The sequence below is a fragment of the Mucilaginibacter sp. CAU 1740 genome, assembly GCF_039839285.1.
Taxonomy (GTDB): Bacteria; Bacteroidota; Bacteroidia; order Sphingobacteriales; family Sphingobacteriaceae; genus Mucilaginibacter.
In genome coordinates, this window is sequence record NZ_JBDOQS010000008.1 from 173,015 (window position 1) to 230,685 (window position 57,671).

At 41.8% G+C, this 57,671-nt stretch carries 45 protein-coding genes and 1 tRNA gene (2 of these 46 running past the window's edge); 22 read left to right on the forward strand and 24 right to left on the reverse strand.

What is annotated here, in order from left to right:
• From AAFN85_RS18245 to recQ, 3 genes are all read right to left on the reverse strand, one after another.
• On the reverse strand, positions 1-254 hold the start of the coding sequence (locus tag AAFN85_RS18245; RefSeq protein ID WP_347529043.1) for a TonB family protein. It extends 421 nt beyond the left edge of the window; 254 of the gene's 675 nt are visible here — the first part of the coding sequence; it begins with the start codon at positions 252-254; its stop codon lies off the left edge, out of view.
• A gap of 221 nt (positions 255-475) precedes the next feature.
• Complete coding sequence (gene murF / locus AAFN85_RS18250) at positions 476-1,828, reverse strand: UDP-N-acetylmuramoyl-tripeptide--D-alanyl-D-alanine ligase (RefSeq protein WP_347529044.1); 1,353 nt, start codon at positions 1,826-1,828, stop codon at positions 476-478.
• Between the two features lie 321 nt (positions 1,829-2,149).
• On the reverse strand, positions 2,150-4,318 hold the full coding sequence (gene recQ, locus AAFN85_RS18255; RefSeq protein ID WP_347529045.1) for a DNA helicase RecQ: 2,169 nt from the start codon (positions 4,316-4,318) through the stop codon (positions 2,150-2,152).
• 253 nt (positions 4,319-4,571) lie between these two features.
• Between recQ and AAFN85_RS18260 the strand changes: the two genes are divergently transcribed.
• A complete protein-coding gene (locus AAFN85_RS18260; RefSeq protein ID WP_347529046.1) occupies positions 4,572-7,073 on the forward strand; it encodes a M14 metallopeptidase family protein in 2,502 nt (833 codons plus the stop codon).
• Positions 7,074-7,221: 148 nt separating this feature from the next.
• On the opposite strand, the gene AAFN85_RS18265 is transcribed toward AAFN85_RS18260, so the two are convergent.
• The 4 genes from AAFN85_RS18265 to AAFN85_RS18280 form a co-directional block, all read right to left on the reverse strand.
• Positions 7,222-9,669, reverse strand: a complete 2,448-nt coding sequence (locus AAFN85_RS18265) for an outer membrane beta-barrel family protein (protein WP_347529047.1) — start codon at positions 9,667-9,669, stop codon at positions 7,222-7,224.
• A 303-nt stretch (positions 9,670-9,972) separates the two neighbouring features.
• Positions 9,973-10,182 carry a hypothetical protein gene (locus AAFN85_RS18270; protein WP_347529048.1) on the reverse strand — a complete coding sequence of 70 codons (210 nt, stop codon included), beginning with the start codon at positions 10,180-10,182 and terminating at the stop codon, positions 9,973-9,975.
• A gap of 12 nt (positions 10,183-10,194) precedes the next feature.
• Complete coding sequence (locus tag AAFN85_RS18275) at positions 10,195-11,859, reverse strand: PspC domain-containing protein (RefSeq protein WP_347529049.1); 1,665 nt, start codon at positions 11,857-11,859, stop codon at positions 10,195-10,197.
• Between the two features lie 26 nt (positions 11,860-11,885).
• Positions 11,886-12,218, reverse strand: a complete 333-nt coding sequence (locus tag AAFN85_RS18280) for a PadR family transcriptional regulator (protein WP_119406681.1) — start codon at positions 12,216-12,218, stop codon at positions 11,886-11,888.
• A 183-nt stretch (positions 12,219-12,401) separates the two neighbouring features.
• Here AAFN85_RS18280 and AAFN85_RS18285 point away from each other — a divergent pair, with 183 nt between their 5' ends.
• The 3 genes from AAFN85_RS18285 to AAFN85_RS18295 are packed head-to-tail and all read left to right on the forward strand — an operon-like array spanning position 12,402 to position 18,172.
• Complete coding sequence (locus tag AAFN85_RS18285) at positions 12,402-15,554, forward strand: SusC/RagA family TonB-linked outer membrane protein (protein ID WP_347529050.1); 3,153 nt, start codon at positions 12,402-12,404, stop codon at positions 15,552-15,554.
• A gap of 33 nt (positions 15,555-15,587) precedes the next feature.
• Complete coding sequence (locus AAFN85_RS18290; RefSeq protein WP_347529051.1) at positions 15,588-17,189, forward strand: SusD/RagB family nutrient-binding outer membrane lipoprotein; 1,602 nt, start codon at positions 15,588-15,590, stop codon at positions 17,187-17,189.
• Between the two features lie 38 nt (positions 17,190-17,227).
• Entirely contained in the window at positions 17,228-18,172 is a 945-nt protein-coding gene (locus AAFN85_RS18295) for a DUF1735 domain-containing protein (RefSeq protein ID WP_347529052.1), read from the forward strand.
• Between the two features lie 68 nt (positions 18,173-18,240).
• Here the strand turns inward: AAFN85_RS18295 and AAFN85_RS18300 are convergent, their stop codons facing one another.
• Together AAFN85_RS18300 and AAFN85_RS18305 are read right to left on the reverse strand one after the other, a co-directional pair.
• Positions 18,241-18,648: a DoxX family protein gene (locus AAFN85_RS18300; protein ID WP_347529053.1), complete on the reverse strand. Its 408-nt coding sequence runs from the start codon at positions 18,646-18,648 to the stop codon at positions 18,241-18,243.
• Between the two features lie 73 nt (positions 18,649-18,721).
• Positions 18,722-19,624, reverse strand: a complete 903-nt coding sequence (locus AAFN85_RS18305; RefSeq protein WP_347529054.1) for an LD-carboxypeptidase — start codon at positions 19,622-19,624, stop codon at positions 18,722-18,724.
• A 126-nt stretch (positions 19,625-19,750) separates the two neighbouring features.
• On the opposite strand from AAFN85_RS18305, the gene metG reads away from it, so the two are divergent.
• Both metG and AAFN85_RS18315 read left to right on the forward strand, forming a co-directional pair.
• Positions 19,751-21,823 (forward strand): methionine--tRNA ligase, encoded by a 2,073-nt coding sequence (metG, locus tag AAFN85_RS18310; RefSeq protein WP_347529055.1) that lies wholly within the window; start codon positions 19,751-19,753, stop codon positions 21,821-21,823.
• Between the two features lie 132 nt (positions 21,824-21,955).
• Positions 21,956-22,027, forward strand: a tRNA-Arg gene (locus AAFN85_RS18315).
• Between the two features lie 431 nt (positions 22,028-22,458).
• Here AAFN85_RS18315 and AAFN85_RS18320 read toward each other — a convergent pair.
• Positions 22,459-23,010, reverse strand: a complete 552-nt coding sequence (locus AAFN85_RS18320; protein ID WP_347529056.1) for a hypothetical protein — start codon at positions 23,008-23,010, stop codon at positions 22,459-22,461.
• A 670-nt stretch (positions 23,011-23,680) separates the two neighbouring features.
• Between AAFN85_RS18320 and AAFN85_RS18325 the strand changes: the two genes are divergently transcribed.
• The 4 genes from AAFN85_RS18325 to AAFN85_RS18340 all read left to right on the forward strand — a co-directional run bounded on the left by AAFN85_RS18325 (position 23,681) and on the right by AAFN85_RS18340 (position 26,585).
• Positions 23,681-24,196, forward strand: a complete 516-nt coding sequence (locus tag AAFN85_RS18325; protein WP_347529057.1) for a helix-turn-helix domain-containing protein — start codon at positions 23,681-23,683, stop codon at positions 24,194-24,196.
• A gap of 48 nt (positions 24,197-24,244) precedes the next feature.
• A complete protein-coding gene (locus tag AAFN85_RS18330; protein WP_347529058.1) occupies positions 24,245-25,429 on the forward strand; it encodes a site-specific integrase in 1,185 nt (394 codons plus the stop codon).
• An 87-nt stretch (positions 25,430-25,516) separates the two neighbouring features.
• Positions 25,517-26,113, forward strand: coding sequence for a helix-turn-helix domain-containing protein (locus AAFN85_RS18335; protein ID WP_347529059.1), 597 nt, complete (start codon positions 25,517-25,519; stop codon positions 26,111-26,113).
• A 160-nt stretch (positions 26,114-26,273) separates the two neighbouring features.
• Positions 26,274-26,585: a hypothetical protein gene (locus AAFN85_RS18340; protein WP_347529060.1), complete on the forward strand. Its 312-nt coding sequence runs from the start codon at positions 26,274-26,276 to the stop codon at positions 26,583-26,585.
• Positions 26,586-26,914: 329 nt separating this feature from the next.
• Here the strand turns inward: AAFN85_RS18340 and AAFN85_RS18345 are convergent, their stop codons facing one another.
• The 5 genes from AAFN85_RS18345 to AAFN85_RS18365 form a co-directional block, all read right to left on the reverse strand.
• Positions 26,915-27,694, reverse strand: a complete 780-nt coding sequence (locus AAFN85_RS18345; RefSeq protein WP_347529061.1) for an MGMT family protein — start codon at positions 27,692-27,694, stop codon at positions 26,915-26,917.
• Complete coding sequence (locus tag AAFN85_RS18350) at positions 27,691-28,677, reverse strand: hypothetical protein (protein ID WP_347529062.1); 987 nt, start codon at positions 28,675-28,677, stop codon at positions 27,691-27,693. The genes AAFN85_RS18345 and AAFN85_RS18350 overlap by 4 nt, the downstream gene beginning before the upstream one ends.
• A gap of 11 nt (positions 28,678-28,688) precedes the next feature.
• Positions 28,689-30,038: a ThiF family adenylyltransferase gene (locus AAFN85_RS18355; protein WP_347529063.1), complete on the reverse strand. Its 1,350-nt coding sequence runs from the start codon at positions 30,036-30,038 to the stop codon at positions 28,689-28,691.
• Between the two features lie 146 nt (positions 30,039-30,184).
• Positions 30,185-30,568 (reverse strand): E2/UBC family protein, encoded by a 384-nt coding sequence (locus AAFN85_RS18360; RefSeq protein ID WP_347529064.1) that lies wholly within the window; start codon positions 30,566-30,568, stop codon positions 30,185-30,187.
• The gene (locus AAFN85_RS18365; RefSeq protein ID WP_347529065.1) at positions 30,565-31,014 is read right to left on the reverse strand and encodes a multiubiquitin domain-containing protein; all 450 of its coding nucleotides are present in this window, start codon (positions 31,012-31,014) and stop codon (positions 30,565-30,567) included. The genes AAFN85_RS18360 and AAFN85_RS18365 overlap by 4 nt, the downstream gene beginning before the upstream one ends.
• A 121-nt stretch (positions 31,015-31,135) precedes the next feature.
• Here AAFN85_RS18365 and AAFN85_RS18370 point away from each other — a divergent pair, with 121 nt between their 5' ends.
• The 4 genes from AAFN85_RS18370 to AAFN85_RS18385 all read left to right on the forward strand — a co-directional run bounded on the left by AAFN85_RS18370 (position 31,136) and on the right by AAFN85_RS18385 (position 34,017).
• The gene (locus tag AAFN85_RS18370; protein ID WP_347529066.1) at positions 31,136-31,702 is read left to right on the forward strand and encodes a hypothetical protein; all 567 of its coding nucleotides are present in this window, start codon (positions 31,136-31,138) and stop codon (positions 31,700-31,702) included.
• Between the two features lie 4 nt (positions 31,703-31,706).
• Entirely contained in the window at positions 31,707-32,123 is a 417-nt protein-coding gene (locus AAFN85_RS18375; protein WP_347529067.1) for a hypothetical protein, read from the forward strand.
• 162 nt (positions 32,124-32,285) lie between these two features.
• The gene (locus tag AAFN85_RS18380) at positions 32,286-32,465 is read left to right on the forward strand and encodes a hypothetical protein (RefSeq protein WP_347529068.1); all 180 of its coding nucleotides are present in this window, start codon (positions 32,286-32,288) and stop codon (positions 32,463-32,465) included.
• Positions 32,466-32,469: 4 nt separating this feature from the next.
• Complete coding sequence (locus tag AAFN85_RS18385) at positions 32,470-34,017, forward strand: hypothetical protein (protein ID WP_347529069.1); 1,548 nt, start codon at positions 32,470-32,472, stop codon at positions 34,015-34,017.
• A gap of 957 nt (positions 34,018-34,974) precedes the next feature.
• Here AAFN85_RS18385 and AAFN85_RS18390 read toward each other — a convergent pair.
• Together AAFN85_RS18390 and AAFN85_RS18395 are read right to left on the reverse strand one after the other, a co-directional pair.
• The gene (locus AAFN85_RS18390) at positions 34,975-35,217 is read right to left on the reverse strand and encodes a hypothetical protein (RefSeq protein WP_347529070.1); all 243 of its coding nucleotides are present in this window, start codon (positions 35,215-35,217) and stop codon (positions 34,975-34,977) included.
• A gap of 8 nt (positions 35,218-35,225) precedes the next feature.
• Entirely contained in the window at positions 35,226-35,558 is a 333-nt protein-coding gene (locus AAFN85_RS18395; protein WP_347529071.1) for a DUF2085 domain-containing protein, read from the reverse strand.
• Positions 35,559-36,657: 1,099 nt separating this feature from the next.
• On the opposite strand from AAFN85_RS18395, the gene AAFN85_RS18400 reads away from it, so the two are divergent.
• From AAFN85_RS18400 to AAFN85_RS18415, 4 genes are all read left to right on the forward strand, one after another.
• Entirely contained in the window at positions 36,658-39,864 is a 3,207-nt protein-coding gene (locus tag AAFN85_RS18400) for a TonB-dependent receptor (protein ID WP_347529072.1), read from the forward strand.
• 14 nt (positions 39,865-39,878) lie between these two features.
• On the forward strand, positions 39,879-41,660 hold the full coding sequence (locus tag AAFN85_RS18405; protein WP_347529073.1) for a RagB/SusD family nutrient uptake outer membrane protein: 1,782 nt from the start codon (positions 39,879-39,881) through the stop codon (positions 41,658-41,660).
• Between the two features lie 89 nt (positions 41,661-41,749).
• Complete coding sequence (locus AAFN85_RS18410; protein ID WP_347529074.1) at positions 41,750-43,288, forward strand: VCBS repeat-containing protein; 1,539 nt, start codon at positions 41,750-41,752, stop codon at positions 43,286-43,288.
• A 137-nt stretch (positions 43,289-43,425) separates the two neighbouring features.
• The gene (locus AAFN85_RS18415; RefSeq protein WP_347529075.1) at positions 43,426-43,977 is read left to right on the forward strand and encodes a hypothetical protein; all 552 of its coding nucleotides are present in this window, start codon (positions 43,426-43,428) and stop codon (positions 43,975-43,977) included.
• A gap of 423 nt (positions 43,978-44,400) precedes the next feature.
• Here AAFN85_RS18415 and AAFN85_RS18420 read toward each other — a convergent pair whose 3' ends face one another.
• Together AAFN85_RS18420 and AAFN85_RS18425 are read right to left on the reverse strand one after the other, a co-directional pair.
• Positions 44,401-45,510 (reverse strand): hybrid sensor histidine kinase/response regulator, encoded by a 1,110-nt coding sequence (locus AAFN85_RS18420; RefSeq protein ID WP_347529076.1) that lies wholly within the window; start codon positions 45,508-45,510, stop codon positions 44,401-44,403.
• A gap of 42 nt (positions 45,511-45,552) precedes the next feature.
• Positions 45,553-48,915, reverse strand: coding sequence for a response regulator (locus tag AAFN85_RS18425; protein ID WP_347529077.1), 3,363 nt, complete (start codon positions 48,913-48,915; stop codon positions 45,553-45,555).
• Positions 48,916-49,162: 247 nt separating this feature from the next.
• Between AAFN85_RS18425 and AAFN85_RS18430 the strand changes: the two genes are divergently transcribed.
• A complete protein-coding gene (locus tag AAFN85_RS18430) occupies positions 49,163-49,576 on the forward strand; it encodes a BLUF domain-containing protein (protein ID WP_347529078.1) in 414 nt (137 codons plus the stop codon).
• A 49-nt stretch (positions 49,577-49,625) separates the two neighbouring features.
• Here the strand turns inward: AAFN85_RS18430 and AAFN85_RS18435 are convergent, their stop codons facing one another.
• Positions 49,626-50,387 (reverse strand): hypothetical protein, encoded by a 762-nt coding sequence (locus AAFN85_RS18435; protein ID WP_347529079.1) that lies wholly within the window; start codon positions 50,385-50,387, stop codon positions 49,626-49,628.
• A gap of 173 nt (positions 50,388-50,560) precedes the next feature.
• Here AAFN85_RS18435 and AAFN85_RS18440 point away from each other — a divergent pair, with 173 nt between their 5' ends.
• Positions 50,561-50,839 carry a hypothetical protein gene (locus AAFN85_RS18440; protein ID WP_347529080.1) on the forward strand — a complete coding sequence of 93 codons (279 nt, stop codon included), beginning with the start codon at positions 50,561-50,563 and terminating at the stop codon, positions 50,837-50,839.
• 41 nt (positions 50,840-50,880) lie between these two features.
• On the opposite strand, the gene AAFN85_RS18445 is transcribed toward AAFN85_RS18440, so the two are convergent.
• From AAFN85_RS18445 to AAFN85_RS18460, 4 genes are all read right to left on the reverse strand, one after another.
• Complete coding sequence (locus AAFN85_RS18445) at positions 50,881-53,109, reverse strand: response regulator (RefSeq protein ID WP_347529081.1); 2,229 nt, start codon at positions 53,107-53,109, stop codon at positions 50,881-50,883.
• A gap of 45 nt (positions 53,110-53,154) precedes the next feature.
• The gene (locus tag AAFN85_RS18450) at positions 53,155-53,751 is read right to left on the reverse strand and encodes an AhpC/TSA family protein (RefSeq protein ID WP_347529082.1); all 597 of its coding nucleotides are present in this window, start codon (positions 53,749-53,751) and stop codon (positions 53,155-53,157) included.
• Between the two features lie 182 nt (positions 53,752-53,933).
• Complete coding sequence (locus AAFN85_RS18455) at positions 53,934-55,016, reverse strand: acyltransferase (RefSeq protein ID WP_347529083.1); 1,083 nt, start codon at positions 55,014-55,016, stop codon at positions 53,934-53,936.
• A gap of 165 nt (positions 55,017-55,181) precedes the next feature.
• Positions 55,182-55,343, reverse strand: coding sequence for a hypothetical protein (locus AAFN85_RS18460; RefSeq protein ID WP_347529084.1), 162 nt, complete (start codon positions 55,341-55,343; stop codon positions 55,182-55,184).
• 133 nt (positions 55,344-55,476) lie between these two features.
• Here AAFN85_RS18460 and AAFN85_RS18465 point away from each other — a divergent pair, with 133 nt between their 5' ends.
• Positions 55,477-56,568 carry a cell division protein ZipA C-terminal FtsZ-binding domain-containing protein gene (locus AAFN85_RS18465; protein WP_347529085.1) on the forward strand — a complete coding sequence of 364 codons (1,092 nt, stop codon included), beginning with the start codon at positions 55,477-55,479 and terminating at the stop codon, positions 56,566-56,568.
• A 99-nt stretch (positions 56,569-56,667) separates the two neighbouring features.
• Positions 56,668-57,671, forward strand: partial view of an amidohydrolase family protein gene (locus AAFN85_RS18470; RefSeq protein ID WP_347529086.1) — the 5' portion only. The gene runs 709 nt beyond the window's last position; the window shows 1,004 of its 1,713 coding nt (coding positions 1-1,004); the start codon lies at positions 56,668-56,670; its stop codon lies beyond the right edge, outside the window.

The window sequence follows — 57,671 nt, forward strand, 5'->3', positions numbered from 1 at the left end:
GCTTCGTCGTCAAGATCAATACCGGGGCCATCCGGTACTTTGGCATCATGAACTATACCGCTATTATCAAGAGTAAAGGATACATTAATAACCCCCGAAATGCAGTTTTGCCGGGAGTATTCCGGGTAAACGATCTTCGCTTTCAGAAAATCATTAAGCGCCTGTTGCCCGCCCTTAAAAGCAGGCTGTTGGGCTGCGGCAATTCCTGATACAAAAAACAACAGCACGATATTGATATAACTTGCTTTAAGCATAGTATAAATATCGACAATAAATTGCGGATTATGTTTGGAATTTATTTGGCGTAAATCCGTTAAAGGTTGTTTAAAATTCCGAACGTCATTGCGAGGTACGAAGCAATCCCCGACTGTACAGAGCGGATTTGCTTGGTCTCTCTGCTGTTGGGGATTGCTTCGTGCCTCGCAATGGCGGCCTTTATAAGTTTAAATAGCTTTTTAAAGAGGCAGAGGCGGGTTTAAAACAACTCCACCAATCGCTCCAATGCCATCCCCCTCGATCCTTTAATAAGAATAGTTGAGTTAGTGATTGGATTTGCTTTTAAAGCGATAATAGCATCCTCCGCCGTTTCGTAAAACACCGCTGCGCCCAACCCTCCGGCTTCCGATTGCTGGCTTAAAAAGTCCTTGCCGATAAAAATACGCTCATCAACCGGTGTCTCCATTGCTTTGCGGATCACGGCGGCGTGTTCAACAGCGGCTTCAGGCCCCATTTCAAACATATCGCCTAAAATGAGCACTTTGCGTTTTGCATCAATTTTGCCCACGTTTTCGATGGCTACAAACATGCTGCTGGGGTTGGCATTGTAATAATCGCAGATGAGGGTATTGGTAGCGGTCTGTACAATTTGCGAGCGGTTGTTTTTAGGCTGATAGCCTTCAATGCCGGCATTGATCTCTTCGGCAGTTAAACCTAAATATACGCCTATGCAAATAGCTACCAGGATATTCGGCAGGTTGTAAGTGCCGGTTAATTGTGTTTTAACTTTATAACTATCGCCCGTTTTGTTGTTGGTCCATTCTAAAGTTAGTAACGGCGAGTTTTCCAGGAGTTCGCCACTGATCAGGTTATCGATGGCATCCGTACCATAATATTCCACATGCTTTAAATGTCGAGCCGAAGCCATCTCCATTAAAACAGTATCATCGCTGTTAACGAAAACTACATTTTCGCTTCCGGGCTTTCCTACTTCCAGACGTTCCGACTTTTTGAAGAAATCATACAACTCCCCCTTCCCTTTCTTCACCCCTTCAACACCACCAAAGCCTTCCAAATGCGCCTTGCCAACATTGGTGATCAAGCCATGTGATGGTTGTGAGATACTACAAAGCAGTTCGATCTCTTTTTGGTGATTGGCCCCCATTTCAATAACCGCAACCTCATGATTGGAATCGATAGTTAAAATAGTAAGCGGCACACCGATGTGGTTATTCAGATTGCCCTGCGTAGCCTGGGTTTTAAAGTGTTGAGATAATACGGCGTTGATCAACTCCTTGGTGGTAGTTTTTCCATTTGTACCGGTAAGGCCAACAACCGGAATATTCAACTGCCTGCGATGATGGCGGGCCAGATCCTGCAAGGTGGTCAATACATCCTCAACTAACAAATACTGATCTCCTAACTGATACTCCGGGTTATCGATCACGGTGTAGGCAGCACCGGCTTCAACTGCTTTCTGCGCGAAAGTATTGGCATCGAATTTATCGCCTTTAAGGGCGAAGAACAGGCTACCGGGTGCTATTTTGCGGGTGTCGGTGCTGATAACCGGGTGTTTGAGGTAGATATCGTATAGTTGTTGGGTTGTAGTCATGGTTGTTAAAACAAAATACAATTCAAAAATAGCTAATTAAGCTTACGCTCGTTTGTAAACTTAATCTCGGCTTTTTTTAAGTTTCCGTATTAATTAAACGGATGTCATTTCGACGAACAAGCGAGGGGATGGTGCGAATGGGAGAGGAGAAATCTTATACGCCTCGTATCCAAACCATACCGTTCGACTAATCATGGCGTACAAGATTTCTCTTTCGCCCCTACGCTCTTTCCTCTCGCTGCTCTATCGAAATGACAATTTTATATAAAATGAGTTGAGTAAATCGAGGATTTACAAACACGCGCAAGTTAATAACAAAAATTATTCCTCCCGCTTCATCCAATCTATTACAACTCTGATCTCTCCATAGCTGTAATCCTCTCCTAAAACTTCTTTTAATGGCGAAAGTTTTTCTGCTCCGTAACTTTCAACGGCATCGGTAATAACCGCTATTTTTTGTTGCGGCACTATTTCGGTTATATCCAAGTCGCCGTTTTGTACGTAATAGCTCAAGTGAGTTTCTATGGTAGATGTCGTGAACCCACGCTCGGCAGCTATTTCGGGAATTGTTTTTCCGGAACGATATAAATTAAAAGTTTCGGTTTTGGTATCACTGATCCTTGAAGAAGGCCTGGCTTGTCCTGCTGGTTTAGCTTTCCGTTCCCGCTTAGGTGATTTCTGCTTTATTTTTGAACCGAGTCCTTTTTCTGTACAATAAACTTTCACGGGCTCCAATAACTCACGGCCATAGCGGGCAAGTTTAATATCACCAAAACCAGAGATCATCCGTAGTTCGTCCAGGCTTTGCGGCAGATAGGTGGCCATTTCCTGTAAGGTAGCATCAGATACAATGACGTAAGCGGGCACATTTTCACCTTCCGCAATGCCTCGCCTGACCTCTCTCAGTCGATTAAACAATGGTATTTCGTATGGTAAGGTTTCTTCGTGATGTACTTCCTCTACCTTTTCTATCTCAATAAATTCAACCTTTTGTCCGCCTTTTAATACGGCGTTGCTTTGATCGGTGAGTTTCAGTATCGGATATTCATCGCCGACGGTTTGCAGGTAACCCATGGTAACCAGCTCGCGGATGTGATGCTGCCAATCGGCTTTGCTGATATCGGCACCAATGCCGTAGGTTTTTAACTGTTTATGCTCTTCGCGAATCTTTTCGCTTTTTGATCCCCGTAAAAAATCGATCACATAATTATTGCCGAAACGCTCATTTAAACGCGCCACTGCCGATAGCGCTTTTTGAGCTATTAGCGTACCATCAAAACGTTTGTATTCGGTGAGGCAAACATCGCAGGAGCCACAAGTTGCGGGAAACTCCTCGTCGAAATATTTCATGAGGTACTGGCGACGGCATGATAACAGCTGGCAATATTTCACCATATCGTTCAGCTTATTAAGCATAATGCGGCTTTGTTGCTCGTTGCCCTCTACCTTGGCAAAGGCCTGTAATTTCATGGCATCTCCGGGTGAATAAAGCAACAGCGCTTCGGATGGTAAACCATCCCTCCCGGCCCGGCCTGTTTCCTGGTAGTAGCCCTCGATATTTTTGGGCAGATCCACATGCACCACATAGCGCACGTTCGATTTATTGATACCCATCCCGAAGGCGATAGTGGCAACAATAATTTTAATATCATCGCGTAGAAAGGCTTCCTGATTGCGGGCTTTTGTCTCATTGCTTAGTCCGGCGTGATAGGCCTCGGCAGAAAACCCTTCTTCTTTCAGGTCTTCGGCCAACGCTTCGGTTGATTTGCGGGAAAGGCAGTAAATAATACCCGACTCATCTTTATGCTCATTTAAAAAAGCGATGAGCTGTTTAAAGCTGTTCTTTTTGGGCGATACCCGGTAGGTGATATTGGCCCGGTTAAACGAGGATACAAAAACAGCCGGTTTGGTAAGGTTCAGTTTTTCGAGGATATCTTTTTGGGTGAGTTTATCGGCAGTTGCGGTAAGTGCTATCACCGGCACACCCGGAAATTCCTCTTTCAGCCCGGCAAGCATCAAATATTCCGGACGGAAATCATGTCCCCATGAGGAGATACAATGCGCCTCATCAATAGCTATCTGCGATACTTTAAGCGTTTTTAAAAAGGGGATGAGTTTATTTTCCTTGTTCTCGGCGCTGAACAAACGCTCGGGGGCCAGGTATAGTAGCTTGATCTCGTTATCGCGCAGGCGGTTAACCAGGATCCGGGTATCTTCGGGGTTTAAGGACGAGTTAAGGAATGCCGCTGGTATGCCGTTCACATTCAGGCTATCTACCTGATCTTTCATCAGGGCTATCAGGGGCGATATAACGATGGTTAGTCCATCCAATAAAACCGCTGGCAATTGATAACATAATGATTTACCACCGCCGGTGGGCATCAGCGCCATTACATCCTGCCCTTTTAATATATTCTGAATAATAGCCTCCTGCTCGTGCCTGAAGGCACTGTAACCAAAATACTTTTGCAGGGCTTGTTGTGGATTCATTGACATAATTATTTCAATGCTGTAAGTTAATAAGATCCAGGAATACAAAGATGTGAATTTTTGCTATAAATTTTAGCTAAGATTGATTTGAAGTTTTCAATTTTTCTTGATCCCGATTATTGAGAGCGGATAGAATACTGTAAAAATTATATCGAACCAACTGATATTTAATAAAATCTGTGAAAGGTTACGAAATACATCGGGATTTTATTTTTAGATTAGCTTTTGCTACACTTCTACACATATAATATATATGATTAAAAAATTACTTCTTGTTTTTATAGCTGTCGCTTCGGCTTTTGTTGGCCGGGCACAAAAAATCCAATCTCCGCAGGAGTTTTTGGGTTATAAACTGGGCGAACAGTTTACCCCGCATTACCGCATTGTTGAGTATTATAAATACATCGCATCGGTATCAAAAAATGTAAAACTGCAACAGTTTGGCACCACCAACGAGGGGCGGCCCCTATTGGCTATGTTCATCGCATCTGATGAAAATATCGGCCGCCTGGAAGAGATCCGTCATAACAATATGAAGCTGGCAGGTATTGAAAGCGGCACCGGCAGTACAAGTATGCCGGTAGTAACATGGCTAAGCTTCAATGTGCATGGTAACGAACCGGCATCGAGCGAGGCCTCAATGTGGACTTTGTACGACCTGGTTGATCCTGCAAATACCACCACTAAAGCATGGCTTAAAAACATGCTTGTAGTGATAGACCCTTGTTTAAATCCTGATGGCCGCGACCGTTACGTAAACTTTTATAATTCGGTACATGGCATTGTCCCTGATCCATCGCCAAGCGCCCGCGAACACGTTGAACCATGGCCGGGCGGCAGGGTGAACCATTACTATTTCGACCTTAACCGAGATTGGGCATGGCAGCAACAAAAAGAAACCCAGGCACGTGTAGGTTTATATAATCAATGGCTACCACAGGTACATGTGGATTACCATGAGCAAGGTTATAACGCGCCATATTACTTTGCCCCAGCTGCCGAGCCATACCACAAGGACATTACCAAATGGCAACGCGAGTTCCAGGTAACAATAGGTAAAAACAACGCCAAGTATTTTGACCAGAATGGTTGGATGTATTTTACCAAATACGAGTTTGATCTGCTTTACCCATCTTACGGTGATACTTATCCATTATATAATGGTTCGATAGGGATGACGTACGAGCAGGGCGGTATCAGCGCCGGTTTAGCTGTTGTTACCCGTGCAGGCGATACCTTAACTCTGGTGCAGCGTGTTGCCCATCACCATTCAACCAGTTTAAGCACGTTGGAAATAGCTTCGCTTAATACCCAGAAGCTTTTGGATGAGTACAAAAAGTTTTTTGATAATAACCGCACCAATCCTCCCGGCGAATACAAAACCTACGTTATTAAAAATAATAACAATGGGAAGGTAAGCGCACTGGCAAAAATGCTTGATCGTAACGGCATCCAATATGGTTTTGGTTTGAGTAATAAAACGGCGACAGGCTTTAATTACATCTCGCAAAAAACAGAGCAGTTTAGTGTAGATGCAAACGATCTGGTAGTTAACGCCTATCAGCCTAAAGCGGTATTGTTACACGTATTATTCGAGCCTAAAACTTTTATACCCGATTCGGCCACTTATGATATTACCGCATGGTCCTTACCTTATGCTTACGGCTTAAAAGCTTATGGCGTAAAAGAATCATTTAAACCGGCCAATGCCAAATGGGGCGTTCTTGATCCGGCACCTTTAACCAATACGCATGCATACGCTTATGTATCGGCGTGGCAATCTGTTAATGATGTTAAATTTTTAGCCGCGCTGTTAAAAAAGAAGATCAAAGTACGTTACGCCGAAAAAGCTTTTGAAGCAGGTGGTAAACAATTTACTGCTGGCTCGCTGATCATTACCCGTGCTGGAAATGATAACCCTAATTTCGACCAGGTGGTTACCCAAACCGCGGCTTCACTTAACCAGGAAATTACTGCGCTGTCAACCGGCTTTGTTGATAAAGGATCTGATTTTGGTTCGGATGCTGTTAGGGTGATCCGCCAGCCTAAAGTATTGCTGGTTGCCGGTGAAGGTGTAAATTCAGAAGCTATGGGCGAAGTTTGGCATTTGTTCGAAGCGCAGATCGGTTACCCTGTTACACTGGTAAAATACCAGGACCTTGGCCGCACCAAACTGGGCGATTTTGATGTAGCCATTTTCCCGGACGGTCGTTATGATGATTTTCCATCAGAAAAACTCCAAAACTGGATTCGTGACGGTGGTAAGCTAATCGCTATCGAAAATGCCGTGTCGTCATTAGTTGATAAAAAAGGCATCCTGCTAAAACGCAAAGAGGAGAAAAAGGACGATAAGGATAAAGAAAAAGATAAGCCGGTTAAAATATATGGCGACCGTGAGCGCACGGCCATCAGTTCATCAATCCCCGGCGCTATCTACAAGTTAAAGTTGGATAATACCCACCCGCTTGGTTTCGGTCTGCCGGATTATTATTACTCGTTAAAACTGAACGATGATATTTACGAGCTATTTGGCGATGATGATGGCTGGAATGTAGGCACTATCAAAAAAGATGGCTACGTATCAGGCTTCGTAGGTTCCGAATCAAAAAAGAAGATCAACAATGGTTTATTATTGGGGGTACAACCAATGGGCCGTGGCTCGGTAGTTTACCTGGTTGATGACCCGCTGTTCCGCAGTTTCTGGGAAAACGGAAAGCTGCTATTTAGCAACGCTGTGTTTATGGTGGGACAGTAGATCAGTTTGCAGTTTGCAGTTTGCAGTTTCTCGAAACAGCTAATCAAGTTACGAAAAACGATAATAAAAGGAAAACGCCGGGAATTTATTCCCGGCGTTTTCCTTTTATATATGCGTGCAAACTGTCCACTGGCAACTGCAAACTGAATTAATTATTCCCTTTCACCCTTCCCTTCTCATCATCGGCTCCTGAGCGGTGTTGGCGCATTTTGATGGCGCTGTTACCGAAGTTGTAGGTGAACGTAAGGCGCATTACTCGGGTATCATTCTTTTGTTTGATGGTGAAGTTATTGTTTACCACCTGGCTGCTCAAATCATTACGGCGGATGTTGAAGATATCATCGCATGAGGCTTTGATATTGAATTTCTTCTCCATAAATGATTTGCTTACCCCCATATCAACCGAATAACGTGGCCTGATCTTATAAATACCGTATGTTAACGGTGACTGGTAATCGCCGGTTACTTCAAAGCGGTAGCCCGAAAATTTGAACGTTTGGGTTGTGCGACCTTGAAACGCCCATTGGCCATCATTAAATTTTTGCCCGGCCAATGTATCCGATTTAAATCCCAGGTAAAAACCGGTAGCGTTTACATTGCCTTCCCACCATTTGGTAATGGTAAATGGCGTATTGATATTGATATTGTAACCTGTTTGTGTTTGCAGGTTCTGGTGTGTCTCGAACGAGCGTTTACCTTCGGTCAGGATCAGTTCGGTGATCGCATCTGTGGTATGGCTATAGCCTAAGCTTACGTTAATGGTTTTATTATAGGTATAGTTAAACTCAAAATTTTGAGTGTATTGCGGGTTAAGGAACGCGTTGCCCTGCGAATAAGTGTAAGGGTCGAGATAGTAAACAAACGGGTTCAGATCATCATAGCCCGGACGATCAATACGACGGCTGTATGAAAAACTAACCTCGTTTTTATCATTAATAGTTTGGTTAAGGAACACGCTCGGGAAAAGGTTTAAATAGCTCCTTTTAACAGGTGTGCTGCCTATCAGGTTACCTGTAGATTTGGTTTGCTCGGCACGTAAGCCTAACTGCACCGAGAATTTTTTGAACTGTTTGTTGAGGTTCAGGTAACCGGCGTTAATTTTCTCGTTGTAAATAAAACGATTGGTACGGGTTGTATCGTTACGGTAAGCCCCATTATCATAGATCTGAGCTTGCAAATCGTTATCGGTTTTAACACTGCTAAATTTTACACCTGCTTCCAGTTTAACGGTTTTGGTAAGCGGTTTGGTATAATCGGCTTTGCCTGTATAAATGCTGATGGTTGATGGACTTTGGTTACGCAACATTTGCGGATCGTGCTGTTTACTGCCATCCGGTAAAAAATAGTCGGTATTGTACATCGCGTTCGAGTTGTTTTTGAATTTGGAGTAATCCAGATCAATGCTCAACTCCTGGCCGCTGGTATCCAGTTTAAGTCGGTCGTTAAGGTTAAGGGCGAAGTTTTTATAGGTTTGCCTGATATCTGATTTAGTATGCAGAGATGAATCGGCAACGCCAAATTGTTTGCCTATAATGGTGGTGTTATTATTCAAATCCTGCCCGCTGTTTGAGTAGCCGCTTACTACGAAGCCAATAGTATGTTTGGCGGTAAGATCATAATCGGCACCTAAACGATAGTTGTTGTAATGATTGGTGCTCGGCATGTTCGAGTTTTGATTGAAATAGGTTTTATTCCCAAGGGTATCAGTAATGATCCTGTTAATGCCGATGGTATGGCCGCGTTTATTATCGCCCCTGCTTAGCGATGTAAAAACGTTTAGTCCGCCATCTTTATGATTGAGGTTAAGGCTGCTGTTATCGCGCCAGTACTGGCTCTTGGCTCCGCCAACAGTAATGCTTCCGTTTGTGCCCGATTGGGTATTCTTTTTCAATTTTATGTTGATAATACCTGAGTTACCCGCGGCATCATACTTTGCAGATGGGTTGGTAATAATCTCGATAGATTTAATGGTATTACCATCGGTAGAACGAAGCAAAGTAGCCAGTTGGGCAGCAGTTAAATACGTAAGCTTATCATTGATCATCACGGTTACGCCCTGTTTACCTTTCAGGCTGATGTTATCATCTTTATCAACAGTAACACCGGGGGCGCGTTCCAAAATTTCCATAGCGGTATTGCCGGCTGCCAGTACGCTGTTTTCTACGTTCATTACCGTGCGGTCAATTTTACGTTCGATGAGTGGTTTTGTGGCGGTAATGGTTACGCCTTTTAGTTCGGTTGAGCCTGATTGCATGTTCAACGCAGGCGCGGTTACATGCTGGCTGCCTTCGGCTACGACAAACGGCTTGCTTACCGCTTTTTTGTAACCTACTACAGAAGCCTTAATTAAATAATTACCAGCCTTAATGTTCTCAAAAGTGTAAGCACCGGCCTCATTACTCAAAGCGCCTTTAACAACTGTTGAGTCGGAAGCGCGCAACAGGCTTACGGTGGCGTAGTCAACAGGTTTACCTTGTTCGTTTGTTAACGAGCCCGAAACCTTTGCAGCGGGCTTAGCCTGCTGGGCAAAAGATACACTGTAGCTGATAGCAACAAGCAGCAGTGTATTAAATATGTTGTGTATGATGGATTTCATTTTAGTTATGTTTTAGATGATTGGGGCAAAGCGTTGCCATTAAAAAGAATCGGCTTCTTTTTTTAGTTGTGTAAATAAGTTTCTGTTTAGTTCCCGGCTGTTTTACCGGATTAGGGTTTTAGTATTTATGAGATATAGGCAATTGTTTTCATAGCGTTCCTGATTTTGTTTAAAAATTAGGCAAAACAATCCCACCTGGCTTTTAGGCCGTTTTTTAATCCATATCAAAATTTATATGCCGGATTACCCGAGGGCGGTAATTGTGTTGCTTTTTATAGTAAGATGCAAAAAGGGGCCTCTTGGTTACAGATTATTTTCACTTTTTAACACCGGCGTTAAATTTTTTGCCAATTCTTTAATAATCCGGAACGTGATAGGCTGTTTGTTTCTGCCTGGTGAAGAGAGGCTGATATTATGGGTTGCACAATTATCAACTCCCCTAAACTGGTAGCAAAAAGGAATAATAAGCCCGCTAAATATTAGCAGGCTTATGTATTTTAAAATGGTTTTCATAGGTAGGTGATGTTACTGATCTTCGGTGCGCGCCGTGTCGGCCGCCGCAGCCTTAATACTATCGGCTTTCATTTTGGCAGCTATCACCGGGGCTATCTTACACTCCAAACCGTTGGCTGTCATGATAAAGGTTGCCGTGTTGCCTTGCTCGTTGTTGTTATTGGCCTTGCACTCGTACAGGTTAAAGTTGATGTTATTGTCAAGCTTATCGTCAATAATAACTTTAGCGTTAACCGGCAGTTTTAGCGTTAAATGAACTTCCTGTCCTCTCCATAAAAAGCCTTTAGGGGTTGATAAATGACGATCGAAATTAAGCACCGAATCTTTCTGCTCAAAGCGGTACGTGGCCGAGCGGGCATTGTTAAGCGCTTCCGTTTCGTCAACACCGCGGGCGCTGAACGTTTCAACCAGCACGGGTTGCGGTACATCGCTTTTTTCAACGTCGATGTTTACATTGTGGTAAGGCCCGTCGGTTCCATTAAAATCATCGTCTAAAATGATGGTGCCTTTAAAACGATCGTTGATCCTGAGGCGGGTACTGTCCTCGTTACTTAAAAACTTGGTATCGTTTAATTGCAGGTAATAAACATTGTTAGCTGTTGGCTTAAGTTTGATGGTTTGCGTAAACCTGCCGCCCTCGCGAAAGCCTGCCGCGGTTTTGATTCCATAATAAGCTACCGCGCCTACCGATGCCAACCAGATGCACAATAAAGTAGTACCAATAGAACGGCTGAACGATGCTTTTTTAAACAAATAACCAATAGTCATTAAAATAATGGTTAACAAGGGGATGCCTAATACAAAAAAGCCCGCTACCATAAATATGCCATTGGCCTGGCGATTGGCAATGTTAAACGGAAATATGTTATAGATGCCCATGTTGCCGGCCGCGAATAATCCTATTAGCGAAATGATAAGCGCCACCGCCATTCCAAAGCAGCCGATCAATATTGCTGCCGCGATAATTTTGCCCAACAGGCTACCAGTGCCTCTTAAAAAAGCGCCAAGATGCTGGAAGATATCACCTATCAGATCACGAAGCTGGTAAATGAAAGGTTTAGCTTCGTGCTTAAAATTTTGAAGGTTATCGCGTACGGTGCTGAGTTCTTCTTCAAAATTCTTTTTAAAGCCTTTAAGGTCTTGTTTTTCACCCTTCATGGCCATGCGGTCGGCACGGGTAATGGCTTTGGGCACTACCATCCATAGTATGATGTAGGTAAACAGGCCGATGGCGGCAAAAGGCACCAGTATCACAAAGGCGAGACGAACCCAAACCGGGCTGATATCAAAGTAATTGGCTATGCCCGCGCAAACACCGCTTACCAGGTGATCATCCGGATCGCGGAAAAGCCTGCGGCGTTCGGTATTGTATGATGAGAATGGGTTTTGCGGATCTTTCGCGTCGTTTTCGGCAGTTTCAAAATCCTGTACCGAACCCATTTGCTCAACAATTTTATTTACGTCGGCTTCAACAATAACCTGTTTGGCCTCGGCAGCCAGTATCTCGTTAAACATTTCGGCAATACGGTTTTCGATATCGGTTGTGATCTCCAGACTATCGGCCGAGGTTGAAAAATGACGCTTTACGTCGGTCATGTAATTTTTCAGTACCTCGTAGGCATCTTCTTCAATGTGAAAAACCATGCCGTTTATATTTATGATGATTGTTTTGTTCATGATTGTAAGTGAATTTTAGGTTTTTGTTATTTTCTTTCGCCGATAGCTGTTTGAACAGCAAATACCAGTTCCTGCCAGGTTTTATCCAATTGTTCGAGCACTGAACGACCTTCGTCTGATAGGACATAGTACTTTCGCGGCGGCCCCGAAATGGACTCGACCCAGTTATAGGTTAGCAGTCCGTTATTTTTTAAACGGGTTAAAAGAGGGTACAGAGTTCCCTCAACAACAAGCAGTTGGGCTTTCTTAAGTTCAGCAATTATGTCTGATGCATATGTTTCGCCCTTAGCTATGATGGAAAGAATGCAGTACTCCAGTATGCCTTTCCTCATTTGGGTTTGAGTGTTTTCAACGATCATAATACAAAGATATATGTTTTGGATTGTATTATGCAATACATAGTACTATAATTATCAATTTTTAAGCTAAGGGTTGACTTTTTGAAAAAAAAATATAGTTTTTGAAGATTTTACTTGACTTTTTGATAACGTAACACTACTTTTATAATTAATTAACTATTAACTGATCTTATTATTAACGAAATGAAAAAACTTCTACTCGTAAGTTTGTGCTTACTTGTGTTGTCTTTGACACAGGTTTTTGCGCAAAATCGTACAATTACCGGTACGGTTACGGCGAAAGACGACGGGCAACCAATCCCCGGAGCAACCGTAAAAATTAAGGGTACTACCACAGGTACCCAAACCGGAGTAAACGGTAAGTACTCATTAAGCGCTCCGGCCGGAGCAACTCTCTCAATCTCATTTATTGGTTTTCAAACACAGGATGTTGTCGTAGGTGCATCTGACAAAATCAATATTGTGCTTGCTACTTCGGCAAAACAATTAAGCGAGGTTGTGGTAACCGCGGCCCTTGGTATTAAAAGGCAAAAAGGCGAGTTGGGCTATGCGGCAACTTCTTTATCATCAAAAGATGTTAACCAGGCAAAACCAGTTAACGTAATTAACGGTTTACAAGGTAAAGTATCAGGCTTAAATATTACCACTATCAACAGTGGTGTATTTGAGGATGTGAAAATTAACCTTCGTGGTATCCGTTCATTAACAGGTAACAACAGCCCGTTGCTGTTATTGGATGGTGTGCAGGTTCCAATCAGCTATATCTCTTCATTAAACCCTAATGATATTGATACTTACTCAATCCTGAAAGGTTCATCAAGTGCGGCTATCTACGGTCCGGATGCGGTTAACGGTGTTATCGTTATCACCACCAAAAAAGGATCGGCTAACGGCAAACCAGAAGTAACTTTAAGCAACTCTACTCAGTTTACAAGCGTATCTAAATTCCCTAAGATGCAAAACGAGTTTGGTAGCGGTGATTACGGCGGTTATGTTCCTTACGAAAACTGGTCATGGGGCCCTGCATTTGATGGTTCGACCAAAGAAATTGGTGTTCCTTTTGATGATGGTACTCCTACACAAACTATTAAATATAGCGCGTTACCTAACGAGAAGAAAAATTTCTTCAACACAGGTTCAACTGTTATTAATGACGTTTCGATCAGGACTGGTGCTACTTACTTAGGTGTTCAGGATGCTAATATTAAAGGTATTGTGCCTGATGATAAAAACCGCAGGACTGGTATTTATTTAAATACTACTCAAGAATACGGCAGGTTAAAAGTTACAGCTGGTGTAAACTACAAACAGTATAACTATAACGTGTTTGATGATGATGCAATGAGCACCTACAATGCCAACAATAACGTTGGTTTAAATGGTGGTTTGATGAACTTATTATTCAATATTCCTGCTGATGTTCCGCTTACAAGGTATAAAAACATCAATACCGATCCATATGCTGGATACAACGGTTACTTCACTAACTATGGTATTAACCCATACTTTGCTTTAGATAACTGGCGTCAGATAGGAAAAAGGGAAGATTTGATCACAAGTTTAGATCTAAGCCTGAAAGCTACAGATTGGTTAAACTTTACCTACAGGGCAAACTTAACATCAAACACTGTTACCGAAAGGCATACTTCAAATGGTGTTACTCCAAATCAGATGGGTCTTGACAGGGGTTTTACCGCTGTTCCTGAAACTGTGAGCGAACGTGCTTACAAATATCAGCAGTTATTCTCTCAGTTCTTTGCATCTTTCAATAAAACTTTCGCTCAGGACTTTAAAGTAAGCGCCATTTTAGGTACTGATTTAAGGCAACGTGATAGCCGCGACACCCAAGTTGGTACTACCAGCCTGGTAATCCCTAACTTGTTTGATATTTCACAAAGAACAGGTAACCTAACAGGTTCATCAGATTTTACCCGTGAAAGATTATTCTCTGTTTATGGCAGCGCGGGCTTAACCTACAAAGGCTGGGCAAGTGTTGAGGTAACAGGTCGTCAAGACAAAACTTCGTTACTTGCTGCTGCAAATAATACTTTCTTTTACCCAGGCGTGAGCGCTTCAATTGTGCTTTCTGAAGCAATTCCAGCTTTAAAAAACAGCAACACTCTTTCATACTTGAAATTACGTGGCGCGGCCAACAAATCAGGTAGTGTTAACATTGCTGCATATGGTTTAGCTGCTACTTTTTCACAAGCTAACGGTTTTCCTTATGGTCCGGTTGCAGGTTATACCGCAAACGACAGAAGCTATGATCCAAACCTGAAACCAGAGTTTGTTAAAAGCTTTGAGATGGGTTTTGAATCAGGTTTCTTTAAAGATAGGGTTACTTTGGAGGCAACTTACTTCCACCAAAATAACACTAACCAGATCATCCCTATCCAGGTTTCTAACGCAACAGGTTACACCAGCTATCAGATCAATGCTGCATCATTTGTTAACAAAGGTGTGGAGTTAGATTTAGGCTTGAACCCATTGGTACGCATTAAAGATGTTGCTATTAACTTTAAAGCTAATGCAACTTACAACGATAGCCGTGTAAACAGCATTTACCAGGGCTTAGATCAGTTAGCTATTGGTGGTTTTACCAATTTTGCATCTAACTATGCTGTTGTTGGTGCTCCTGCATTCGTTTTCAAAGCCACCGATTACCTGCGCGACGATCAGGGCCGTGTAATTGTTGACGCTAACACAGGTTATCCAACTGCCGATCCTAATATTAAACAATTTGGCCGTACCATGCCTTTATGGACAGTAGGTTTGAACCCATCATTCAGGTGGAAAAGCTTAAACCTATCTGCTGTATTTGAATACAAAGGCGGTCACTATGTATATAACGATATTGGTAACGCTATGGCCTGGACAGGTGTGGGCGCTGCAACAGCAACTAACCACCGCGAGCGTTTTGTATTGCCAAACTCTTCAATCGCAGATCCTGCTAACCCAGGTAAATACATTGCAAATACTAACGTAACTTTATCAAACGTATCTGACTACTATACCGGTGTTTACCGCGACGTAGCTTCAAACTTCCTTACATCTGCTGATTCATGGAGGTTACGTGAGATCTCGTTAACTTATGATCTGCCACAAAGTTTCTTGGGTAAACAAAACGTAATTAAAGGTTTAACGATTGGTGTTACAGCCAGGAACCTTTTCTTATGGACTCCTAAAACTAACATCTACGGCGATCCTGACTTTACGTTCTCTTCAACATCTGGCAGTAACTTTGGCGTTAATACTTCTAACGTTTCTGGTGTTGCCGATTCGCAAATTAACCCTGCTACACGTACTATCGGTGGTAACATAGTGGTTAAATTTTAATTAATTGATAGATAATATTATAAAGATATAATCATGAAAAAACTAATAGGCGTATTTTTTGCCGCGGCGCTCATTGTGTCGTCGAGTTGCAAAAAGAGTTTTTTTGATATAAACACCAATCCAAACTCTCCTACCGACGCGGCTATTACACCTGCAGCTTTGCTTCCGCAGTTGTTGCACCGTACCGCAGCTAAAGTGTCAACTTCATATAATCCCGAAGCTGATTGGCTGGGTTATTGGGCTCGTTCTGGTTCATACGGACCAAGTACCGAAGAGGAATCATACAACATCACCACTACTTTTGAGGCTGATGAGTGGACCTGGTTTGATATATTGGCTGACGCCAACACTATGGAGAAAAAAGCTACTGCTTCCAATCAAACATTTTATGTTGGTATAGCTAAGATCATCAAATCGATCGGATTTATGTACCTGGTTGACCAGTATAACAACGTACCATATACAAAAGCGTTTGATATAGTTGGTAACATTACTCCCGCTTATGATAAAGGATCTGATATTTACAAAGATTTATTATTACAGTTAGATGATGCTGCCAAATTGATCAAAGCAGCAAATCTTGATGCAAACCCTGGTTTAGAACAAGCTGATATCACTTTTCACGGTAAAGCCGATAAATGGAGAAAATTAGCCAATAGCCAACGTTTGAGGTTATTGATTCACGAATCGGAAGTATTGACTAACGCATCTGCCGAAATTGCTAAAATTACCGCCGATGGCGCAGGCTTTTTGGGTGAAGGCGACGGCAATGTTGGAAAAAACGGATCATCTACTGATGAATCGGCTTATGTGAACCCTCCATACGTTCAGGAAGACGGAAGGCAAAACCCTTTCTGGGATACATTTAAAAGCCTTTATAATGGAGGCGCAGCTAACCAATATTACAGGGCTAACAATTATTTGTTGAATACTATATATGGTTGGAGTTCAGCGACCAGCTATGATACTCGTTTCCAATATGTATTTGCTGAGGCTTCGAGTCCTTTAAATGGACTTGTTTATTATGGATATAACTATGGTGAGCTTTTACCAGGTACAGCTCCTAAAGCAGGAAACTCATCTGATGTATCTGGTCCGGGTTTAGCCTTGAGTCCTGCACAACCTCAGTGGTTTTTTACATCGGTAGAGAGTTTGTTTTTAAAAGCTGAAGCTATTCAACGTGGATGGTTAACCGGTGATGCGAAAGCGGCTTACGAAACCGCTGTTACTGCATCTTTTACCTGGTTAGGTGCTGCGAATGGTGAAGCCTCTGACTATTTAACGAATGATTCAAAAGCAAAATGGGATTATGTAGATGATAAAGGTCAACCACGTAAGAATAGTAAAATTTCGTTGATCGCATTTCAGAAGTACATTGCACTGGCAGGTGTTGCTAATTTCGAGGCATGGGTTGATTACAGAAGGCTGGACGGTAATGACGCTATTTTATCAAGCGTAGAGGCAACTCAGCCAGTACTTCCGCTTTCACTTTCACCAAGCCGCGGTTCACGTACAATTCCGTTGCGTTTAATGTATCCTCAAAATGAGTATAACTTCAACGCGGCCAACGTAGCCAAAGAAGGTACTATTAACCCTCAAACTTCAAGGATTTTCTGGGATAAAGGTGCAAGATAATTGCCGGTTTATAAAAGATAACCATTAAAATTAAAAAAATGAAAATCAAACATATAAATAAAAGGTTTATCCCGGCGCTTGCAATTGTGATGGGCCTTTCATCTTGCTTGAAAGATAAAAACCCTGATCTGGATTTTTCAAAATTGAAGCCAGTTGTTGAGATATCGGTTCCAATTACTACAGATACAGGTGTTCCTTCGCCGGATAACTCGGGCGACGGAGCTGCAAATACTTTTAGTTACGCATTTGTTGCCGGTCCTGATCCTATTGCTTACCAGATCCCGGTTAACTATGCTTACAGTAAACCAAGTCCTGGTGTTAATGTTACATTAGCGGTTGACCCAACGGTACTGGCTAAGTATAATGATATTGAAGGAACTGACTTGGAAATTCTGCCTTCTGCAAATTACTCTATTCCAAATTTGAAAGTTAATATTGCTTCTGGTTCACAGGTAGCTTATCTGCCAATCAATTTTGTTAAGACGAACTCTGGATTGGATGGCAATAAATCATATGCGTTGCCTATTAGGATAACCGATGCATCAGGTACCGAAATTAGCGGTAACTATGGTTCTGTGATCATACTGCTTACGATCAAAAATCAATACGACGCCACATATGCAACTTCAGGAACCCGTACACGCTTTAACGGCGGTACAGTTGGAAGTGGTGTATTAGATTCATTTAGCATTTCAGGTAATGTGGCATTAAAAACACTTAATGGTACTACTGTAATCGGGCAAGCTGGTGATAGCGGTTCTGGTTATACGTGGGCGCTTCAAGTAGATGCTGCCACTAATAAAGTAACTGTATTGCCAAACCCAAGAGCGTCGGCAAGCGGTACGCCTACTGCTTTCATTCAAGGTACCACAGCCGGTTCAAGTACTTATGATCCTGCAACTAAAACCTTTGAGATACATTGTGGTTATTTAACCGCAGCAGGTGGACTAAGGCAAATTGATGAGAAGTTAGTTAGGAACTAAAAATCTAACAACTATATATAAAGACCGGCGTTCGAAAGAAAACCGGTCTTTTTTTGTAATAAGCTATTTTACTTTTTATCCACGCTATATTTACCTGGCCCAACAAATAACAAACCTGCAAACACTACTGTATCTTCAATAGCGTGACTGGCATCGCCCAAACCACCACCAGTGCGTAAATGCATTAATGTGGCTACTACAAGAGTTATAAGCATAAGTATGCACACCGGCCTAAATGCCAGGCCAATTATCAGCAGGAAACCTCCAAAGCATTCGGTAGCCGCGGCAAGCAAGCCCCATATTGTTGGCCAAAAATGGATGCCTGCATATTTCATTGCTTCGCCTGTATGTTCCCAGCCTGTGGGGCCTCCCATTAGTTTGGGGTATCCGTGGTATATAAACATAATGCCCAGCCCAACGCGTGTTATTAACAAGCCTGTATTTTTGTAATTACTTAAATTGCCAAGTAAAGCCATAGTTAGTGATTAGAGAATGGAGTTTAGAGGTTAGTTATTGTTTTTATTATATGAATAAACGCTTTATCACTGTTTAAACAAACTTTAGTTTTGTTTGCTGATCATCCACTTTCAGGTGAACGTTCCGGCCAAGTGTCAAGCTGTTATTATCGGGTATATGCCCGGCCGGGAAATCGAAACATACCGGGTAATCATATTCTTTCACAATATCCATCACAATTTCGGGTATGCTTTGGCCAAAGGGGATGTCATTATCCTTCATGCCTGAAAATCCGCCCACAATCAATCCGGCAAGGTTGGCAAGTTTTCCGGCTCGTTTCAACATTCGCAGCATCCTATCTACCGAATAAAGGTATTCACCCACATCTTCAATAAATAATATTTTGCCCTCGTAATCCAGATCTGATACCGACCCGGCAGCAGCTACCAGTAATGAGAGGTTGCCGCCTATCAGAATAGCATTTGCTTCCCCGCTCCGGTTATTATCGTGCGAGGTAAACTCATAACTTAATGGTTCACCAAATAAGGCCTGTCGCAGCGTATCTAACGAATGTTTGGAAGCATCGGGAATATTGATAGGCATTTGGCCATGGATGCTTTGTACGCCGTAATTAGCAAACAGGTGGGTGTGCAGTATAGTGATATCGCTAAAGCCGATAAGCCATTTTGGGTTTGTAGCAAAGCGGCCGAAATCAACCTTGTCGATCATGCGGATAGCACCGTAACCGCCACGGGCAGCTATTATTGCTTTTATCTCATCGTCATCAATAAAACGTTGCATATCGTGGGCACGTAGGTCATCATCTCCCGCAAACTGATGGTATGATGCTTCTACCGTTTCGCCCAAAACAACTTCCAGCCCCCAGCTTTGCAGTAGGGAGATGGCATCGGTCATGGGTTCGGGTAGTTTTTTAGCGGGGCATGTAATGGCAACTTTGTCGCCTTTTTTTAAGTATGGAGGTTGAATTGAAACCATGATTTTAATGATTGAACGATTCCTTTAATAATAAGTACAAAAAATCAGGAAATCCTTAAATCATGAACATCATGGTTCAGGGATTTTTAAATTATCTTTGCACACTATTTACCAAGGCGATATTTAATGTCACAACTCAACAAATATAAACGATTCACCATTACATCGGCCCTGCCTTATGCCAACGGGCCATTGCACATCGGTCACCTGGCGGGCGCATACCTGCCTGCTGATATTTTTGTGCGCTATTTAAGGCTCAAAAAAAAGGATGTAGTGTATATCTGCGGCTCGGATGAGCATGGCGCTGCCATTACCATCAAAGCCAAAAAAGAAGATACCACTCCGCAGGCCATTATTGATAAATACCATAAGCAGATAAAGGAAAGTTTTGAGGAGTTTGGGATAGCTTTTGATATTTATCACCGCACCTCGTCGCCTATTCATCATGAACTAAGCCAGGAGTTTTTCCTGAACTTGTATGAGAAAGATGAGTTTGTTGAGAAATTTTCTGATCAGTATTTTGATGAAGATTACCAACAGTTCTTGGCCGACAGGTACATTATAGGCACCTGCCCTAACTGCGGCAATGAAAATGCCTACGGCGACCAATGCGAGCGCTGCGGTACTTCGCTTAACCCAACCGATCTGATCAACCCGATATCAACCCTGAGCGGCAAAACGCCAGTTTTGAAATCAACTAAACACTGGTACCTGCCATTAGATAAATATCAACCATGGTTGGAACAATGGATAGACGCCAAAGAAGGCAGCTGGAAGGTAAACGTATTTGGCCAATGTAAATCATGGCTTAAATCGGGCCTGCAACCACGCTCCATGACCCGCGACCTTGATTGGGGCATCGACGTGCCGCTTACCGAAGCCAAAGGCAAAAAGCTTTACGTTTGGATGGATGCGCCGATAGGCTACATCTCGGCCACCAAACAATGGGCTATTGACAACAATAAGGATTGGAAACTATACTGGAAAAAACAAGCTGATGAGCAGGATGACGCCTGTTTGCTGCACTTTATAGGCAAAGATAACATCGTTTTCCACTGTATCATTTTCCCATCCATACTGCATGCGCACGGTGAATACATTTTGCCGCAAAACGTACCAGCCAACGAGTTTTTGAACCTGGAAGGTGATAAGCTCTCAACCTCACGTAACCATGCGGTTTGGCTGCACGAATACCTTGAAGAGTTTCCGGGGAAACAGGATGAGTTGCGTTACGTGCTAACCTCTATCCTGCCCGAAACCAGCGATAGCGAGTTTACCTGGAAAGATTACCAGGCACGCGTAAACAATGAGCTGGTGGCTATTCTCGGTAACTTTGTTAACCGGGTAATGATATTAATGCACAAATTTTACGATGGTAAAATTGAGGCTGATACTGATAAGATCGAGTTTACAGACGAGGCCCTAAGCAACGGGATTGGAGAATACTACGATGAGATAGAGAAAAACCTGGAGGCTTACCGCTATCGCCAGGCTTTACAGGCTGTAATGGATATGGCCCGCCTGGGTAACCGCTATCTCACCGAAAAAGAGCCGTGGAAAACCATTAAAACAGATCCGGCTGCTGCCAAAGAAGCGCTGCATAACTGCTTGGTGCTGATTGGCCATTTGGCTACTGCTGCGCAGGCCTTTTTACCGGCCACGGCTAAGAAGATCATTACTATGCTTAACCTGCCTAACGAGCCAATTGCTTATGATCAGGAAATGTATTTTAATAACGGCCACCAGCTAAACCCGGCAGCTTTGTTATTTGAAAAAGTTGAGGATGATGTAATTGAAGCCCAACTTAAAAAACTGGCCGATAAAAAAGCAGCAACGGCATCGCCGGTAAGCGCTAATGTACTACCGGCAAAGGAAAACGTTAACTACGAAACCTTTGCTACCATGGATATCCGTACAGGTACTATTTTAACAGCAGAAAAGGTTGCTAAAACTAAAAAGCTGCTGAAACTTACTATAGATACCGGTATTGACCAGCGCACTGTAGTATCCGGCATTGCCGAATATTATGAGCCGAAAAACATCATTGGCCAAAAAGTAAGCATCCTGGTAAACCTGGAGCCAAGAGAGATAAAAGGTATCGTATCGCAAGGTATGATCCTGATGGCCGAAAACAGCGAAGGCAAGCTAAGCTTTGTAGCCCCTACCGAAGATTTCCACAACGGCGCGGTGATCAGGTAAAAGTGCAAATTTCAGATGTGCGGATGTGCAAATGAATTGCGTTTTAAATTTTGAATTTTAGGGTGTGATTTTTCACTGAAAAATTGCACCTTTGCAAACTAAATAAAACACCGGCCTTTAAAAGCCGGTTAAGGTCCCGTAGTTCAACGGATAGAATAGGAGTTTCCTAAACTCTAGATATGAGTTCGATTCTCGTCGGGACCACTTATAACGCTCTTTTCATGTACGAGAAGGGCGTTTTTTCGTAAATAGGTAAAGCAATAGGGCGAATTTTGGTGATGACCTATGACGACAAAACAGGTTGTTTTGAGGGTGAAACGCGATCTACTTATTTCAATGTTTTATCATCAGACTGCTTAAATAAACCGCAAATAGCACGATTCAAACCAATTTTACCCATGCTAAAAATCGGTAAAGTCCATAGGAGTAAGCTGAAGTTATAAGTTAGTGACAACGGACGGGAGCGCGAAACTTCGGGGTTATCCCGCCGAGAATAATGAGATTTAACTGGTAGAATTTTGCTTTAGAGCAACGAACGCCCCTCGGTGTGAGTTAAGATCCAATTGAGAGAAATTCATCAGTAAGACGCGAGAAAACTACGTAAAAGTCAAACTCGTGAATAAATGATAAAGTTGTTAATCTATGACATGACATCTCTCCATGTGAAAGTTATCCCAATCTAATCCGGATTTCCAAAAGAAACCTCTAATATGAACTTCTTGACCTACCGTAAGAGCTTTGACCTCGTTTCTCCAAGCATCCTTATCATTTTTTTCACTATCACAAATGATACTCCCTTGAGCGTTGTTTTCTGAGCCAATGGTAACTATGGAATATCCGGAAAGGCTTAATGAAATGTCTGTTATTGTTCCATGTATATCAATTTGCTGTTGGTCGTACTTGTCGTTAAAAGCAACTGGATTTGCCTTGTATCGCTTGTACCAGCTTTCTGCTGAATAATCAGATTCAAAGGTTGATGCCGGAATTTTTTCATCAGCCACTTGAACAGAGTCTTCTTTGATTGATGATGTATCTTCACCCATTTTTTGGGTTGTCATAAAGTCTTTTTTTACCGATCTGCTCTCTATAATATTCGCAACTAATACAGTTCCGACTATTGTAAATATTAAATAGAGAAATAGTTTAGTCCGTTGTTGTTGGTCTGAAGAAGGTTTATTGTGCTTCATTGAAGGTTTGGGAATGTTACCTTCAGTTCCAAAAGGTAGTAAAAAAAACAAGCGTGGAACTGTAGCCAACCGCAATCAAGGTACTGGTATACCCACACACAGATAGACTAAGCCCACGCCTGTAGCGTGAGCGTTGAGCCTTTCTTTTCTGTGTGTTTAAAAATTACCAGTTTTTGATTGCAGAAATCGAAGCTAACGCAAGATCGTTATGACAATATGTTGTGTTTCCTTTTTATTTATTCAATAAGTTCTTGATTTTGTTTCACTCGCTAATATCGGGTTTTATTCTGGAAAGCAAAGTTTGATTCTTGAACTTGATGCCTGCCGACAGAGCAGGCCCAACGGCAGCGCAGCGCTGTTGTTAAATATTACATTCTTTCTATCGAAAGAATGTAATTAGTAATTAAGTTGCTATCTCTATTACTATCTCTACTTGTTATCTTGTAATACGGCGCAACCGACCCCACCTAAGTCGGGATATCGACTACCGTTAACCGGAATATCGCCCCTTCTATGTTAAATTTCACAACCTAAAGGTGTATTGTTAATACGCTGTTTTTCAGTCAATTAGAAATTTTTTCTATAAATAATCTAAAAAAACACCTTGAATTGGTCATTTCCAGAGCTACAGGGAAGTTACAAGTAATATAGACACAACATAAAGGAAACAATGACACGAGGAGAATTAGAATTTAGGAACAATTGGAATGAGTTCCAAAAAGGGAGAAAATGGGTTTACGCATCAGTCGCGATAATAGAAGACCTTGAATTAAGTGCTAATGCCAAAATACTATTTATGGTCATTAATTCCTATTGTACAAAGTATGGAATTTTTCACGCAACTAATGATACTCTCTCAAAAAAAGTAGGGTTAAAAAAAACCATGTTGAAAACATACCTCAAAGAGCTTAAGACGTGTGGTCTTATCACAATTAAACTTCGACCCGCATATAAATGGCCACGGCAAATCAGTATAAATTTTAATGGACTAACACAAAGATACCCGCTTGTTTTGACTCAAAATGTTGATATATCTACATATCCGAAAGCATTTTTGAGTTTATTTCCATTAGAAAAGCATCCTGAATATGAAATCTTAAAAGAGATTTACCAATGCAGATCAGCTGGTGGTAAATATTTGTATTACAGGCCAGAAAGTAAAAATAAACTTCATCAAACCCTTTAAAATCCCAATAACTCGCTGGAAATTAGCCATCATCAAACTTTTCGAATTATGAAAATTACCTGGAATATAAAAATTGTACTACGCACCGACAAGATAAAAAAAGACGGTAACATTCCGATTTATTTTAGTGTTCGCGTAGGCGATTTAACAACTCGTATCCCGACTGGAAAAACAGTCGAGTTGTCCAACTGGGACATCCAAAAAAGCTGCGTCAAGAAAAATAGTAAACACAATCAGCTACTATCAAAGTACCTCGGCGACCGAATGAGCGATTGGGAAACCTATATGATGGAATTGCAGACCATGAGCAAACCCATCACCTTGACAATAGCATCAGACTTTCTGAGAGGCAACAGCAAAATTACCCTGTTTAGTTTTTGGTCTGAACAAGTTGAGTTATGGCAAAATGACAAAGAGGAGAACACGCTAAAATCATACCGTTCGGTGCTAAACATGTTAAAGTCTTTCAACAGCAAACTGAACTTTGGTGACCTCAATCTGAATACTATTGAAAAGTTTGACTTATATATGGCTAAAGAAAAGGGTAATGCCATAGGTGGTCGTTTCGTAAAGCATAAATGTCTAAAATCGATTATCAATCGTGCTATAATGAATGGTCACATGAAAGAGAACCCCTACCGTTTCTTCAAGATTAAAGCATCAGCATCCCAAAGAGCGTTCCTGAGTATTGACGAAGTAAAAGTATTGATGACCTTAGAAATACCTGAGAAAGACTTGATGCTACAGAAAACAAGAGACTACTTTGTTTTCAGCTGTCTGACTGGCTTACGTTACAGCGATGTAATAAACCTAAAGTTCTGTAACATAAAAACCGATCCGGATGCTATTACCATTGAGATGACGAAAACGAAGAAACAAGTAATGATGCCGCTTGTACCACCAGCTAAGGCTATCATTGAGCATTATAACAAGCTCATTATCAAAACGCCATTAACAAGGGTATTTCCCTATGTCGATAATCAAGTACTCAACCGCAACTTAAAAGGGTTGATGAAGCTATCGGGAATCACAAAAAACTTAACCTTTCACGTAGCCAGGCATTCGTTCGCTTCATGTCATGTGCAGCTGGATACAAATATAATTCATTTGAAGGATTTGATGGGGCATGCTAAGATTACAGAAACCCAAATCTACACCAAGAGCCAAACAGCCGATTTGTTCGGGACTATGGATAAGATGAGTAAGATTTACGGATCGAGCCAAGTCATGTGATTCCATCGCCGGAATCCATGGGCAGATCAAATCATAAAGTAGTAAACAACCATGCTACACATCAGCATCCTAAACGAAAAGAATAACATGGAAAAAGTAAAAAAAGGCACTGAAAAGCTAATATCGACCCGAGAATACCATGCCTCGCCGCGTTTAACCCATGATTTTAAACTTGGGTTAAAGAAGAGGGTAAAAATATTTTTCATGAACCGCGACTTTGTTGAGTTTATGGAAAGTACATTGAAAAAACTACCTGCAAAAGATAAGATAGCTTGCCTTTATTACTTTATGAAGCTTGCAAAACAGACGATGCGCGTACCCGATGCTGAATGGCTTAAAGCAAATGAAGATTTATATCTTGAAAAGATGGCTGAGCTTAAGGATGAGCAAATTCATTTTGAACCTGTTAAATGGATAAAAGCGGAGTTAGAGTATCTTCAAAACACAACACCGCTATTAACTAAAGAGGATGTTGGGCGTGAGCTAAACATTTTGCAGGAAGCAAAACAAAGGCTGAGCAAGTCATGGTTGACCAAAGAAGAAGTTATGGAGCTATTCGATATAAGTGAAAGTACATTGGGTAGATGGGTATATGATGATGCTATGCCTTGTCGAAAGAGGGGTAAGTTCACCTATTGGTTTAAAGATGAAATAGACGAATGGATGAAAAAAGAAATTACTTAAAAATCGAACCTAAACCATACCAGTTTAGGTTTTTTTATGCCTTTTAAAGCCGACAGGGCAACTAAAGCTGGGTTGGCTGGGCAATGACTAATCGGAAGGATAAAATTGGCCTCTCAACAAATTTCAGCATTAATAACAGATTATATAAATCTCACAACCAATGACTAAGAAATACCAAACGCACCACGTTAAAGAACACAAAAAACAACAACATTGTCCTACATGCAACAGATATATTAAACACAATGAACGTTACCCGGATTATGTGTGTAACAAATGCATGGACGTAATTGCTGATAAAGCAGGAAGCCCTGTAATGTTTTATAATATTACCAACGATGGACATGGTTGTCAAGGTAAATATATTGAAGATGGCAAGCTTTATCGGAGTTCTCGCTGTTTCATCAAAGGTGTAAAATGTTTTGCTGGTGAGGCGTACTTCGGTGGTATTGTTATCAGGCCTCAGAAATAACGTAACCAATATCAGAGGGCAGCATTTCGTGGCATAAATTTTACCTATTACTTTACCGATGGTATTTATAAATGTAAGCTTCTTACAGAAATAATAAGTCCGGATAGGAATCGAACCTGAAAGTGAAGCATTTTATAAGGTTGATGGCAAGAATTCTTTTCGTTGCTTTCAATAGTAGACCATAATCTCTGTAATTAAAGTACTGAGAATTAATCTACACCTCAAGTTCGATGATTTTTAAAATTACGGAACTTGATAGCTTTACATGCTCTTAGTAGATTTATATGATGGTAAATAGTTGTTTATGTTATAGTGTTAAATATGTTTAATTAGGATAAAAAAAGCGGATCTTCCCCCCACTGGAAGCGGGCCAGGTCAGTCCGCTTAGTGGATTTGCTCTCAAAAAGTTGTAAGTCATCAATGATTATTATGCCTTCAGATCTTAGTAAGTTCTCTTGTTCAGGGATGTAATCTGTCAGTAATCCTCCGGCAGAATCAACAATGCGGTGTATGGGTATCGCATCATCTAAATAACTGGCTTTCTCTATATATTTGGGTATGGCGCGAATATAACTTTCGGCCACGCCCATTCCCTGACAAATCATTTTATAATTAACGACCCTACTCGGGGGTATTTGGCGCACAAAAAGTAAAAATCTTTCGTAAGGTGTCTCAGAAACTGGCGGGTATTTACCTGGTTCAATTTCTAACTCTTCCCCTACATGTATTTGCCCGCTATTAAGCACTACACCCAAAATTCCACGGCGGTTTAGCACCGCATTCATGCTGGGTACAGCATCTGCTATTCGTTTACAAGGCTCACAATAAAAAGTTAATCTAATCAAAGCGGTACCGATACTAACCATTGCGCCGGGAACGAATAGCGCAGAAGGGCAACCAGCGATGATAAGGTTTTCCCTTAAGCCGCCGTACCTGATCGATAATTCGTCCAGATCTTCTTGTCTGGTCAATAAAATCTGACGGGGGCTTATAGGGCAGGCATTTACATCGTTCACGATACCATACCCCTTCCTAAGCTCTAAATTGCGGCTAGCCACCATAGGTGCGCCTTTAACCGCTTTAAAAAATAAGTTGGTGATCGTGATCATACCGCAAATGACTTTAATGTGCGGATTAATGGATTGCTTACGCAAGGCTCCTGTGAATGGGCATAAAAGCTACAATTGCAATGCTCGCAAGTATGAATAAGATGTGGGTTTACCGCATCGTCAAAAGTGTCAAAATGATCAGTTTCACAGTTAGGGCATACCAGAGCATCTAAATATTTAGTGAGGAATGGCATGGCTTTTTGAACCATCAAGTGACGCATCATCTCAGGATCAAGTAATAAGCCGTCTATAATAAGCGTACCGAAGGTTTCGTCAACAGTCGGTAAGTCTGAGTTTTTTTGAAAACCATGGAAATGAATTCCACCTTCTTCAAACTTTGGTGAGGTCCATAATACGGCAGGATTCGAACCCCACATCTGCATACCACCTCTGAATGTTTTTCTTTTAACGTTTAAGCGGCGATCTACCGGATCAATTACGATGCGGTCTTGCAGAACGTCACCGCATACTTCTTTAAGCAACATTACGGAGTTGCTAATGCCCGGTTCTTTGTCTAAAAAGGCAGTACCGCAATGCTCGCAATGGTGTAGCGTGTGATAGGTTACTGCCAATATACCGATATCTGTATGAACCTTGTTACAGGATGGGCAAAGGAGGTATTTTAAATTCTTTTTTAAGATGGTACTGATATTATAGTTAGCAGTTGCGGTGCCGTCAATATCAAAATAAACTGACGAACTCTCTGCACTATCTATATGTATTCTTACAATATCGAATGTTTCATCGATCTGTTTGGGGCCGCCTATAGTCATCCGTGCATGGACATGGACACCATCATCTTCGTCTATCATTGCGCTTGAGTTGAATACAGCCGGTAACGCACCCCATATGGCAATTCCTCCCGGAAAGTCTTTTGGGACAAGGTCAAGCCTCTTTTTTTTAAACAGGTTGGTTGGTGAGTGCGTGTGTTCCTGGCTATGGGCCTGAAGCCCTTTGTCTAATAAATTTTCTTGCATTTTCATAACATTGGATTTTAGTTTCGTTCATGTTTAAATAAAGAAGTCAATTTTTTAAAGAGTCTGTTATACCAAGCCGTTTTAGCGGCTTGTTGTGGTTGGAATGCAGTATTCCTTGTTGCTTCAGCTATGGCGTGTGGACTGGATAGATACTTATTTAAGCCATCCCCCTGTCCAAGCATCGAGCCTGAAAATGAACAGTTAGGTTTACAATGGAAATTAAAATCACTATCGATATTACCGGAGTTGAAGTTGTATTCTTTAGGCCCGATATACTGTCCGTTAGGCTGTAACAGCAGGGAAAGTAGTTGCTGGATTTCCATGCTAGCCAGATTAAGGCTGAAGGCGTAAACATTTTCACCTCTGTGTACAAAATGATCTTTTGGCAGGTTGCTGATATAATGCTGGTCTTCTAACATGCCCGATTTTTCCAGAGCGACATCTTCCGGCGCGTACTGTCCCAGGCAGCAAAGGCATTGGCGTCCTGGTGCAGCGGTATGCGCTTTCCATCTCGCCTGCCCCAAGTTATCGCCTTTTTTGTTGGGGCTGCAATCAATCCCTCCATCAATAACAGGGATGTAATTGCCATAAGCAATAGCATTTAAGATAAAGCGCGGCCAAGGGCGGTCAACACATGAAAATAAAACATCGCTGTCTAAGGCCGCTAATAGACCTTCCTGTTCAGCAATGCTGTAAGGGATAACGTCAATTTTTAATTCATTTGGTGTCGCTGCTACGGAAAGCAAATAGTTTTTAATTGCTTCCACCTTTAGCTGACCGATCTGCCGAGTACCAATACCATTCAGGCGGTCCAGGTTTTTACGTTTTACAATATCAAAATCAATCAACACCAGGTGGCGTACACCGGTTTTTATGAGTGCTTCTGCAACTATAGACCCGACGCTACCTAAGCCCACAATCCCTACTTTTAACCGGCTTATGATTGCCTGTTTGCCAATACCCCAGGCAGAAATAGTGCGGGATATTGACTCGTCAAATTTGAGATCTGGAAAAAGGTTATCATTGATAGAAAGGTTAAGCACTTTGCCGACAACCCGTATAGACGGGCAATCCTTTTTATGGTATACTTTGGGAGCGACCTTTGGCCACCAACGCCCACTCCAAAAATGATCCCTGCTCAAAGTAAGTCCTACTAAGGGTAAGCCGGTAAGGGCTTTTACTCTCGGCGCTAAAGATTCTTCTGCAACAATATCATCATCGCTCATAGATTGCCAGCCATTGGTTAGATGGCTATGCATAAAACAAATGCCCGATTGCTTTTCCAGGGCAAGCTTACTTACCCGGTCAAAATATTGAGCGGTAAAACTTACGTTTCCATGTAGCACACGGTCGCCTTTCTCCGGCAATATGACCTCGGTTATAACCGCTGTCTGGCGTTTCTTGCCGCTTGAAAGCTGGTAAAGTGCAAAGCACAGGTCTTCCTGCCGGTCCTTACGGATCAGGTGTGCGTACATCGTTTGATGGTCGGATTCGTTAATGGCTACGCTATGCATTATTCAAAATCTAAAAGTGCTTTTAAAAAAGAAATATAGGTTCGTATGTGCTGGTCCGTACCGACCCAATCTTGGTATGGCCTGCTCCAATATTGAAAGTCCGGCGTTGGTACAAGCCTCGCGTGTATCCCATCAAAAGGTAGGGTATTACCACCTTGTATCGGTAACAGATGTGGTTTAATATAAGGACCGCTCGGCGGTATTGCTGGGAACTGAGGCGCGTTAACAGCAACCTCTATTTCCTGGCCCCTGAATCGGCCTACCGGCACTTTAAATTTTAAAGCCACAAAGCCACCGGGATATTGCGGGTGATCAGGGTATGAAATTGCTTCATACCCTAATTCCGTCAATTGTTCGATAATCAACTCGTGCCCAAGCTTCATGATACGGTTGTATTAGCTATTTTGCAGGTAACAAATTTGATTTTATCATGAAGCGCAATGATGTGCTCCTTATCATTTTTGTAAGTGATTTCCTGGTGCCCGATGATTTGTTTCAGATAATATTCCGTATCTTTGTAACCACCAAGCACCATGATTTCCACAGGTGTCATAAATACCTCGGCGAAAGGGTATTCTTCATCATCCAGTTCCAATACTGCCTCCGGATAAGGTTTAATTGTAAAGGTGGCTACAGGGTAAAGTTTTAGGTCAACTGTTTCTGTAAGCTCTACAGGTTCTGATTCTTTGGCATCGTGCGCAAGCAGTATCTCATAATCCAGGGAATGGTGAAGCCCGATCAATTTTAATAATTCATTACCGGTGATGTTTGGCTCATCATGCTCGAAATCACGGCCGTTAACGTTAATTTTATACCTTTGCTGGGTCATAGTTTAAATGGAAGTTGAATAGCCTTCCATAAACAGATGCTGAACAATCAAAGAAATTTGCCACCGGATGGAAAAAAAAAATAATTTATTAGCATTAAGTATAAAAAGGGGGGAGTAACTAATGAAAGAGATACTGTCTGGACAGGATTTATATGATCGGTTACAACTGGTAGACTGGAATGACTTGTTACCGAAATTGCATTATTATTCATTAAATAAGCTGGAACGTTACCCTGCCTTGGCGGATATGTATGATATTCCCGGACTCTCTGCGCAAATCGCAGATGAAGCCGTTAAGTTACTTTGGGAGGAAACGCGCAAGTGGAATATTAATTATTATCCAACGGCATCAGAGGTTTTAAAAGGAATTATTGACAGCTTGATTTACAATTATGTAAATTCAAAAACAGTTACCAGTACTGACGCGATGCCTGAAGATGATCGGGTTGTATATGAATACGGAACTAGCCCAAACCCTGAAGAGCTTTATATCGTAAATGAGACAGAAGCTGAAATTTTGGAAATATTAAAAACCGATGCAGATGCGGCTGAAGTTTTTGAGTGTTTAAGGGATGGTTTAAAGCCACGGGAGATTGCAAATGAACTTGAAGTGGACGTTAGAGAAATTTATAACATAATAAAGCGCCTCCAAAGGAAGTTAAAAGTATTTACAAACAGCAAAAATTAAAACTATGACAAATAAAGCAAAAGCATTAAGTACTGTGCTACAAGATGCGCTGATCGATATCAGCGATGATGATAGCCGGGAAAGCCGCGAGTTGCTTATTGAAGCCGGCATCGATAGCGACACAGTGGTGCAGTCATCAATATTAAAAATTGAGCAATTAAAACAGGCATTTGAATCTCGGCTTTCGGCTAAACGCAGCGAATCTGATCCGTTTAAAATACTTAGCTTAAAAGTAAAAGATTTTGTCGCACGCTCACCAGAACGCGCGAGCAATTTTTTAAACTCATATTTTCAGGAGCGTTCGGTACCATTCCGCTTTGCTACAACAACCGGTATTAGTAAAAAGACCTTTGACAAAGTTAAGGATAAAATCAACCTTGAAGATCTGTCAAATAAGCTTGATGACGAGGTTAATCGTTAATAATCAGGCATAAGTAAAACAATTATTTTTTTTTAATTGTATATATAATATAAAATAATTTTAATTTAGAGGGATAAAGTATGTGCGTTTTGTTGAAAAATATTACTTTTGCCGCCTGTAACTTAGACCCTTACAATATAAATGTTCAACAATTTAAATAATATGAATAAGCTTAGTTTTAGTGCATTTAACAAGCTTGGTTCTACCGTAGTTTCCGGTACTATAAAAGAAAACAAGGAAAACTTTGATCGTGTTATAGACGATATTAAGAAGAAACAAGCAGAAATATCAAAGCTGAAAGACGTAGACAATCAGCAATTGAATATCGTGATCAAGCTTTAATCCTGTGCGCGTACTACCCTTCGACGAACAATCCTTCGCTGAAGCATTATCCAATGAACATTCGACCGCCGAAGTAATTAGGCATAAAACGCATTTTGCTTATTTCCTAAAGTATTTAGGAGATAATGGTATCCGCGTTAAAACGATGGTTATTGAAGATGGTTATATCAGCAAGGATTATCTGCATGACTATGCAAGTTATTATGCTTTTTGCTTTGCAGGCTATGAAAAAATCTGCAAGCGTATACATTTTTTTTCTACCGAGTTTGACGAAATTGCACTTAAAGCAGCTTTGTTAAACCCGGCAGAAGAAGCTTTTTGGAATGGCTATAAAGGATTTATTGTAAGTAAACCATTGCCGATCACGGTCATCGGCTACACGGTATTATCAGTATATCCTGATATTCCGGAAGTACGAGAACAACGAATATTCTCGGCTTTGCGGGACTATAAAATTCATTTTTTCGGCAAAGAGCTGACTTTAAAATCCTTGGCTTTTCAAGAGCAAGACAGCGTAATCGCTGCATGCGCTACTACTGCGATTTGGAGCATGTTAAACAGAGCCTCTACGGATCATCATACTATTCTTAAAGTACCCAGCGAAATCACAAAGGGTGCTGGTTTATCGCAACAAGGAGGGCGATTATTTCCTAATAGCGGTTTGGAAATAAGGCAAATCTGTCGGGCAATTATCAATTGTGGTCTTGAACCTGAAGTTAATCAGGGAAACGTTATACCCGAGAGCGGGATTACGAAAGGAATAAAAGTCGTTGAAACATCCCGTATCAAGCAATTGATCTATGCTTACGAAAGAATTGGTATCCCCATCATTTTATGTATTCAAGTTCCACATAGAAACACCGAATATGGATTTCATGCAGTCGCCGTTGCTGGTTATAAAATGGCTGAAGACGCTGCTGTTGGTGTTTGGACAACGCCATTTGTGGCTGACCGAATGGAAAAATTCTATGTTCACGACGATCAGTTTGGGCCATTTGCGTGGGTTAAATTTTTAGAAAGCGATGGAATTGAAAGCCCATGGAGCACAAATGACGAAGCCATTCGGCCTACGTATGTTATAAATGCGGTAATTCCAGTATATCCGAAAATTCGAATTACTTATGAAAATATTCTTGATTTAGTGACTCCACTCGATGGCATTATCAAGGACGCTTTTGGTTTACAGCAAAATGATCCGCTGTATTGGGATATTAAACTCGACTTTAGTGAAAGCTTTAAGCGGTATGTAATGCAATCAAGTTTGGATGATGAAGATAAACTTGAATTGATTAAGAAGAGTATGCCTAAATATATTTGGGTGGTAACTTGTTATGTTGAAAATGCAAGATTTTTTGATTTTACGTTTGATGCAACAGGTGTTAATAATGCTATGCTTGGTTTAGAAATTATTCCTTTTGCCACCGATGACGTAACGTCACATTTTCACAAATATTTAAGCACCTGGGCAGATGGCTTGGCAGCAATATTTCAGACAGCGGGAGGTAGCAAGTATATCGAGCATTTCAGGACGCAATTGGAAACATGGAAGTAAATGAGCAGTTGCTATATTAAATATTAGATAAAGGTTGATATACCGTTTTCCGGTTACAACCAGGCCGGGCCACTTGAAATATCTGCTACGCAGGATACTTGCTGCTATCCCCAATGGGCCTTGTGCAACACGCCGGTTTATCAATTTAATGTGCTAAAGTTGCGTACATTTCTTTACTCGTCTGTTGGACCGCTCAGCAAGCGCCAAAATGAAAGGTATCCCTCACACAGCCTAATGCCACACTTCCGCAAGCTGCACCCAGGCATTTTCGCGAATGTCATTAACATTGCCCTTGCTTTTGCCGTTGATGACAGTTAAAGAAGGTGTAGATTTCAGGCTTTTAACCGCTAACCAGCAAGGCATGCTTCCAGCAGAGCTTGCTGCCCTTCCGATGCACATCCGAATTACTTCGGAAAAGTAGTTGAGAGCGGTACAATGTTATTTTAATTCTCAGTCCTCGCGAAAGGAAATCAAGCTTTAAGCCATTAAATCTCTTGCGAGCGTAACAATCACCCTCGGGAAAGGATAACGAACTACCCGACAGATATTCAAAAGCGACGCGTGATAAAACTAAAGCTGTTTCCTAAAAATCAGCTGGCATCAAATAAGTGAAACTCAGATAATGCTGACTATTCGGAATTGGCAGTCTTTGACGTGGAACAAATTGCAAACGTTGCAAAACCATCATAAAATTAATTCCCCTACTGAATTGAATCTTGAATGGGCAACAAATAGGTAAAATCCCATTGGCATGGAAACCGACTTGTCTACAAAGATTTGATGACCAATGAAGTTGAAACGCTGTAAAAAAGCCGCATTCTTTATTCTCGTCGGGACCACTATAAAGCCAGTAATTTTGAGAAATTACTGGCTTTTTTCGTCAAGGAAAAAAGTTGATAAGTAGTCTTTATCCGCCCTTTATGCTTTTATTAATAAATTATACCTTTTTCGGATGTATTAGTGGCTGGCAGCCATTGTAATTACCCTGATCACTACGCCTAATACCATGCCGGCCAAAGCAGCATAACACGCTGTGTTTGCTTTTTTAGGAGAGCGGCCTTTATTGCTAAAGTATATGATTATACCGGCTAATGGGATGCAGAAAGATAAAATGGTAAGTGGAACACCCAATTCTTCTTCGGGCTGCTGGTCGTTAAAAAAATCTGATTGATTGCCATTGTTGAAATCGTTGTTACTCATAATGATATTTAGGTTAAAATTAAATGTCCGATCCAGGTGCCAATATTTACAATAATTGCCATAAGCCCTACTCCTGCAATTATTCCTGTAACTAATCTTCTGGGGTTTGTACTTGGAAGCTGATACCACGCTTGCAGGCATCCATCGGCCACGGTAGGTAGTACAAGCAACAAGGCAATGAAGCTATTCAAATAAATTAATTCGAAATTGAAGAGAGGGAAAAACGAATAACCGATATATAGTCCGGTGCATCGCGCACAAACCGGAAATTGCCTTCCTTTCCAAAAAAAGGAACGCTCGGGCATTTTGTGGCAGCTGACCCAGGTAACCTTGCTTGTCATTGTTTCAGGAATAGGTATTCTAAATAATAAACAGGCACATCCTGTTTCCATCTAAATATAGAGACTAATTTTGAAACCCGGTATAAAAGCCGAAAATTTTAATCAACCAAAAAGGGAAGGGTCTGTTTAAATGCGATTATATATTGTTGTTTTTAGATCAATGCTTTTATTATTCTGTAAAGCCTGTTGACATGTGATACTTTTTTATCACTCGCCCTACATACTCACACCCACTGTTTTTAAAAAAATCATTATCATCCCAAAAACCTGCCTTTCTTTTTTAAAAAGTTAGCCCTAATTATGATTACTGTAAAAAATACATGTAAAAAACCTGTTATAATAAAAGGTTGCTTTTTAAAGAAATAAAGTATTAAAATAATTATTTCGTTTTAGTATTGGCAATTTTATCTTGATTTTGATATTTAATTCGCAAATCTGAAATGCCTCTTGTGCAAATTGTACACTATCCCTATTTTAGGATTAATCAATAGCACTAAACCAAATTTAAAAATAAACTTACTTTAATATTATTTTATCATCAGCAGAAACTGAGTTTTAAACAACCTTAAAAGAAATTAACCATTGTGTTAATGCTGTGTTTTCGGGTTATTGCCGCAAGGCTTATCTCACAATCAATCCGTTAACTGTTAGGCAATAGCAAATGTTAAATTACTTAAAGGGATAAATGAATTTCATATCCTGGGGGATATTGCCGCAAGGCTTATCTCACAATCAATCCCTCTAATGATCATGATCTTCGTTTAAAAAAGAAACTAAACTGTTATTGCCTACACAATAATCGGTATCGCATTTATTTTTTCGTAACTGTTACCCGGCTTTGTCCTACACTATAGCCAGTAACCTTGTATTTGTCTGAGGGTGTTTTACATACTTCGGCGGCAATGTCTCTACCATTGTTTAAAGTTGCGGAAAACAACAAAAAATCCTGGCGGTGTCTCTACCACTTCCGTAACCAAAATGGCTGTATTTCAGCTTTTTGGGCTGTGTTCTTAATCAAATATATTAACTAAATTAAATTAAAATCATGCTTAAAAATTTACTTCTCAAGGGGAGGTTTCTTGCTGCGCTATTGTGCCTCATGATAACCTCAGTGGTAGTGTCCGCCCAAACAAAGTACAAAGGGAAAGTTATCGGGAGCGATGACAAGCAGCCCGTTGTCGGAGCATCGGTTCGTCTCAAAGGTTCAACAAGCGGAGCCTTAACCGATGTAAACGGCGAATTTACTATCACAGCAAAAGCGGGTAATGTACTTACTATCTCCTACATCGGTTATCAAACTACCGATATTACCTTAGGCGCCGATGCCAATTTAAAGATCACACTTACCGCGGGCAATAATTCATTGAACGAGGTAGTAGTTACCGGTTACGGTTCTCAACGTAAAAAAGACCTTGTTGGCGCGGTAGCTGTGGTAGATGTGGCTGCGTTAACCAGGCAGCCTACTGCATCGGTTGAAAACCAGTTACAAGGCCAGGCCGCGGGTGTTACAGTTGTTGCTTCGGGGCAGCCGGGTGAAAATCCTTCAGTTAAAATTCGTGGTGCAAATACTTTCGGTAACAACCAACCATTATATGTGGTAGATGGTGTACCAACAACTAACGTAAGCGATATCAACCCTAACGATGTATCGAGCCTACAGGTACTGAAAGATGCGAGCTCGGCATCTATTTACGGTGCACGTGCTGCAAACGGCGTTATCGTGATCACTACTAAAAAAGGTAACGGTAAAACTACAGTAACATACGATGCTTATTATGGTACACAGGTGCCCAAAGGCGGCAACGTGTTTAACCTGCTTAACCCTACCGAAATGATGCAGTTAAGGAACCTGGCTATTAAAAATACCGCGGCCCTGAAAGGGACTGCTGCCAATTTGAATAGCAACCTTTACGGCCCTAACGGCGACGTACTGCCTGATTATATCAGCGCGGGCGGTGTAGGCCCGGCTGGCGTACATGACGGCGACCCGGCTGTTGATCCTGCTAAATACAGCGTAAATCCTTTTTATACTTCGGGCGACGCATCTGGCTTTTATCGTATAACCAGGGCTAATAAAGCAGGTACCGATTGGTATCATGAGATCTTTAAATCAGCTCCGATACAAAGCCACAACCTTTCAATGAGTGGAAGTACTGATGCTGCTACTTACTTGTTTTCAGTAAATTATTTTAATCAACAAGGTGCATTAACAAATACTTACAATAAGCGTTACACTGTTAGGGCTAACACAAGCTATAATATCAACAAGCATATCAGGATAGGTGAAAACTTATCATACTCGTTAACCGAAAACCCGCTGATCAATGAGAATGACGAGGGTTCGGCAATTGGTATGTCTTTCCGCGAGCAGCCAATTATTCCGGTGTATGATATTAAAGGCAACTATGCAGGTTCAAATACGGCTAACTTAGGTAACGCCCGTAACCCGGTTGCAATTGTTGATCGTACTAAAAACAACTACGGTGCGTTTAACAGGCTTTTTGGTAACGCTTTTGCCGAAGTTGACTTCCTGAAATATTTAGTATTGCGTACCCAGTTTGGTGGCGAGTATTATTCAGATTACAACCACAGCTTCACTTTTCCGGAGTACGAAAACTCTGAGAATAACTCAACAAACTCTTACGCAGAAAACTCATTTAACGGTTACAACTATACCTGGACCAATACTTTAACCTATCACCAAACAATCGGAAAACACGATATCAAATTATTGGCAGGTACTGAGGCATATAAAAACAGGTATCAATCGTTAGGTGCAACCAATACCGGTTACTTCACCTTCGATAAAGATTATACTACTATTTCAACAGGTACAGGTACTCCAACTGCTTACAGCACCCTTTCAAGAGATAAGATCTTTTCATTGCTTGCACGTTTGGATTACACCTTCGCCGATAAATACCTTTTAAATGCTACTATCCGTCGTGACGGTTCATCAAGGTTCAAATCTTTCCAATATGGCTGGTTCCCTGCTGTTAGTGCGGGCTGGCGCGTATCGCAGGAAGATTTCCTGAAAAGTGTTAGCTGGATCAATGATTTGAAGATCAGAGGTGGTTACGGTATTATGGGTAACCAGATCAACGTAGATCCTGCAAACGCGTTCACTACCTTCGGCAGTAACAAAACTAACTCATACTATGACATCAACGGTACATCAACAAGCACCGTTGCCGGTTTTGCTCAAAACCGTATTGGTAACCCTGATGCTAAATGGGAAAAAGATAAAAACTTTAACATCGGTTTTGATGGTTCATTCTTCGGCCAAAAATTGGATATCAGTGCCGATTACTACAAAAAGATCATTACCGATCTGTTATTTAACCCGGCATTGCCAGGTACTGCCGGTTCGGCTACTGCACCTTACAGCAACGTAGGTGCTATGGATAATACAGGTTTGGATATCACTATTGGTACACACACCTCATTTACCCGCGATTTTAAAATGAACGCGGCGTTAACATTCACTACCTACCATAACGTTATTAAACAAGTAACCCTTGGTCAAACTTATTTTGAGCAAAACTCTGGCCGTTTTAACGGTAGTGCCATTGTTAGGAATAGCGTTGGTGGCCCGGTTGGTGGTTTCTTCGGTTACAAAACTGCAGGTTTCTGGAATTCAAAAGCCGAAATTGATGCTGCAAACACCGCTGCAGGTGGTACTTACCAAAATGATGCAGCTGTTGGCCGCTTCAAATATGCCGACATAAACGGCGATGGCAAAGTAACTGCTGATGACCGTACTTTATTAGGTAATCCTAACCCTAAATTTACCGGTGGCTTAAACCTCGATTTCACTTACAAAAACTTTGAGTTGAATATGTTCTGGTACGGATCATATGGTAACAAGATCTGGAACGACGTTAGGTGGTGGACAGACTTTTATGCCAACTTTGCCGGTGCAAAAAGCAAAAACGCTTTATATAACTCATGGACTCCAACCAATACCAATGCGAAAGCTCCTATCCAGGAAATTGACGGATCGTTCAGTACCAACACAGTTCCTAACTCATTTTACGTAGAAAATGGTTCATACCTGCGTTTACGTAACCTGCAGATTGGTTACACTATCGATCCTAAAATTCTGAAATCGGTAGGTATTGACAGGTTAAAAGTGTACTTATCTGGTGCAAACCTTATTACCGTTACTAAATATTCGGGAGTTGATCCGGAGATTGTGGGTAGTGGTACTACCAGCAGCACTGGTAGCAGCACAAACTTTGGTGTTGATCGTGGTAACTACTCTCCAACCCGTACATATTTATTAGGTGTTCAAGTTAAATTTTAAATCAAGTAATTATTATGAAAAATATACAACGCGTATCGGTACTGGCATTAATTGCTACCGGTATTTTACAGGGCTCATGTAAAAAGTCGTATCTTGATCAGCCGGCTATAGGTGCTTTGAGTACCGCTCAAATCTCTACAAAAACCGGTGTCGACGGTTTGCTGATCGGCGCTTACTCGGCGCTCGATGGACAAGGTGGTAACGGAAATAACGCCGGTTTAGGTGGAGGTAGCGCCTGGGAGGTATCACCCGATAACTGGATCTACGGTAGTGTTGCCGGTGGCGATGCACACAAAGGTAGTTCGGGTATTGACCAACCGGCTATCAACTCTATAGCAACTTTTACAGTTGATGCAAGTAACGGTTTCTTAAACAGTAAATGGAAAGCTGATTACGAAGGTATCAGCCGTTCAAATAACGTGATCAAGGCTGCGGCTATTGCAACTGGTATCAGCGATGCTGATAAAACCAATATTGTTGCCCAGGCCAGGTTTTTGCGCGCACATTACTACTTCGATCTGAAAAAGATGTTTAATAATGTGCCTTACATTGATGAAACCACAACCAATTATGTACAGCCAAATACTGCAGATATATGGCCAAAAATTGTAGATGATTTTAAGTATGCTTACGCAAACCTGCCAGGTACACAAGCTCAAAAAGGGCGTGTAAACAAATGGGCTGCCGGTGCATATTTGGCTAAAACTTATTTATATCAAAAAGATTACGCCAATGCCGATAAAACATTTACTGAAGTTATAACAGGCGGTACCAATACCCAGGGTGTAGCTTACGGCTTAACTGATAATTACTTTGATAACTTTAACGCGGCTACCAAAAACAACAAAGAAACTGTTTTTGCAATTCAACAAGCAGCTAATGATGGTACCAACACCATTGGCGAAGCAAACAACGGCGATATGTTGAACTATCCATACAACAGCCCTTTTGGTTGCTGCGGGTTTTTCCAGCCAACTTTAGATCTGGCCAACTCTTTCCGTACCAACGCGGCAGGTTTGCCTTATCTTGATGATTACAATACCCACCCAATTGCTAACGATATGAATATCGCATCAGATAAACCATTTACTCTGGATGCTGATAACATCGACCCTCGTTTGGATTGGACAGTTGGCCGTCGTGGTATTCCTTATCTTGACTGGGGCAATCACCCAGGCCAAAACTGGATCCGTGAGCAAAGTTCAGCTGGTCCGTATTCACCTAAAAAGAACGTTTACTACCAGGCAACAAAAGGTACTTATGCCGATTCACATTCATGGGCACCAGGTAATGCTAACCAGGTTAACGTTATCCGTTTTGCCGATGTGCTGTTAATGGCTGCCGAAGCAAAAGCACAGTTAGGAACCGGCGATTTTGGTTTAAGCTATGTGAACCAGGTACGTGCCCGTGCTGCTAAGCCAGCAAGTTATGTTTATACTTACAAAGACGCCTCGGCCCCAATGGGTGGTTATACCACTACACCGGCTGCCAGCTACGTAGTTAGCCCATACCCTGCAAGTTATTTTGCAAGTAAAGAGGCTGCTTTGAAGGCTATTTACTTTGAGCGCAAGCTTGAACTGGCTATGGAAGGTCATCGTTTCTTCGATCTTTCACGCTGGGGTATAGCCCAAACAGCGTTGGCAACATACTTTAGTTTTGATGGTAAAGTTATTACCGACGTAACCGGTGCTCACTTTACAACTAACAAAAACGAATACTATCCTATCCCTCAACCACAGTTGGATCTTGAAAAGATCAACGGTGCATCTATTTTGAAACAAAATCAGGGATATTAATAGTAAAACTGATTATAATTGTAATGGAAGAGGCTGCCCTGCGGCCTCTTCCATTATTTGTTCATAAAAAGCCTGTTTACAACAATTAAATGGCATTAAGAAAGCTGCTCGCGTTATCGTGCTTATTAGGTTTTGGTGTAATTTTAAGTGTTTTGTCGGGGGGCTGCGGCCAGCCGGAACCTCAGCAGGTTCAGGCGCAAGATGGTAAATCGCTTTCGTTAAAATACTGCCAAAGCTGCCATCAATACCCTGGTGCCGAATCGCTTGATCAGGAAAGTTGGGTTAAGCATGTGCTGCCGGCTATGGCCCCGCGCTTAGGGATACAGGTTTATGAAGATGATCAGTATGTAAATAACCCATCGGCAAAATCAGTAGTATCTTATGATGATTGGCTAAAGATTGTTGATTACTACACCCATGCTGCCCCTAAAGCGCTCAAGGCAGCGGTTCAACCAGTTAAACCTGTTAAAGATTGGGGTGTTTTTAGTTTAAAAAAGCCATCGGGCTATAAACCCGGCGAAGCTACTACCACCATGATCGCGTTTGATTCCATCAGCAGGCAGGTTTATACAAGCGATCGCGAAAGCAGCAGCATTTACCAATGGTCGGATAAGTTGGCACAGGTTTCTGCACATAAATACAGTTCGCCTGCTGTCGACGCGCGGTTTACAAAGGATGCGGCAGGTAAAAAGCATAGCATATTTACATTTATCGGGTCGATGGATGCTGTGGATATTGCTAACGGATCGGTTGCTGATATTACAACAGATCAAAACAGCCCATGGCATGATATCGAAATTGCCAATACATTACCGCGCCCTGTTCAATCCTTAACTGCCGACTTTGATAAGGACGGAATGAACGATTATATAGTTTGCGGCTTTGGGCACAACACCGGCGGTTTGTATCTGTACAAACAATTACCCGGTCAGAAATTTGAAAAACATGTTTTAAGCACCATTCCCGGGGCCGAACATGCTATAATTGGCGATTTTGATCATGACGGATGGCCCGATGTAGCCTGTTTGTTTGCACAGGCCGATGAGGGGATCTGGTTGTTTTTAAACAATCATAAAGGAGGCTTTAAAACCAGTAATTTATTGCGGTTTCCGCCATTTTATGGCTCAAGCAGTTTTCAGTTTGTAGATTTTAATGAGGATGGAAAATTAGATATCCTATATACCAGCGGCGACAATAGCGATTACTCCCGCGTGCTGAAGCCTTTTCACGGTGTTTACATTTTTATAAACCAAGGCAATTTCAAATATAAAAAGGCATGGTTTTTCCCGGTTAACGGTGCAACCAAAGCTATCTCAGCCGATTTTAATGGCGATGGCCTGCAGGATATTGCTTTGATAGCCTTCTTTTCGGATTTAAAAAACAACCCGGCCGAAGGGTTTACTTACTTTGAACAAGACAAGCCGTTGCATTTTATGCCTCATAACTTACCCATTGAACATGAAGGAAGATGGATTTGTATGGATGTTGCCGATGTAAATGCTGACGGAAAGCCGGATATTTTGTTAGGAAATTACTCGCAGGGGTTTATTAACCAGGAAGGGGTTAAGCCCGGATGGGATATGAATAAACCTTTTGTTTTGTTAACCAATGTTGCTAAACCGAAATAGCAACTCGTTTTTAATAATAAATTGAAAGTGCGGCTTCCTGATAGAAAAATATGTGCAATAAATGCGTAAATAGTTGAGTAAATTATTGCATAAATGTTACACGTTTTCTATATTTACGGTAACAAGATTATAAACCCTTGAAGAAAATTGTTGCCATATTATTGCTGATCGTCCATACTTATGGTTTGGGTGGATCTTTAATTTTGCATCAATATTTATCATGGCAAATGGAGAAGTTTTACAACGAACAGGCTTCAAAGGGGTTATATGATGTTCACGATCTGAAAGAGATAGCTATCCCGGTAAATATGCCTGGTATTCATGATTGGAAAAATTATGAAAATATTCACGGTCGGATAAATTTTGGCAACCAAGCGTACAACTATGTGCAAATGCGGGTTACAAGCCATAAATTATACTTAAAATGTATCCCTACCTATAGTGAAACAAGGCTTAACGCCAGCAATATATTGCATACTGCACCTATAAAAGGTACCCCTGTACCTCAAAAGGAACATGTGCCTTATGTTGGTATAACCTTTTCTGATGTGTTAATAACGCAATCATTCAGCGCTATCAATTTTGAGCCTTGTGAAACAAAACTCGCATCACCTGTTGCAGGTTGTTTTGCATTTGAAAAAGACCGGCACATTGCAATGCCCAAACAGCCACCCAAGGCTATCTGTTAATATTCTCCGCAAAATTTTAGTGAGCTAAAAATGTATTGTTATGCGCTTTAACAGGCATATATACGATACAGCTTGTTTTAAAATGTTAACTGCTTATTAGTTTAAAAATAAAGCTTTTAATATTAAAAAAGAATAAGTTAAAGCCTCTGGAATTTTAATAGCGCCATTTTTGGCCAGTAAATTCAACTTTTATTTATTGTTGAAAATTTATAAATGATATATGGCTATTTATTGCCACTATTTTTTACATTCGCTGCTTTAACAGCGCTTGTTAAAAAAGAAAGACTCTTAGATTGTAGAGATCTGAGTTTAGTTGATCAGTGTTTGTAGGAACATTGAATAGCGCTCCGGGGTGAGATACGGAGCGCTTTTTTATTTTCGTGGGGATGGGTTGGCTTTATTTAGCCCGATTTATACGGTTGTTTAGCTCATTCGTTTTAGCCACTGGAAGTAGAAGGTGCTGCCTTCGCCCGGTGTTGATTCTACAGAGATCTTTCCGCCTTGTTCCTCTACGTGCATTTTCATAATATTAAGTCCAACGCCGGTACTGGTATCTCTGTTAGATGTATGCCCCGCGGTTTCAAAGAGGCTGAATATTTTTTGCCTGTCTTCTTTAGGGATGCCTGCTCCGTTATCTTTAACATAAAAGTTATAAAACTCCCCGTCATCTTTATGCCCAACACTAATTTGACCAGTTGGTTTATCAATGTATTTGATAGAATTTGTGAGCAGGTTTTGAAAAACCTGTTGCAGCTTTAGTTTTTTGGTACGGATGTTTGGCAAATGGTTATCAAAGCCAATTTGAATATGACTTGGAGGGAAAAGGAGCCTTGCCATTTCGGCCACCATTTCGTGCAGATCGAACTCTTCAATGCTTTGATCTTTTTGATTTTGGCGACTATATTCGAGTATGGAGCCTATCATATTGATTAGGTGGTTGGAGGCATCAAGCATCAGCTTCATATAATCAAGCAACTCTTCAGATGAGGTGATGCGATCATCATCTTTCATTAATTGCAGCAAACCAACAACCCCCGCCAATGGCGATTTAAGATCATGCGCAACCATAAACATAAAGCGCTCCAGTTGCTTGTTGATCTTATCTTTAAGTTCAATTGTTTCTTTAAGTTGCTGTTGGTAAAAGTAAAGGTCTTGAAATACCTTAACTTTTGATTGGGTTACGGCAATATGCAATGGTTTTTGCAGGTAATCTACTGCGCCATAGGCATAGCCTTTAAGTACGTTATTTAATTCGGTGCTAATGGCGGTTACAAAAATAATAGAGATATCACGCGTGCGCGGGTTTGATTTCAGGATCGATGCCACTTCAAAACCATCAAGATCTGGCATTTGCACGTCGAGCATGATCAGGCCGATATCTTCGTTTTTAAGAGCCATTTTTAAGGCCTCGTTACCCGAGTGAGCTTTTATAAATTTACGATCGGGTGCTTCAAGTATTTCCTGGAGCGATACCAGGTTTTCTTCCCGGTCGTCAACCAGTAGGATAGTGAAAATTTGATTGGAGGGTTGCATATAGGGTCAGTTTTAGGAGTAATAGTATCAGCTAAATATTTTTTATTTATCGGCAGCCAGCCATACACGTAGCAGGGCCAGCAATTTTTGATTGTCGACCGGTTTGGTAATATAGTCGGAGGCACCGGCAGCAAGGCACTTTTCCCGGTCGCCAACCATAGCTTTGGCGGTTAGGGCAATTATCGGTAACCGGGCATGTTTATCATTAGCCCTTATTAGTTGCATAGCTTCATAGCCATCCATTTCTGGCATCATCACATCCATCAGCACTATGTCTGTTTCGGGATGTCGCTGTAGCATTTCAATTGCTTCCTTGCCGTGTTCGGCGGTGAACACCACCATATCCTGTGCTTCCAGCAGGGCGGAGAGGGCAAAAATGTTACGCATATCATCATCAGCTATTAGCACGGTTTTGCCTTGCAAGCCACCGGTAACCGGAGCGTTGTTTTTCAAGATTAATTGAACATCGTCTATATCATCCACTTTTTTCAAAAAAAGCTCTATTTCGTCAAAAAGGCGGCTGTTGGCCTGGACTGATGGGCCAATTATAGAATTGGATACCGCTTTGAGTTGTTTGATCTCCTCATTGTTCAGGTCGCGGTTAATGTAAGCTATCACATATAAATGACCGGCAGCTGCCTCACGAAATAGCTTTATCATTTCTGCTTCCTGCGCAATAGGTGCACTGCAATCAATGATCAGGCAATCGGCCTGTCCTGCTTTTATGCTATGTAGCGCTTGTTCGCGGCTGGCCGTAATGTCGTAAACTATCCCGGGCAACCCTTTGGCGGTAGCATTTTCAAATAACTGTTTTAGCGCGGCCGAGTTATCGCACAGTATAAGGGCTTTGCGATAATGTTGGCTAATATAGGTTTCGATGCTGCCAAAGGTATATTCAAGGTCGTGCTGTTTTACCGGCTTCTGCACGTAGCTTGCCACGTCATTAGCCGATAGGTCAAATCCGTCATGGGCTGATATCACGTGAACGGGGATGTGGCGTAGTTCAGGGTCGGCTTTTAAAGTTTTAAGGATATGTTGCCCGCTCAATACCGGTAACGCGAGATCAAGAATGATCGCTGCCGGGCTATATTTGCGGGCGTAGTGCAATCCTTCGTCGCCGCTAAGCGCAATAATGGTTTTAAAACCTCGCTGCATAGCATAGTCATTTACTGCCCGCGCAAAATTTACATCATCTTCAATAATCAATATAGCCCGCTCATTACGGATTATCCCGGCACGGTTATCATTAATTTGTGTTTGCTCCTGAATTGGCAGGACTAAGGGTAAAGGATTTTCTGCTACCGGGTAAGCTGTTGTTGCGGTGTTTTCATTTTCAGATGGTGGTGCTTGTTGTAAAGGTAATTGGATAACAAATGTGCTTCCCTTTCCTTCGGTACTTTGCAGGGTAATGCGCCCGCCCAACTTGCTCACCAGTTCACGGCTGATGGATAAACCCAGGCCGGTGCCACCGTAACGCCTGGTGGTAGCGCCATCGGCCTGCCTGAAGGCTTCAAAAACAAGTTCGCGTTTTTCTTTAGGAATGCCAACGCCTGTATCAGTAACACTGATTCTCAGACCTTCATCCAATGATGAAAAACTCAGATCTACATTGCCTTTATTAGGTGTAAACTTAAACGCGTTCGAGAGCAGGTTTTTGACAACCTGGCCCAACCGCTGACGGTCTGTTAATATATATTCTGCAGTGAGCAGCGTGTTGGTGACAGTAAATCGGATCTGTTTATTGGCAGCCACGTGTGCAAATACCTGCTGCATATCTTCGGCCAGGCTACGGATAGGTACCTGTTCGAAATGGAAATCGGCTTTGCCAGCCTCAATTTTCGATAGGTCAAGAATGTCATTGATCAGGTTAAGCAGATCCGTACCCGATTTATATACGATACCCAGGTTTTCCTGTTGTTTTGCGCTCAGGCTTTTGTCTTTATTTTCCTGCATCAATGCCGTAAGGATCAGGATGCTGTTTAAAGGCGTACGCAACTCGTGCGACATATTAGCCAAAAACTCCGATTTGTATTTGCCTGCCAGTTCCAGATCTTCTGCTTTTTTCTGTGCCTCCATGCGGGCAAGTTCAAGTCCTTCGGTTTTTTCCTCTAGCTCAATATTCATCTGCATTAACTCGGCTTCCTGCTCTTTAAGGCCTTCTTCAGATGCGCGAAGCTCTTCAGCTTGTACCGAAAGTTCATCATTGCTTTGGCGAAGTTCTTCCTGTTGAGCTTCCAAAGCGTCGCGTTGTTGTTGGGTGAGCGCCAGTAATTGCGCAGCCGATAGGCCTAACGCAATATTGGCCGACATGCCATTCAATAAGTCTATAGCCGCGGCCACATCATCGCCAAAGCAACCCATTTCAATAGCGCCTATCAGTTCGTTGCCCTTCCACAAAGGCAATATAATAAGTGTATCCGGGCGGGCACCACCGCTGGCCGAACCAATTTGCCAGTAATCCTGTGGAACGTTGTTAATTACGGTTAGTGTTTTTCTTTTAATGGCCGCGCCGGTAATACCCTCACCGGGTTTTATCTTTTCAGTCATTCCCGGGGCTAAAGCTACCGCGCCTGCACGTACCAGTTCTTGCAGTTTGCTATCAAATAAGTAGCAAACTGCACAAGGTATTTTAAGGTAATTGCTAAGCGTTTCAAGACAGTTGGTTACCAGTTCGTTTACGCTATTGTTGCCCATAAGGCTATCGTTTACCTGGCGTAAGCCATCAAGCAACAGGTTGGCTGTATTGGTAACATCATTAACCCGGTTTAGCTCATCGTATTTTTCGTTAAGCAGCAGTTCTGCCTTGGTGCGATTGGTATGTTCTGATATTACCAGTCGTATCAGCCCTAAAATCACTATAAGTATCAATATGATGCCAATTACAATAATGACCACAGCTTGTTGAATGCCATTATTTTTTACAAGTTGTCGCTCTTCAAGCAACTGACTGGCAGATAAACTGATATTACGAAGCCGGTTTTGAATAACATTTACCAATTCTTTTTCGCGACGGAAATTGTCCTGATCAAACTTTATGTTTTGCGATGCCTGGGTTTCCCAAAACAGGTTTAGTTTTTGAATATCGGCTTTTAAAAGGTTTGCGGCCTGGGGGTAGGCGCTGTTGGCAACAGCAATACTATCAGTAGTTACAATAGCATCGTTAAAGAAGCCAGCATATTTATCGAGATAGCTGTGATCGTTGCTGCTTTGGTATGCTTGCCTTATGGCCTGCATATTCATAAGCAAGTTACTTATTTTGCTGGTTTGATCAATTACCTTGTGGGTTTGGGTAACGTCAACCTCATCAACTATTTGTTTTTTTAATGAAGTGTAAGCGGCAATTCCAACCGCGATAACCAATAGAACTGCCAGTGTAAACCATAGCAGAAAACGTCTGTTTATCATTTAGGGGCCTATTTGAACAAATTAAAACTTGCAAATAAATACACGGTATTCCGACAAATGATATCAAAATAGTCACAGTGTTTTTTACGGCAGACTGAAGATGCAACTCTGGAGCAATGCCGCAATTTGCAACACCTATATACGGAGATTTAGCTTGTTGAGATTAGTTTTATAGCAAAAAGGAGTGAGAAATAATTATGGGTCTACCCTTAGTTTTTAGGTGGTTTCGGGTTGTATATTAGCCCGTATGAAATACCTCATTTATCTAAGTACAGCCGTTAATTTATTTAACCAGGACCAACTGGAAGAATTGTTAAAAAAAAGTCGGGCCAACAACGCCGAAAAGTCTGTTAGTGGAATGTTGCTTTATTACGATGGAAGCTTTATACAGGTATTGGAAGGTAATGCCGCTGATGTTGACAGCGTGTACGATGTGATCAAAGCTGATAAGCGACACAAAAATCTGATTAAAATTGCCGAAGGTGAGCATGACGAGCGGGCATTTGCTGCCTGGTCGATGGGTTTTAGAAGAGGCACAGCAACAGAGTTTGCAGAGTTTGAAGCTTTCACCGATCCCCGTAAAATAAATGAGCTTGCTACAAATTCGGATCATCCGGCATTTATTATGCTAAAAACTTTTGTGCGTACCAATTTGCAATAGTAATTATCGGGCTTGGCGGTATAAAACAGCTTTGATCAATTATCTAACCTCAATGCGATTCGATATCAATCACCGCAGTTAATTTACGGGGACACTTGCTTAAAGGAATCTCAATTTTGGCCGACACAAGTTCGCTGGTTTTTTGATCAATCATATACCGGCCCGAAAATTCTTTCATCCCCCCGGTAATCATTTCCATTTTTCCGGTTACTTTTATCTGGATAATGGATTGATAAATGCTTTCGATATGATAGGCGCACTCGCGTCTATTCTTTGTTTTACTTAGCCCGGTTGTTTCTGTCCATTCTTCGCCTATGGCCACCTTATCTTTCGGAAAAATGGGTTGATAATTGGTATAGTTTATAGGAGGGCGAGACACTGTGGCTCCACTGGTATAAGTAAGCGGTTCGCGTACTTCGCCCCGGTTATTGATGGTTAATTTATAACTCGAATCAATCATCGGCTTAAATATAGTATGCATCGCTTTTTCCTGGGGGCTCATCATTTCTTCGTCTTTATCAGATGAATATTCACTACCTAACAGGCCGCCGTTTTTAGCCCTAATGTAATCTATTTTAGCCGATAGGTGGAACAGTGAATCATGAGTAACAGAATCAACCTTAAGGCCAAACCGTACCATTTCATTGATCATTGGCTCGTCGTTTTCGTTGCCTGTAAGGGTATAAGTACGGTACCTTACATCTATCTTTTCGCTCGGATAGTATTTTAATCGTAATAAAATGTCGCCCTTTTGATGTTTGCAACCAATGCAACATAATGCGATAAGTGATAGGGCGATAATTGATTTCATTTTAATTGATGCTTGCATCACGATTTGCTTTTATTTTAAGATATAGGTTCCCGGCCAACATAACAAGCATACTTAAAAGCCACAGCCAATAGCCTATTCTGTAATCAATAATTGTGGCGGTATTACCGGCCTCGTTAACGGCAATCTTCTCGCAGGCCAAAAAAAGTAACGCTATGAAAACAGCCGCGGCGCTTGTTCGTAAAGATGATTTTGGCTTTTTTATACAATATGCCCATGATAACCACAAAGCAGGATTTGCGAACCATGTTAAAGTGCTTAATGAAGTGAAGAACCCTAAAAGTCCGGTTATCAGGATGGCTATTCCTTCTCCGCTTTCTCCGGTGCTAAGGCTGGTATCAAAGCATGGTTGTGTAACAGCAAGCATGTATATGGTAATGCTTGTGCCTATAATTATTTTTGAAACAGCGGTACCACTCAAGGCCATACAATAAGATTAGGTATGGCAAGATAATAAAAACCTGTTTGCTTTAAATCACGCCACCGCGTTTTTATTATTAGCAGCTGTATGCCATTTTGATAGCTTATTCATCAGCTCATCCAGTTTAACGGGTTTGCTCAGATAATCGTCCATACCGGCCTGTAAACATTCCTGCTCATCACCTGGCATAGCGTTGGCGGTAAGGGCAATGATAACGGGCTGCTTTACGTCAGATTTTCGGATAACCCTTGTGGCTTCCAATCCATCCATAACAGGCATTTGCATATCCATTAATATCAACTCGTAGGTTTGTTGCTCGGCGGCTTCTACGGCCTCTAATCCATTTTTAACCAGGCCAGGTTTATAGCCCATTTTGCCCAGGATATGTTTTATTACGTGCTGATTTACCTCGTTATCTTCGGCTATGAGGATATTGAATGGGTATTTATCGCAAAAATCAACAGAGAGTTTGCTCTTAACCTGTTTCTCATCTACTACTGCCGATTTATCGCGGAGGGCCATCAATACCTGTTTCCCCAATACCTGTTGTTTTATCGGTTTGTTCATAACAGATGTGAACAGGCTGCGTTGCGGTTTAATGAGTTCCTCGCCTACCGAGCTCAATAAAATAATTGGGATCTGGCTGTACTCATCTTTAATTAGTTTGGCCAGCATAGCGCCGTCCATTACAGGCATATGCATGTCGGTAATAACCAAATCAATATCCTTGTTTTTTTGCAAGATAACCAAGGCTTCAGCTGCAGATTCGGCAAGGATGGGCTGCAGGTGCCAGCTTTCAAACTGGCGACTTAAAATGGCCAGGTTAGTGTGGTTATCATCAACCACCAATATTTTTTTACCCTTAATATCGGCTATATCAAAGTTGATGGTTGGCGCCGATGTAGCTACACCTGGGTAGGCGTTGATAGTAAAGTAAAACCTGGTACCCTCACCCGGCGTGCTTTCAACCGCTATGTTACCGCCCATCAGTTTTACCAGTTTTTCGCAAATGGCCAAACCTAAACCAGTGCCGCCGTATTTGCGGGTAGTTGATGAATCAACCTGCGAAAACGCTTTAAATAAGCGGTGGAGTTTATCTTGTGGGATGCCTATGCCGGTATCCCAAACATCAAAGCGAAGTTTAAGCAGGCCATCGGCATCCTTGTTATCGCAGCTTATTTTAATGCCAACTTCACCTTTTTCGGTAAATTTAATAGCGTTGCTTATCAGGTTAATAAGCACCTGTTTAAGGCGTAGCGGGTCGCCTATTACGTTTTGCGGGATATCTTCAGTTATTTCGTAAACCAGGTCCAGCCCTATTTGCCCGCCTTTAACGGCAAACATATCCATCACATCTTCAACCGACTGGCGCAGGTTAAAATCTTCCTGTTCCAGATCAACATTGCCCGATTCGATCTTCGAAAAATCGAGGATATTGTTGATCACGTGGATCAGCGTTTCACCGCAATTGATAATGGTTTCGGTAAACATGCGCTGCTCGTCATTAAGCGGGGTTTCGCTCAATAATGCCGACATGCCGATAACCCCGTTCATTGGCGTGCGGATCTCGTGGCTCATGGTAGCCAGGAAAATGCTCTTTTCCTGGTTGGCCTGATCGGCAGCTAAACGTGCTTTCTGTAATTCCTTGTTCGATTGGTTCAGCTCGGCATTGGCGCGGGCCAGTACTTCTTCGTTCTGTTTACGCTCTAACGATAGCATGGCTTCTTTTTGCAGCTCGGTCATTTGCAGGGTTTGGAATATCCTCAGCTCGTTATATTTTTTAAGCTGATATCCCCATAAGCCACATATAAACATGATAACGCCGGTTAGCGTAGCGTGGATAACAAAGGTTTGAAAATCGAAATAATTAAGCTGTGTGAAGTATATGTCACTGTATCCAATATTCTGCAGATAGCTGAAGGTGGCATGATGTATAATTACCACAATAACCAGTGGCAACTGTAGTTTCCAGTTTTGGTAGGTGATAAGTATAGCACTTGAGGTAAAGGCGAAAAAGTGCATCTCGAACAAGCCATGCATCTGGTAAATGAACTGAGCCATAAAGATTCCAAACACAGCCCCAAGTACGTATTGATATAGGTTTGAATCGGGCAGTAATAATTTGGCAGTATAGTAGGCTACCATGCAAATGCCGCCAACACCAAAGGCAATAAGCCAGGTATCGTAAAAGGAAGCAAGCCCAATGCCCAATATAAAGTGGGCCGGCAAAAAGTAATTCATGAGCTTATCCGACCGGTCTTTGATCTCGGTTTGGAAAAGCATGTTATGTTCGATGGAGGCTGTCAATAGCGTATTTTTTAGGGTATGTTAATTATGACAATCGGGCAGGCGGCAACCGTATGATACCAGGGCCAGCTTATTGAAAGTTAAACGCGTATGCTGGGTAAGCAAGCCGTTAATGGCTATTTTGGCGAAGCTTGTTTTCTCGTCGGTACAGTAGCGGCTTACGTTATAGTTGCCGCGGTAGTATAACTTACTATCAGTATCAAGCAGGGCAATTTGCGGGGTTGAGTAAACGCCGCAGGCCGTAGCAACTGATGGATCGAATATTACCGGCAGGTTCATGCCAAATTTGTCCTGTATTTCGCTTTCGGTAAAGTGCTTGCTGCTCATGATAACTATGGCGAAATTAACCTGCTGACCGTATTGTTCAACAATGGCTTTAAATTGCTTAATGTTAAAGCGCGAACAAGGGCAATCCGGATTGAAGAAATGCAGGAACAGCGGGCGGCTGCGGTTGGTGTATAAATTTTTATTTAGTGAGATGTGCTCTCCCGGTTTAACAGCCTTATAGCTTTCGGGGATAGGGGTTGGTAAACGGTATTGAAGGTCATTGTACCAGAACAATGCACCCACCGCCGTGGATAGCAAAACCAGCCAAACAATAACAAACGTTTTCTTCATTGTGATATGGCTTTTGAACATAGCTGGATGCCTGAAAAACCAGCATCAAATTGCGCAAAAACACCAATAAAGATAGCAATAGGCTACTGTTTAAGTGTCGTTTAAACACATAGGTTTTAAGGAAGTTGTTTTTTATTGTATCTTTTACACTTTAACGCTACTTTTTAATTTTTAAGCAAGCGTTATTGCTTTACTTGTCTTTTATTATTGAGGTATTTTCTGAGCGGAATATCATAAATAACCATTACCAGGTAGGCAAAAGCTGGCAGTACAACCAACGCGGCAATGATGATCAAAGCCAGGTGCAGGGAATCTGGCTTGTGCGATGCGTAGTAGTTGCCAAACATCCAGATCACGGCGTAATGGGTCATGTACAGCGGGTAGGAGATATTGCCAAAAAATACGCATATCTTTTTGAAGGTTTCAGAAAGATATGCACCTGCGCCAAGCGAAACTATTAAAGGAAAATAAAGTATTACAACCAGCGGTTCGCTAAGCCAGTTCCATTTGTTAAACGGCAATACAAAGCTCAGGAAAAGCAATGCCGAAATGCCTATAAAACCCAGTTTGTTTTTAATGATGAGGTTGAAACGATAAATAATAAGCCCGGCCAAAAAAGAATAGAAAACACGTGCGCCGCCTTCCCAAAATGTACCACCGCTCCAGCCGCCCATGAGGTTGCCTGCATGGTGATCAGAGATGCAAATAACAACCACCGATACCGCAAATAGCATGATCAGGTAGCGCTTATTTAAGCGGACCAGTACCAACGCGTAAATGATGTTGGCTATATACTCCCAGAATAATGACCATGCCGGGGCATTTAAGTTAAACAGGTTAAACGCCCGCTCCTGCACTACCGGGTAAGGGATCATTAATATCGATGTTAAAAACAATAAGGCTAAGCCACCGGCATTGTACAATTCGGGATGGCCCCCAAAAGGATCAAAAAGAAAAGTGATGAGGCCAAGTACTGTACCCAATATAACCAATGGGTGCAACCTGATAAGTCTCGATTTAAAAAACTCCCGGATGCCCATCTTCTCCAACCTATCATCGTAAGCATAGGCGATCACAAATCCCGAAAGACAAAAAAAGAAATCGACAGCTAAAAAGCCATGCGCTATAAAGTTTTTGCTGTAATCGCTAATGGCCATCTCCATAAAATGAAAGGTGACAACAGATAGCGCTGCTATACCGCGTAACCCATCAAGAATTTCAAAATGCTGTTTTGTTTTAAGGATACCGGGAGATAGTTTTTCCATAGCTGGCGTTTATTTTTTGCAGGTGCTGCAAGATATAAAAATCATGGCTGTAAAAAAGTACATCAGTACCGGATAAAAAAGAATACACCCAAGCGTAAAAGTGTACAAACAAAAACAGCCTCCGTGGGGAAGCTGCTTACATAGGTAGATGAAAATATATGTAGATCAGGCAATCATGCCCGGAGTTGCTGGGTTAAAAACTTCATTATTACGCAAAAACTGCAGTTTAGTAGCTTTAAAGGCATCAATATCTTTTTTCAATTTAGCTTTGATCAGATGCGGCGCCTGTAATACCTGGAAATTGATGTGGAGATTTAATACTTTCATACTTGTTAAATAGCTAAAGGTGTGCCAAAGCAGCTACTTTCTGTTTGATAAATAATTAAGCCTCACTCACAATTTAACACCTCAATTTGTAAATTGCGCGAGTGTTAATATCCTTAAACCGCATCGTCAAATCATGAATAAACTTTTCCTGGTAACAGTAATAGGTATAGCTTTAATTTCTTCGGCCTGTAAACAGAAGCCCAAACCGAAGGGTGTGAGTACCGGTGATGGTTATTTTATATCGACACAGAGCGAAACCGATCAGCGTGTTAAAGATCTTGGTATGGATAAGCCATCGGAGAATGCTACCTATATATTGGATAAACGCAAATTATTGATCCCTCCGGCCGATCAGCCTAAAGATGGCGATGAGTATAAACCTGATACCACGCAGGAATGGGTGATCAATATCGGTTTACCAGCCTCAGCCCCTCCTTTTGAAAAAGAAGATCTTAACAAAATATTTGATGCCGGGTGGAGCAAGACCTACGGCGCTGCAACATTATATGGTTATGAGGCAGATAAAAACCGATGGGCATTTGTAGCAGGAGGTAAGGAGCCAAAAAAGTACAGTAAATTACAATTGTCGGTTAATTTACTACAGGTATATGATACCGAACCGGCCGATTATGTACCTCTTAAACTTGATGCCTACGTGGGTAGCCTGCGTCTGAAACTAAGCAGCTACCCGGCAACTGTTAAACCTACCGAACCCAGTGCCAGGGCTGTTATAAAAGCGCGTCAATTGGTTGCTATTAAACGTCGTTTTAATGTCGATGAGTTGGTGATTTTAAAAACTGATAAACCTTATAAAGGAATGGATGTATGGGATGCCCTGCAATGTACCGGCTTGCGGTGGGGCGATGGCGACTTGTTTCATTGGAATAATTATAAATCTGGCTATGGTGATGAAGCGCTATTTTCCGTAGCTACCGACACCGACCCCGGATATTTTTTACCCGAAGCGATAAAAGAAGGCAGGATGAACCCAACCGACCTGGTTTTCGGCTATTCCATACCCCGAAGCGCCGACCCTGAACATGTTTTTGATGCGATGCTTAATGCCGCAAAATATTGCCAAAAACGTTTAGGCGGCAAAATGTTGAACCAACAAGGGCAACCACTTAATGAAACTAATGAAAAGGCAACTATAACAGCAGTGGTGGGTGCCATGAAAGCTAAGGGGCTGGTTCCGGGATCGGAAAAAGTGTTAACAATTTTTTGAGCTTAAAAAGATAGGATTGGATACAGAAAATGATGTGTTTAAAACAACAGGATATATGTGCGGCAAAATGGGGATGGATCATAATACCGACAGTTTGATATGAAAAAAGTATACCTAACTTTCATCGTGGTATTACTATCGCCGTTTGCCTGTTTGGCCCAGTACACCATATACAAGCTTGAAAATAAAATAGGCATTGAGCGTGCGCTGATTGGCAATAACGGCAACCAGTTAATTAATATAATGGCAAACGATCGTGGTGCTGCCACGAGCCTTGCTGCATCCTTTTTACATGTAGGCAAGCAAATAAAATATACATCAACCGGTAATACATCACGCTTTACCACCGAACATATCGATACCGCTTTTGTAGCCGATGGCAGTTTCCCGCTTGGTATTAATGGCTCAATAAAAATGCATGAGCTATTTATTGGGGAGTGGGTAACTGCCGGAATGCCAGCTTTTATAACATCTGCCCTAACAAAAAATAAAGTCACCGTCGGCGTTTTGGGTAAAATGCCCGATGCGGTTAACGGCGGCTCGCTCACGGCTCTGGCTATCAATAACGGTCTGGATGAGATCCTGTGGATAAATGAAAAAAACGAGGCTGTATTCCTTTCCGGCTGTGATGCCGAAAGTGATAAACGGGAGGTGATTGACGATAGATATGCGGCCCGGTTTAAACTGCTTAGTCAAAAGTCCGACGATTACCTCATACAACGGTATCTTGAGGAGAACAAAGGTTTAGGGCAACATTTTGATATTATTGCTATTACGGGGGCCAATATTATCGATCTGGATGATGCCGGTAAAATAAAGCCTAACAGCATGTTGCTGTTAAAAGATGGAAAGATAGCCTATGTTGGTGCGTTAAATAAAGAAATGATCCCCACCCGGGCGCATATTATTGACGCGGCGGGCAAATTCCTGCTGCCGGGCTTATGGAATATGCATGCGCACCTTTTCCACCCCGAATATTTGAAACGCGAACTACTTTCGGGCGTTACCACGGTGCGTGATATGGGTAACGAGTTTGATCTGATCACTAAATTAAAATCGATAGCTGATAGTACAGGCGTTCCCGCCCCACATATTTTAGCGGC

Coding starts and splice junctions, on each gene's coding strand:
- AAFN85_RS18360 (WP_347529064.1), bottom strand. CDS start 30,568: ATGAAGCTTGGGCACGAGTTGATTATCGAACAATTGACGGAATTAGGG.
- AAFN85_RS18260 (WP_347529046.1), top strand. CDS start 4,572: ATGATTAAAAAATTACTTCTTGTTTTTATAGCTGTCGCTTCGGCTTTT.
- AAFN85_RS18445 (WP_347529081.1), bottom strand. CDS start 53,109: ATGCTTTTCCAAACCGAGATCAAAGACCGGTCGGATAAGCTCATGAAT.
- AAFN85_RS18325 (WP_347529057.1), top strand. CDS start 23,681: ATGACACGAGGAGAATTAGAATTTAGGAACAATTGGAATGAGTTCCAA.
- AAFN85_RS18425 (WP_347529077.1), bottom strand. CDS start 48,915: ATGATAAACAGACGTTTTCTGCTATGGTTTACACTGGCAGTTCTATTG.
- AAFN85_RS18365 (WP_347529065.1), bottom strand. CDS start 31,014: ATGACCCAGCAAAGGTATAAAATTAACGTTAACGGCCGTGATTTCGAG.
- AAFN85_RS18275 (WP_347529049.1), bottom strand. CDS start 11,859: ATGAACAAAACAATCATCATAAATATAAACGGCATGGTTTTTCACATT.
- AAFN85_RS18410 (WP_347529074.1), top strand. CDS start 41,750: ATGGCATTAAGAAAGCTGCTCGCGTTATCGTGCTTATTAGGTTTTGGT.
- AAFN85_RS18380 (WP_347529068.1), top strand. CDS start 32,286: ATGAATAAGCTTAGTTTTAGTGCATTTAACAAGCTTGGTTCTACCGTA.
- AAFN85_RS18435 (WP_347529079.1), bottom strand. CDS start 50,387: ATGAAATCAATTATCGCCCTATCACTTATCGCATTATGTTGCATTGGT.
- AAFN85_RS18390 (WP_347529070.1), bottom strand. CDS start 35,217: ATGAGTAACAACGATTTCAACAATGGCAATCAATCAGATTTTTTTAAC.
- AAFN85_RS18395 (WP_347529071.1), bottom strand. CDS start 35,558: ATGACAAGCAAGGTTACCTGGGTCAGCTGCCACAAAATGCCCGAGCGT.
- AAFN85_RS18370 (WP_347529066.1), top strand. CDS start 31,136: ATGAAAGAGATACTGTCTGGACAGGATTTATATGATCGGTTACAACTG.
- murF (WP_347529044.1), bottom strand. CDS start 1,828: ATGACTACAACCCAACAACTATACGATATCTACCTCAAACACCCGGTT.
- AAFN85_RS18300 (WP_347529053.1), bottom strand. CDS start 18,648: ATGGCTTTACTTGGCAATTTAAGTAATTACAAAAATACAGGCTTGTTA.
- metG (WP_347529055.1), top strand. CDS start 19,751: ATGTCACAACTCAACAAATATAAACGATTCACCATTACATCGGCCCTG.
- AAFN85_RS18465 (WP_347529085.1), top strand. CDS start 55,477: ATGAATAAACTTTTCCTGGTAACAGTAATAGGTATAGCTTTAATTTCT.
- AAFN85_RS18455 (WP_347529083.1), bottom strand. CDS start 55,016: ATGGAAAAACTATCTCCCGGTATCCTTAAAACAAAACAGCATTTTGAA.
- AAFN85_RS18305 (WP_347529054.1), bottom strand. CDS start 19,624: ATGGTTTCAATTCAACCTCCATACTTAAAAAAAGGCGACAAAGTTGCC.
- AAFN85_RS18270 (WP_347529048.1), bottom strand. CDS start 10,182: ATGAAAACCATTTTAAAATACATAAGCCTGCTAATATTTAGCGGGCTT.
- AAFN85_RS18350 (WP_347529062.1), bottom strand. CDS start 28,677: ATGAAAATGCAAGAAAATTTATTAGACAAAGGGCTTCAGGCCCATAGC.
- AAFN85_RS18375 (WP_347529067.1), top strand. CDS start 31,707: ATGACAAATAAAGCAAAAGCATTAAGTACTGTGCTACAAGATGCGCTG.
- AAFN85_RS18320 (WP_347529056.1), bottom strand. CDS start 23,010: ATGAAGCACAATAAACCTTCTTCAGACCAACAACAACGGACTAAACTA.
- AAFN85_RS18340 (WP_347529060.1), top strand. CDS start 26,274: ATGACTAAGAAATACCAAACGCACCACGTTAAAGAACACAAAAAACAA.
- AAFN85_RS18285 (WP_347529050.1), top strand. CDS start 12,402: ATGAAAAAACTTCTACTCGTAAGTTTGTGCTTACTTGTGTTGTCTTTG.
- AAFN85_RS18295 (WP_347529052.1), top strand. CDS start 17,228: ATGAAAATCAAACATATAAATAAAAGGTTTATCCCGGCGCTTGCAATT.
- AAFN85_RS18430 (WP_347529078.1), top strand. CDS start 49,163: ATGAAATACCTCATTTATCTAAGTACAGCCGTTAATTTATTTAACCAG.
- AAFN85_RS18405 (WP_347529073.1), top strand. CDS start 39,879: ATGAAAAATATACAACGCGTATCGGTACTGGCATTAATTGCTACCGGT.
- AAFN85_RS18420 (WP_347529076.1), bottom strand. CDS start 45,510: ATGCAACCCTCCAATCAAATTTTCACTATCCTACTGGTTGACGACCGG.
- AAFN85_RS18330 (WP_347529058.1), top strand. CDS start 24,245: ATGAAAATTACCTGGAATATAAAAATTGTACTACGCACCGACAAGATA.
- AAFN85_RS18440 (WP_347529080.1), top strand. CDS start 50,561: ATGAAAACAGCCGCGGCGCTTGTTCGTAAAGATGATTTTGGCTTTTTT.
- AAFN85_RS18280 (WP_119406681.1), bottom strand. CDS start 12,218: ATGATCGTTGAAAACACTCAAACCCAAATGAGGAAAGGCATACTGGAG.
- AAFN85_RS18400 (WP_347529072.1), top strand. CDS start 36,658: ATGATAACCTCAGTGGTAGTGTCCGCCCAAACAAAGTACAAAGGGAAA.
- AAFN85_RS18290 (WP_347529051.1), top strand. CDS start 15,588: ATGAAAAAACTAATAGGCGTATTTTTTGCCGCGGCGCTCATTGTGTCG.
- AAFN85_RS18460 (WP_347529084.1), bottom strand. CDS start 55,343: ATGAAAGTATTAAATCTCCACATCAATTTCCAGGTATTACAGGCGCCG.
- AAFN85_RS18265 (WP_347529047.1), bottom strand. CDS start 9,669: ATGAAATCCATCATACACAACATATTTAATACACTGCTGCTTGTTGCT.
- AAFN85_RS18345 (WP_347529061.1), bottom strand. CDS start 27,694: ATGATCACGATCACCAACTTATTTTTTAAAGCGGTTAAAGGCGCACCT.
- AAFN85_RS18450 (WP_347529082.1), bottom strand. CDS start 53,751: ATGAAGAAAACGTTTGTTATTGTTTGGCTGGTTTTGCTATCCACGGCG.
- recQ (WP_347529045.1), bottom strand. CDS start 4,318: ATGAATCCACAACAAGCCCTGCAAAAGTATTTTGGTTACAGTGCCTTC.
- AAFN85_RS18335 (WP_347529059.1), top strand. CDS start 25,517: ATGGAAAAAGTAAAAAAAGGCACTGAAAAGCTAATATCGACCCGAGAA.